Source organism: Hymenobacter radiodurans (assembly GCF_004355185.1).
Lineage (GTDB): Bacteria > Bacteroidota > Bacteroidia > Cytophagales > Hymenobacteraceae > Hymenobacter > Hymenobacter radiodurans.
On sequence record NZ_CP037922.1, the window covers coordinates 4,638,797 to 4,694,621 of the forward strand.

The 55,825-nt window shown below is 54.9% G+C and carries 58 protein-coding genes and 5 pseudogenes (1 of these 63 only partly in view); 29 read left to right on the plus strand and 34 right to left on the minus strand.

Annotated elements, in window-relative coordinates; genetic code table 11:
* Position 1: 1 nt before the first annotated feature.
* The 5 genes from arsB to EPD59_RS21005 form a co-directional block, all read right to left on the minus strand.
* A complete protein-coding gene (arsB, locus tag EPD59_RS20985; RefSeq protein ID WP_133274482.1) occupies positions 2 to 1,102 on the minus strand; it encodes an ACR3 family arsenite efflux transporter in 1,101 nt (366 codons plus the stop codon).
* 70 nt (positions 1,103 to 1,172) lie between these two features.
* Complete coding sequence (locus EPD59_RS20990) at positions 1,173 to 1,754, minus strand: ArsI/CadI family heavy metal resistance metalloenzyme (RefSeq protein WP_133274483.1); 582 nt, start codon at positions 1,752 to 1,754, stop codon at positions 1,173 to 1,175.
* A 32-nt stretch (positions 1,755 to 1,786) separates the two neighbouring features.
* A complete protein-coding gene (locus tag EPD59_RS20995; RefSeq protein WP_133274484.1) occupies positions 1,787 to 2,134 on the minus strand; it encodes an ArsR/SmtB family transcription factor in 348 nt (115 codons plus the stop codon).
* Between the two features lie 123 nt (positions 2,135 to 2,257).
* A complete protein-coding gene (locus EPD59_RS21000) occupies positions 2,258 to 3,502 on the minus strand; it encodes a class I SAM-dependent rRNA methyltransferase (RefSeq protein WP_133274485.1) in 1,245 nt (414 codons plus the stop codon).
* A gap of 55 nt (positions 3,503 to 3,557) precedes the next feature.
* Positions 3,558 to 3,998: an SRPBCC family protein gene (locus EPD59_RS21005; RefSeq protein ID WP_133274486.1), complete on the minus strand. Its 441-nt coding sequence runs from the start codon at positions 3,996 to 3,998 to the stop codon at positions 3,558 to 3,560.
* A gap of 145 nt (positions 3,999 to 4,143) precedes the next feature.
* On the opposite strand from EPD59_RS21005, the gene EPD59_RS21010 reads away from it, so the two are divergent.
* Positions 4,144 to 5,562 (plus strand): APC family permease, encoded by a 1,419-nt coding sequence (locus tag EPD59_RS21010; RefSeq protein ID WP_133274487.1) that lies wholly within the window; start codon positions 4,144 to 4,146, stop codon positions 5,560 to 5,562.
* 71 nt (positions 5,563 to 5,633) lie between these two features.
* On the plus strand, positions 5,634 to 6,086 hold the full coding sequence (locus EPD59_RS21015; protein ID WP_133274488.1) for a GNAT family N-acetyltransferase: 453 nt from the start codon (positions 5,634 to 5,636) through the stop codon (positions 6,084 to 6,086).
* A 13-nt stretch (positions 6,087 to 6,099) separates the two neighbouring features.
* Here the strand turns inward: EPD59_RS21015 and EPD59_RS21020 are convergent, their stop codons facing one another.
* Positions 6,100 to 7,557, minus strand: coding sequence for a M20/M25/M40 family metallo-hydrolase (locus EPD59_RS21020; RefSeq protein ID WP_240731548.1), 1,458 nt, complete (start codon positions 7,555 to 7,557; stop codon positions 6,100 to 6,102).
* A gap of 183 nt (positions 7,558 to 7,740) precedes the next feature.
* Here EPD59_RS21020 and EPD59_RS21025 point away from each other — a divergent pair, with 183 nt between their 5' ends.
* A complete protein-coding gene (locus EPD59_RS21025; protein ID WP_133274490.1) occupies positions 7,741 to 8,610 on the plus strand; it encodes a TolB family protein in 870 nt (289 codons plus the stop codon).
* A gap of 15 nt (positions 8,611 to 8,625) precedes the next feature.
* Here the strand turns inward: EPD59_RS21025 and EPD59_RS21030 are convergent, their stop codons facing one another.
* Together EPD59_RS21030 and EPD59_RS21035 are read right to left on the minus strand one after the other, a co-directional pair.
* Entirely contained in the window at positions 8,626 to 9,066 is a 441-nt protein-coding gene (locus EPD59_RS21030; RefSeq protein WP_133274491.1) for a hypothetical protein, read from the minus strand.
* A 315-nt stretch (positions 9,067 to 9,381) separates the two neighbouring features.
* Positions 9,382 to 9,594, minus strand: a complete 213-nt coding sequence (locus tag EPD59_RS21035; protein WP_133274492.1) for a hypothetical protein — start codon at positions 9,592 to 9,594, stop codon at positions 9,382 to 9,384.
* A gap of 429 nt (positions 9,595 to 10,023) precedes the next feature.
* Between EPD59_RS21035 and EPD59_RS21040 the strand changes: the two genes are divergently transcribed.
* Entirely contained in the window at positions 10,024 to 10,431 is a 408-nt protein-coding gene (locus EPD59_RS21040; RefSeq protein WP_133274493.1) for a BLUF domain-containing protein, read from the plus strand.
* A 5-nt stretch (positions 10,432 to 10,436) separates the two neighbouring features.
* On the opposite strand, the gene EPD59_RS21045 is transcribed toward EPD59_RS21040, so the two are convergent.
* The gene (locus EPD59_RS21045) at positions 10,437 to 11,048 is read right to left on the minus strand and encodes a TlpA family protein disulfide reductase (RefSeq protein WP_165963688.1); all 612 of its coding nucleotides are present in this window, start codon (positions 11,046 to 11,048) and stop codon (positions 10,437 to 10,439) included.
* A gap of 257 nt (positions 11,049 to 11,305) precedes the next feature.
* Here EPD59_RS21045 and chrA point away from each other — a divergent pair.
* The 6 genes and pseudogenes from chrA (at position 11,306) to EPD59_RS21075 (ending at position 16,288) form a co-directional block, all read left to right on the plus strand.
* Positions 11,306 to 12,498: pseudogene (chrA, locus tag EPD59_RS21050) on the plus strand (chromate efflux transporter).
* 76 nt (positions 12,499 to 12,574) lie between these two features.
* Positions 12,575 to 12,895 (plus strand): ArsR/SmtB family transcription factor, encoded by a 321-nt coding sequence (locus EPD59_RS21055; protein WP_240731549.1) that lies wholly within the window; start codon positions 12,575 to 12,577, stop codon positions 12,893 to 12,895.
* Between the two features lie 59 nt (positions 12,896 to 12,954).
* A pseudogene (locus EPD59_RS21060) lies at positions 12,955 to 13,769 on the plus strand (sulfite exporter TauE/SafE family protein).
* 59 nt (positions 13,770 to 13,828) lie between these two features.
* On the plus strand, positions 13,829 to 15,184 hold the full coding sequence (locus tag EPD59_RS21065; RefSeq protein WP_133274494.1) for an MBL fold metallo-hydrolase: 1,356 nt from the start codon (positions 13,829 to 13,831) through the stop codon (positions 15,182 to 15,184).
* A 119-nt stretch (positions 15,185 to 15,303) separates the two neighbouring features.
* Positions 15,304 to 15,864 (plus strand): YeeE/YedE family protein, encoded by a 561-nt coding sequence (locus EPD59_RS21070; RefSeq protein WP_133274495.1) that lies wholly within the window; start codon positions 15,304 to 15,306, stop codon positions 15,862 to 15,864.
* Positions 15,865 to 15,877: 13 nt separating this feature from the next.
* A complete protein-coding gene (locus EPD59_RS21075) occupies positions 15,878 to 16,288 on the plus strand; it encodes a DUF6691 family protein (protein ID WP_133274496.1) in 411 nt (136 codons plus the stop codon).
* A 55-nt stretch (positions 16,289 to 16,343) separates the two neighbouring features.
* Here the strand turns inward: EPD59_RS21075 and EPD59_RS21080 are convergent, their stop codons facing one another.
* From EPD59_RS21080 to EPD59_RS21095, 4 genes are all read right to left on the minus strand, one after another.
* The gene (locus EPD59_RS21080; RefSeq protein ID WP_133274781.1) at positions 16,344 to 19,301 is read right to left on the minus strand and encodes a DEAD/DEAH box helicase; all 2,958 of its coding nucleotides are present in this window, start codon (positions 19,299 to 19,301) and stop codon (positions 16,344 to 16,346) included.
* Between the two features lie 171 nt (positions 19,302 to 19,472).
* On the minus strand, positions 19,473 to 20,702 hold the full coding sequence (locus tag EPD59_RS21085; protein ID WP_133274497.1) for an FtsX-like permease family protein: 1,230 nt from the start codon (positions 20,700 to 20,702) through the stop codon (positions 19,473 to 19,475).
* A gap of 203 nt (positions 20,703 to 20,905) precedes the next feature.
* Positions 20,906 to 21,715: a class I SAM-dependent methyltransferase gene (locus EPD59_RS21090; RefSeq protein WP_133274498.1), complete on the minus strand. Its 810-nt coding sequence runs from the start codon at positions 21,713 to 21,715 to the stop codon at positions 20,906 to 20,908.
* 98 nt (positions 21,716 to 21,813) lie between these two features.
* A complete protein-coding gene (locus tag EPD59_RS21095) occupies positions 21,814 to 22,128 on the minus strand; it encodes a ribosome-binding factor A (RefSeq protein ID WP_317128425.1) in 315 nt (104 codons plus the stop codon).
* Positions 22,129 to 22,448: 320 nt separating this feature from the next.
* Between EPD59_RS21095 and EPD59_RS21100 the strand changes: the two genes are divergently transcribed.
* On the plus strand, positions 22,449 to 23,486 hold the full coding sequence (locus EPD59_RS21100) for a hypothetical protein (RefSeq protein ID WP_133274499.1): 1,038 nt from the start codon (positions 22,449 to 22,451) through the stop codon (positions 23,484 to 23,486).
* Between the two features lie 17 nt (positions 23,487 to 23,503).
* On the plus strand, positions 23,504 to 23,860 hold the full coding sequence (locus EPD59_RS21105) for a hypothetical protein (protein WP_133274500.1): 357 nt from the start codon (positions 23,504 to 23,506) through the stop codon (positions 23,858 to 23,860).
* Here the strand turns inward: EPD59_RS21105 and rpiB are convergent, their stop codons facing one another.
* From rpiB to EPD59_RS21120, 3 genes are all read right to left on the minus strand, one after another.
* Positions 23,861 to 24,289 (minus strand): ribose 5-phosphate isomerase B, encoded by a 429-nt coding sequence (rpiB, locus tag EPD59_RS21110; protein WP_133274501.1) that lies wholly within the window; start codon positions 24,287 to 24,289, stop codon positions 23,861 to 23,863.
* A gap of 46 nt (positions 24,290 to 24,335) precedes the next feature.
* Entirely contained in the window at positions 24,336 to 25,226 is an 891-nt protein-coding gene (tatC, locus tag EPD59_RS21115; RefSeq protein WP_133274502.1) for a twin-arginine translocase subunit TatC, read from the minus strand.
* Positions 25,227 to 25,377: 151 nt separating this feature from the next.
* On the minus strand, positions 25,378 to 26,670 hold the full coding sequence (locus EPD59_RS21120) for a serine hydroxymethyltransferase (protein ID WP_133274503.1): 1,293 nt from the start codon (positions 26,668 to 26,670) through the stop codon (positions 25,378 to 25,380).
* 153 nt (positions 26,671 to 26,823) lie between these two features.
* Between EPD59_RS21120 and EPD59_RS21125 the strand changes: the two genes are divergently transcribed.
* Complete coding sequence (locus tag EPD59_RS21125) at positions 26,824 to 27,363, plus strand: hypothetical protein (protein ID WP_133274504.1); 540 nt, start codon at positions 26,824 to 26,826, stop codon at positions 27,361 to 27,363.
* Positions 27,364 to 27,462: 99 nt separating this feature from the next.
* Positions 27,463 to 28,266, plus strand: coding sequence for a tetratricopeptide repeat protein (locus EPD59_RS21130; protein WP_133274505.1), 804 nt, complete (start codon positions 27,463 to 27,465; stop codon positions 28,264 to 28,266).
* A gap of 87 nt (positions 28,267 to 28,353) precedes the next feature.
* Here EPD59_RS21130 and EPD59_RS21135 read toward each other — a convergent pair whose 3' ends face one another.
* The 3 genes from EPD59_RS21135 to EPD59_RS21145 all read right to left on the minus strand — a co-directional run bounded on the left by EPD59_RS21135 (position 28,354) and on the right by EPD59_RS21145 (position 30,049).
* Positions 28,354 to 29,112 (minus strand): metallophosphoesterase family protein, encoded by a 759-nt coding sequence (locus EPD59_RS21135; protein WP_165963689.1) that lies wholly within the window; start codon positions 29,110 to 29,112, stop codon positions 28,354 to 28,356.
* 120 nt (positions 29,113 to 29,232) lie between these two features.
* Positions 29,233 to 29,469 carry a hypothetical protein gene (locus EPD59_RS21140; RefSeq protein ID WP_133274507.1) on the minus strand — a complete coding sequence of 79 codons (237 nt, stop codon included), beginning with the start codon at positions 29,467 to 29,469 and terminating at the stop codon, positions 29,233 to 29,235.
* Between the two features lie 43 nt (positions 29,470 to 29,512).
* Positions 29,513 to 30,049, minus strand: coding sequence for a hypothetical protein (locus EPD59_RS21145; RefSeq protein ID WP_133274508.1), 537 nt, complete (start codon positions 30,047 to 30,049; stop codon positions 29,513 to 29,515).
* A gap of 159 nt (positions 30,050 to 30,208) precedes the next feature.
* On the opposite strand from EPD59_RS21145, the gene EPD59_RS21150 reads away from it, so the two are divergent.
* The 7 genes and pseudogenes from EPD59_RS21150 (at position 30,209) to EPD59_RS21180 (ending at position 34,822) form a co-directional block, all read left to right on the plus strand.
* Positions 30,209 to 30,457 (plus strand): 4a-hydroxytetrahydrobiopterin dehydratase, encoded by a 249-nt coding sequence (locus EPD59_RS21150; RefSeq protein WP_133274509.1) that lies wholly within the window; start codon positions 30,209 to 30,211, stop codon positions 30,455 to 30,457.
* 68 nt (positions 30,458 to 30,525) lie between these two features.
* A pseudogene (gene rsmI, locus EPD59_RS21155) lies at positions 30,526 to 31,223 on the plus strand (16S rRNA (cytidine(1402)-2'-O)-methyltransferase).
* A 61-nt stretch (positions 31,224 to 31,284) separates the two neighbouring features.
* Positions 31,285 to 32,907, plus strand: a complete 1,623-nt coding sequence (lnt, locus tag EPD59_RS21160) for an apolipoprotein N-acyltransferase (protein ID WP_240731550.1) — start codon at positions 31,285 to 31,287, stop codon at positions 32,905 to 32,907.
* Positions 32,908 to 32,914: 7 nt separating this feature from the next.
* Entirely contained in the window at positions 32,915 to 33,253 is a 339-nt protein-coding gene (locus tag EPD59_RS21165) for a hypothetical protein (RefSeq protein ID WP_133274510.1), read from the plus strand.
* Positions 33,254 to 33,315: 62 nt separating this feature from the next.
* Complete coding sequence (locus tag EPD59_RS21170; RefSeq protein ID WP_133274511.1) at positions 33,316 to 34,110, plus strand: inositol monophosphatase family protein; 795 nt, start codon at positions 33,316 to 33,318, stop codon at positions 34,108 to 34,110.
* 50 nt (positions 34,111 to 34,160) lie between these two features.
* Positions 34,161 to 34,367: a hypothetical protein gene (locus tag EPD59_RS22025; RefSeq protein ID WP_205703459.1), complete on the plus strand. Its 207-nt coding sequence runs from the start codon at positions 34,161 to 34,163 to the stop codon at positions 34,365 to 34,367.
* Positions 34,368 to 34,483: 116 nt separating this feature from the next.
* Entirely contained in the window at positions 34,484 to 34,822 is a 339-nt protein-coding gene (locus EPD59_RS21180; protein ID WP_133274512.1) for a hypothetical protein, read from the plus strand.
* 67 nt (positions 34,823 to 34,889) lie between these two features.
* On the opposite strand, the pseudogene EPD59_RS21185 reads toward EPD59_RS21180, so the two are convergent.
* The 6 genes and pseudogenes from EPD59_RS21185 to EPD59_RS21205 all read right to left on the minus strand — a co-directional run bounded on the left by EPD59_RS21185 (position 34,890) and on the right by EPD59_RS21205 (position 38,050).
* Positions 34,890 to 35,911: pseudogene (locus EPD59_RS21185) on the minus strand (SPASM domain-containing protein).
* Between the two features lie 123 nt (positions 35,912 to 36,034).
* Positions 36,035 to 36,118 (minus strand): CHRD domain-containing protein, encoded by an 84-nt coding sequence (locus tag EPD59_RS24265; protein ID WP_394347234.1) that lies wholly within the window; start codon positions 36,116 to 36,118, stop codon positions 36,035 to 36,037.
* A 95-nt stretch (positions 36,119 to 36,213) separates the two neighbouring features.
* Positions 36,214 to 36,495: pseudogene (locus tag EPD59_RS24270) on the minus strand (CHRD domain-containing protein); the annotation flags it as partial.
* Between the two features lie 161 nt (positions 36,496 to 36,656).
* Positions 36,657 to 36,971, minus strand: coding sequence for a CHRD domain-containing protein (locus EPD59_RS21195; RefSeq protein ID WP_165963690.1), 315 nt, complete (start codon positions 36,969 to 36,971; stop codon positions 36,657 to 36,659).
* Positions 36,972 to 37,045: 74 nt separating this feature from the next.
* The gene (locus EPD59_RS21200; RefSeq protein WP_133274514.1) at positions 37,046 to 37,516 is read right to left on the minus strand and encodes a CHRD domain-containing protein; all 471 of its coding nucleotides are present in this window, start codon (positions 37,514 to 37,516) and stop codon (positions 37,046 to 37,048) included.
* Between the two features lie 69 nt (positions 37,517 to 37,585).
* Entirely contained in the window at positions 37,586 to 38,050 is a 465-nt protein-coding gene (locus tag EPD59_RS21205; RefSeq protein WP_133274515.1) for a CHRD domain-containing protein, read from the minus strand.
* A gap of 236 nt (positions 38,051 to 38,286) precedes the next feature.
* On the opposite strand from EPD59_RS21205, the gene EPD59_RS21210 reads away from it, so the two are divergent.
* Positions 38,287 to 38,649: a hypothetical protein gene (locus EPD59_RS21210; RefSeq protein WP_133274516.1), complete on the plus strand. Its 363-nt coding sequence runs from the start codon at positions 38,287 to 38,289 to the stop codon at positions 38,647 to 38,649.
* Between the two features lie 69 nt (positions 38,650 to 38,718).
* Here EPD59_RS21210 and EPD59_RS21215 read toward each other — a convergent pair whose 3' ends face one another.
* Positions 38,719 to 40,197 carry a TlpA family protein disulfide reductase gene (locus EPD59_RS21215; RefSeq protein ID WP_133274517.1) on the minus strand — a complete coding sequence of 493 codons (1,479 nt, stop codon included), beginning with the start codon at positions 40,195 to 40,197 and terminating at the stop codon, positions 38,719 to 38,721.
* Positions 40,198 to 40,510: 313 nt separating this feature from the next.
* On the minus strand, positions 40,511 to 41,896 hold the full coding sequence (radA, locus tag EPD59_RS21220; protein WP_133274518.1) for a DNA repair protein RadA: 1,386 nt from the start codon (positions 41,894 to 41,896) through the stop codon (positions 40,511 to 40,513).
* Positions 41,897 to 42,171: 275 nt separating this feature from the next.
* Here radA and EPD59_RS21225 point away from each other — a divergent pair, with 275 nt between their 5' ends.
* The 5 genes from EPD59_RS21225 (at position 42,172) to EPD59_RS21240 (ending at position 46,920) form a co-directional block, all read left to right on the plus strand.
* Positions 42,172 to 43,560, plus strand: a complete 1,389-nt coding sequence (locus EPD59_RS21225) for a sensor histidine kinase (RefSeq protein ID WP_133274519.1) — start codon at positions 42,172 to 42,174, stop codon at positions 43,558 to 43,560.
* Between the two features lie 160 nt (positions 43,561 to 43,720).
* The gene (locus EPD59_RS23970; RefSeq protein ID WP_317128426.1) at positions 43,721 to 44,335 is read left to right on the plus strand and encodes a response regulator; all 615 of its coding nucleotides are present in this window, start codon (positions 43,721 to 43,723) and stop codon (positions 44,333 to 44,335) included.
* Positions 44,308 to 45,372: an NAD(P)/FAD-dependent oxidoreductase gene (locus EPD59_RS23975; RefSeq protein WP_317128427.1), complete on the plus strand. Its 1,065-nt coding sequence runs from the start codon at positions 44,308 to 44,310 to the stop codon at positions 45,370 to 45,372. The genes EPD59_RS23970 and EPD59_RS23975 overlap by 28 nt, the downstream gene beginning before the upstream one ends.
* Positions 45,373 to 45,455: 83 nt before the next feature.
* On the plus strand, positions 45,456 to 46,289 hold the full coding sequence (locus EPD59_RS21235) for a metallophosphoesterase family protein (protein WP_133274520.1): 834 nt from the start codon (positions 45,456 to 45,458) through the stop codon (positions 46,287 to 46,289).
* Positions 46,279 to 46,920 (plus strand): hypothetical protein, encoded by a 642-nt coding sequence (locus EPD59_RS21240; protein ID WP_133274521.1) that lies wholly within the window; start codon positions 46,279 to 46,281, stop codon positions 46,918 to 46,920. The genes EPD59_RS21235 and EPD59_RS21240 overlap by 11 nt, the downstream gene beginning before the upstream one ends.
* A gap of 17 nt (positions 46,921 to 46,937) precedes the next feature.
* On the opposite strand, the gene EPD59_RS21245 is transcribed toward EPD59_RS21240, so the two are convergent.
* On the minus strand, positions 46,938 to 48,317 hold the full coding sequence (locus EPD59_RS21245) for a lysophospholipid acyltransferase family protein (RefSeq protein ID WP_133274522.1): 1,380 nt from the start codon (positions 48,315 to 48,317) through the stop codon (positions 46,938 to 46,940).
* Positions 48,318 to 48,416: 99 nt separating this feature from the next.
* Between EPD59_RS21245 and EPD59_RS21250 the strand changes: the two genes are divergently transcribed.
* A complete protein-coding gene (locus tag EPD59_RS21250) occupies positions 48,417 to 49,694 on the plus strand; it encodes a hypothetical protein (protein ID WP_133274523.1) in 1,278 nt (425 codons plus the stop codon).
* A 286-nt stretch (positions 49,695 to 49,980) separates the two neighbouring features.
* Positions 49,981 to 50,748, plus strand: coding sequence for a porin family protein (locus tag EPD59_RS21255; protein WP_133274524.1), 768 nt, complete (start codon positions 49,981 to 49,983; stop codon positions 50,746 to 50,748).
* A 99-nt stretch (positions 50,749 to 50,847) separates the two neighbouring features.
* On the opposite strand, the gene EPD59_RS21260 is transcribed toward EPD59_RS21255, so the two are convergent.
* The 6 genes from EPD59_RS21260 to EPD59_RS21280 form a co-directional block, all read right to left on the minus strand.
* On the minus strand, positions 50,848 to 52,299 hold the full coding sequence (locus EPD59_RS21260) for a phytoene desaturase family protein (protein ID WP_133274525.1): 1,452 nt from the start codon (positions 52,297 to 52,299) through the stop codon (positions 50,848 to 50,850).
* Positions 52,300 to 52,586: 287 nt separating this feature from the next.
* The gene (locus tag EPD59_RS21265) at positions 52,587 to 53,687 is read right to left on the minus strand and encodes a chorismate mutase (RefSeq protein WP_205703460.1); all 1,101 of its coding nucleotides are present in this window, start codon (positions 53,685 to 53,687) and stop codon (positions 52,587 to 52,589) included.
* Positions 53,687 to 54,040 carry a prephenate dehydrogenase dimerization domain-containing protein gene (locus EPD59_RS23015; RefSeq protein WP_317128428.1) on the minus strand — a complete coding sequence of 118 codons (354 nt, stop codon included), beginning with the start codon at positions 54,038 to 54,040 and terminating at the stop codon, positions 53,687 to 53,689. The genes EPD59_RS21265 and EPD59_RS23015 overlap by 1 nt, the downstream gene beginning before the upstream one ends.
* Positions 53,938 to 54,528, minus strand: coding sequence for a prephenate dehydrogenase/arogenate dehydrogenase family protein (locus EPD59_RS21270; RefSeq protein WP_240731553.1), 591 nt, complete (start codon positions 54,526 to 54,528; stop codon positions 53,938 to 53,940). The genes EPD59_RS23015 and EPD59_RS21270 overlap by 103 nt, the downstream gene beginning before the upstream one ends.
* Before the next feature lie 4 nt (positions 54,529 to 54,532).
* The gene (locus EPD59_RS21275) at positions 54,533 to 55,714 is read right to left on the minus strand and encodes a pyridoxal phosphate-dependent aminotransferase (protein ID WP_133274526.1); all 1,182 of its coding nucleotides are present in this window, start codon (positions 55,712 to 55,714) and stop codon (positions 54,533 to 54,535) included.
* Positions 55,715 to 55,731: 17 nt separating this feature from the next.
* A protein-coding gene (locus EPD59_RS21280) for a prephenate dehydratase (protein WP_133274527.1) crosses the window boundary here: on the minus strand, positions 55,732 to 55,825 show its 3' portion. It continues 761 nt past the right edge of the window; 94 of the gene's 855 nt are visible here — the last part of the coding sequence; its start codon lies beyond the right edge, outside the window — the gene reads right to left on this strand; its stop codon occupies positions 55,732 to 55,734.

Genomic DNA, 55,825 nt, shown 5'->3' on the forward strand with positions numbered 1-55,825 from the left:
ATCAGGGTGCAGTAGCGCTCCGGCCCGCGTACCAGCGGCGGCGAAACCAGAAAGCCACGTTGACCAAGGCAATCAGAGCTGGCACTTCAATAAGCGGCCCGATGACGCCGGCAAAAGCCTGACCCGAGTTCAGGCCAAACACGCCAATGGCCACGGCAATAGCGAGTTCGAAGTTGTTGCCGGTAGCGGTGAAGGCAATGGAAGCATTTTCGGCATAATCGGCCCCCAGCCACTTACCGGCCGCAAAACTGAGCACAAACATGATACCGAAGTACAAGGCCAGCGGCAGGGCAATGCGCAACACATCCAGCGGAATGCGCACAATCAGCTCGCCTTTCAGACTAAACATGACCACAATAGTCAACAGCAAGGCAATGAGCGTAATGGGGCTGACAGCGGGGATAAATACCTGCTCGTACCAGGCATCGCCCTTGAGCTGACGCAGCACCAGGCGCGACAAAAAGCCCCCCACGAACGGTATGCCGAGATATATGAGCACACTCTGGCCAATGTCCCAGATACTAATGTTCACAGCGTAGCCTTTCAGCCCGAAATACGGCGGCAGCACAGTAATAAACAGCCACGCCAGCACCGAGTAGAAAAGCACCTGAAAAATGGAGTTCAGCGCCACCAAACCGGCCGCGTACTCTCGACTGCCGTCGGCTAAGTCGTTCCACACCAGTACCATGGCTATGCAGCGGGCAATGCCAATCAGAATCAGGCCAATCATATATTCTGGCTTATCAGGCAAAAGCCAGATGGCCAGAAAAAACATGAGCAGCGGCCCAATAATCCAGTTCAGCACCAACGACAAGCCGATGATGCGGGTGTTCCTGAAAACCGTGGGCAGTTGCTCATATTTCACCTTGGCTAGGGGCGGATACATCATCAGGATGAGACCGATGGCCAGCGGCACGTTCACCGTGCCTACCGAAAAATAGTTCACCGCACGCTCCACGCCCCGCACAAAGTAGCCCAGCGCCACGCCCACCCCCATGGCCAGGAATATCCAGAGCGTTAGACCTCTATTGAGGCCGGAAAGCTTTTTACGGGCTACCGCTTGGGGCACAGGGGTTGGAAAAGCTGGGTGCGTTGAGTTCATGCGGTGACATTGTTCAGAAGTTCAGAAAAAGCCCCCTAGGATCAACTAACCGAAACTAGGGGCATTTTTCCTAGCAGCAACCGCCGCCGGGCGTGCACGCGGCAGCGGTAGTATTTGCCGGCGTAGCGTCTACCAGCGTGAAAGCCATGGGCGCGGTAGTTAGAACCTCTTCGGCTACCGGCGCGGCTTTGGCGGCCGGCGCGATGCAGCACTGGCCATTGCTACCGTTGGCTTGGTCGTATTCGTGTTGGTAGCGCGGGTCGTTGAATTCGGCGTCTTCGTGGAAGTAATACACTTCCCATTCCACGCCATCGGGGTCGTTTACCCAAAACTTGTCCTGCTTGGCGTAGCAGCAGCTGGTGCCCATTTCTTCGCGGGGCAGCAGGCCAGTTTTGCGCGCTACTTCCAGGCGTTGCTCCATCTCCTGTACTGTTTCGACCTGAAAGCCCAAGTGGCCGAAATTGCTGGCCACACGGTCGGGGTTTTCGACGAAGGAAATAATCAGCGAGGGCTTATCGAGAACGTATTTGGCATAGCCACGCCGAATTTTGGCGGCTGGTTGCCCGAAGAAAGCCGTGTAAAAATTGACCGTAGCGGTCAGGTCCGACACGTACAGCGAGACGTGCATGCGGGGAAAAACAGCAGTTTCCATGAGTGCAGAAAGATGGAGAGGTGAAAGAAAAATTAGCAGCAAGTGCTACCCGGGGCACAGCTATCCATAGCCGTCGACTCGACGAAGAAGGCCGTAAACTGCTGATGCACGTGGCGTAGCAATTCCGTATTGAGGCAGTAGCAAACCGTAAGACCATCAATCTCGCCCCGAATAAGGTCCAGCGCCTTTAGCTCTTGCAAGTGCTGCGAAACGGTGGTGCGGGAAAGCGGTAATTCCGCCGCGATGTCGCCAGAAATGCAGGTTTTCTTTGAAGCCAGCAACTGAATGATAGCCACCCGTGCCGGATGCGCGAGTGCTTTGGCTACACGAGCTAGTTGCTGCTGTTCCTCAGTAAAAGCGGTGGTTTTGGCGTAAGTCATAAACAAACCATGAAGTATGACGCAAATATACGACATAGTATGACATATGTATACGCCATAGATATTTTTTATCTATGCTTGCCTGTTCTTTGGCCGAATTAAGCTGAAAGAATATGTCCTCCGCTACTCCACCGCCAGCACCAGACCCTTCAGGTATTCCCCTTCCGGGTGGAATAAGCTTACCGGATGATCCGCGGGCTGCGTAAGGTGATGAAGCACCCGCACCTGCCGGCCTGCTTCAATGGCCGCCGCCAGCACTGCCCCTTGAAACAGCTCACGACTAACCACTTGTGAGCAGCTGAACGTAAATAAAATGCCCCCCGGCGCGATACGACGCAGGCCCGCCGCGTTCAGACGCTTGTAGCCCATCAGGGCATTGTGCCGGGCGGAGAGATGCTTGGCAAAAGCCGGTGGGTCGAGCACGATGAGGTCGTATTGCTCCTCGCTGGCTTTCATAAAGGTGAATACATCCTGGGCATAGGCCGCGTGCTTGTCTTCCAAGCCTGTGAGGGCCGCGTTGCGCTCAGTCAGTTCGATGGCGCGCTTGGAGCTATCCACGGAGTGCACCAGCGTGGCGCCGGCTTGCAGCGCGTACACCGAAAAGCCCCCCGTGTAGCAAAACGTATTCAGTACGCGCCGGCCAGCCGAGTAGCGGGCTAGCAGGTCGCGGTTGTCGCGCTGGTCGATGAAAAAGCCCGTTTTCTGCCCTGTTTCCCAATCTACGGCAAAGGGATGCGCGTTTTCGTGTACCAAGTGCTCGGTGCCGGTAGAGCTGCCCAACAGGTAGCCATTCTTTGCCTCAGGGGCGGCTTTGGTGGGTACGGTTTCAGCGCTCTTATCGTAGATGGCTCGTAGCTTATCGCCCAATACCACCTTCAAGGCATCTGCAATTTGCGGGCGAGCTAGGTACATGCCAGCACTGTGCGCTTGCAGCACGGCTACGTCGCCGTACACGTCCACAATCAGGCCCGGCAGCCCATCGCCCTCCGCGTGGATCAAGCGATACACATCGGTTGTGTGGTTACTAGCAGCCTGGGGGGCTTTTTCAGAAGTCTCCTGCTCCGAATTTTCTCCCTGAGTTGTCAGTCCTAATCGCTGACGAAGTTGGTAGGCATTGCGCAGCTTGCCCTCCCAAAAGGCGGCATCCGGCTCCGTGGCTTCGGGGCCAAAGCCCAGCATACGCACGGCAATAGAGCCCGGCGCATAATGCCCTACGCCCAGCTGTTCCCCATTCGAAGCCTGCACTATCACTACCTCGCCTTCCTGCGGCTGGCCCTGCATGCGGGCAATGGCGCCCGAAAACACCCACGGGTGCAGGCGACGCAAGGATTGATCTTTACCAGGTTTGAGGGTGACGATGGCGGGCATGGCGGCGAGGAATAAAAGGGAACTGGGGGGCAAAAGTACGCCAATCCCCGCCCCTTCACCGAAATAGCCGACGATAAATCGGTTTGCGCCAGGCAAACTGCGCCCACATCACCGGATACAGCAGCGCATCCAGCAACGGCGAAACCGTCCGAAATTCTATGGCATCAATAATAACTGTGCCACCCTCGGGGCTGGGTTGCATCAGGTGGCGGTGGCGCCAGAATCGTAAGGGGCCAGGTAATTTTTGGCCTTCATCCACAAAAAAATGGGTGCCATTCGGCAATACGCCGTCGTCGGTAATCAGGCTGGTCCAGCGCTGGCTGATGGGGCCCACTCGCAGTTCAATCTCCACTTGGTCGCCTCGGCGGCTGCCGTCGAAGCGGTGCAGGCGCATCTGAGGGAAAGGTGGTGCCAGTTGCAGAAATAAGTCGCGGGTGAAACCAGCCATGACCTGAGCGGGCGGCTGGGCTACGCGCGTGCGGAGAGTGAGGTGCATAGCAGCAAACAGCGGGAGGCAAGCGTAGGTTATGAAGCGCCCCTTCAACTGCTCTCAAGTCTATTCGGGCTAATTGAACGCTTGTGCTTTCAATTAGCAATTTTTTTATCTTCCCCGGCTTCTAATCCTCGTTCAACATTCGTGCATGGACAAACCCACTAGGCCGGCTAGTGCTTCCGGCCCTACCTTAATCCGTGCAGTGGGGTTACTTACCGGCACCCTTCTCGTGGCAGGTGTGGTGATTGGCTCTGGGGTGTTCAAAAAGATTGTGCCTTTGGCGCAGAGTGGCCTTAGTGAAGCTTGGATATTGGCTGCCTGGGTACTGGCAGGCCTCATTACCATATGCGGGGCTCTCAACCTAGCCGGTTTATCCTCTCTCACGGAAGAGTCGGGGGGCATTTATGAATACCTGCGGCTCTCGTTTGGGAATTTTGCTTCCTTCCTGTTTGGGTGGAGCGACTTTACCATTATCGGTACTGCCTCCGTGGCCGCGCTGGCTTTCATCTTTGCGCAAACCATTAATACACTGCTGCCGCTGCCAAACCCATTACAGCACTTGGCACAAGTATCCATCGGCCAGTTCATTTATCCTTTCGCCGACTCAGGAATAAAGATTCTAGCCATTGGCACCATCGTCGCTCTGACGTGGGTAAACTACCGCGGGGTGGCCGGCAGTGGCAAGCTCAGCAATGTATTCACGGCGGCCAAAATCATGGGTATTCTGCTGCTCATCATCTTGGGGCTATTTATGGCTACCCCATCAACTCCGACGCCACCCCCGTTGCCCAACCTCAACACGGGTACAGTGGCGAGCACGCCTTTTTTCAATGCCTTTTTCGGGGCGTTACTCAGCGTATTCTGGGCTTACGATGGCTGGATGGACCTTTCTTTCGTTACGGGGGAGGTAAAGAATCCGCGGCGCAATGTGCCGCGAGCCATTCTGTTTGGGGTAAGTATCGCCATCGGGCTGTATATATTGGTCAACTATGCCTACCTGCGGGTATTATCTTTGCCGGCGCTGGCGGCAGTGAGTTCCAATGAGATAGGAGCGGCAGTGGTAGCCGAGGCTATACTGGGAAAGACCGGCAAAACGTGGATTCTGGTTTTAATTATGATCAGCGTATTCGGGTCCCTGAATACCGTACTGCTTTCCCACAGTCGCGTTTACTTCCGCATGGCGCAGGAGCGTTTCTTCTTCGCTCAAGCCAGGGCAGTGCATCCGCGCTACCGGACACCCCACGTGGCACTGCTGTACACCTGCGCGTGGAGTTGCCTGCTGGTTCTTTCCGGCACCTTCGATCGGCTGACCGACTTAGTTATCTTCGGCAATTTCCTTTTCTATGGCCTACTAGCAGTGGCAGTGCTGAAGCTGAAGCGCCAAGGCAAAATAACAGTGCACGTAACTGGCTATCCTGTTATTCAGTTCATCATCTTGCTGTTTGCCCTGGCTTTGACTGTGAACACCATCGTTACCCAACCTCAGCAGTCCCTCATGGGCCTGGCCCTGATGCTGACGAGTGTGCCGTTCTACTTTTACTTTAAAAGGAAGGAAGCCAAAGCCTAAAAAACGAATGTATTGCACCTTGGGGGGCAATTTTCATGACAGCCGCTTCGCCCGCAACAACCTCTATCGCTATGCTACACCTTATCCGGACCACCTCCGACAATCCCGATTTTCGGGCACTGGTACAACTACTCGACCACGACTTGGGGGAACGCGACGGTGCCGACCATGCCTTTTATGCCCAGTTCAACAAAGTCGACGCCATTAAGCATGTGGTAGTCGCGTATCAGCAGGAAGTGCCGATTGGGTGCGGGGCATTCAAGGAATTCAGCGGCGAGCTAGTGGAAATCAAGCGCATGTATGTACGGCCCGATTGGCGAGGTCATGAGGTTGCGGCCGCTATTTTAGCGGAACTGGAGCGTTGGGCCGAGGAATTAAACTACAAAGGCTGCGTATTGGAAACAGGGATGAAACAACCCGAAGCCATACGACTTTACAACAGAAGCGGCTACCGGCGCATCCCCAATTACGGGCAGTACGCGGGCGTCGAGAACAGCGTCTGTATGCAAAAGGAGCTTCTGTAGCTCCACAGCCAGCTTACTTTAGCTGCATGATGGCGGCCATAGTCTCTATGCCATCCCAAAGGTTACCCAAGCGAATATTCTCGTTTTCGGCGTGCTGATTGTTGTCGTAGTTGGCAACGGGCACGGTGAGTGTGGTCGCATTTATTTTTTTGAACACGTGCAAGGGTAAGCTGCCGCCGGAGGTAGGCACCTGCACCACCGGCTGCGTGCTTGTACGTTGCACAGCGGCCACTACTTCCTGAGCGATGGGCAAATCCATGGAAGTGCGCTCGGCATTGTAGCCCGTGTGCGACGTCAGGCGCACAATGCGCGAATAGCGGGCGCGCTCGGCGTCGGTAGGCTCTTGGGTTGTCACGAAAAAGCCCTGGCGTCGAATGTGGCTGACCACTTTCGCTACCTGCCGCTCCCAATCATTGCCCAGCACAAGGCGCAGATCTAGCGTTGCCTCGGCAGTGGTAGGAATCACGTTGGCCGCCTGCGCCCCCACATTGGCACTGCGCATGCCGTTTATATTTAAGGAGGGCTGATTAATCAATTCATTCAAACTTTGCCCCCCTCCATCGGCTCGGGCAAAGCCTAGCTCCTGCTGTATCTGCGCGTCGAGGTTGGGCACACGGCTCAGGGCTTGCTGCTCCTTGGCGGTAAGCGGTGTTACGTCGTCGTAAAAGCCCGCGATGGTTACGCGGCCGGTACTATCTTTCATAGAAGCCAGCAACTGCGCCATCAGAAGTGCTGGATTGGGAGCCCAGTTGCCATAGTGACCGCTGTGCAAAGGCCGCTTCGGGCCGTACACGGTGAGGCCCAGATTCACGTCGCCGCGGGCCCCGAATACCACCTGCTTTTGCCCCGATTGATGCACAGGACCATCGCAAATAATCCAGAGGTCGGAGGCGAGCAGCGCGCGGTTGCTTTCCACAATCTCGCTCAGGTGCGGAGAGCCTTTCTCTTCCTCCCCTTCGAAAAAGAATTTGATGTTGACGCCGGGCCGCTGCTTGCTTTGCACCAAGGCTTCATAGCCCGCTAAAATGGCCATCACTCCGGCCTTGTCATCGGAGCTGCTGCGGGCATATAGGCGCCAGTCGGGCTTGGATGTTTCGCCAGCCTGCATCAGCGGGATAAATTGCCCCCCTTGAGCCAAGGCGGCGCTGGTTAGCTGGGGCTTGAACGGACTCAGCCCGCTGGCCCACTGCGCGGCATTGACCGGCTGCCCATCGTAGTGCGCATAAAATACAATGGTGCGCTTGGCACCGGGCGTACGCACCTCGCCATACACCGCGGGTGGCACACCAGGCGTCTTCGCCTGCAATAGCTGCCCCTTGATGCCCCGCTTCTGCATCATACCCAAAATGAAGCGGGCCGTTTCGCGCAGATTGGCACTGTCCGCGGCCACGTTTGGGATGGCCAGAAACTGCATGTACTCCGTCAGCAGCGGCAGTTCGTGGGTTTGGCGGTATCGCCGAACTTTTTGCACACCTGAATCGGGACCTGCGAATGCTGCTAGTGTCAAAAGCAAAAGCAGGCTAGCCGTATATCGTTTTTTCATCTCAACAGCCGGGCACAAAGGGGGCGCAACCATGAACAAGGTAAGCGGCTCCGCGCAAAAAGCCATATTTCCTGAACTAGCGTTACTTTCACTTTTCTTAGCCCTGATCTGATGAACCGACTCCTCCTCCTTCTCTGCTGCCTTTTCCCTTCCCTGGCTTCGGCGCAGGTAGATACCGACATTTATCTGGTGGACTTGTCGGTGAAAGGCAATACAGTAGTGCTATCTAAGCCACGCAACATTACGCCGCACAAAGGCTACGACAACCAGCCTTTTTTCCACCCTACGCTCCCGCTGCTTTACTACTCGTCCACTACTGACAGCAGCCGCACCGATCTGAAATCCTACAACTACAAAACGGCCCAAACGCAGCAGATTACGGCTACGCGTGAGCGGGAATATTCGCCCCTACTCACGGCCGATCAACAGTTTCTCTCTTGCATTATTCAGCGCGACAACGGGCAACAGGATTTGGGCAAATACCCTCTGGCGGGCGGTCAACCTACCATTTTGGTGAACAACCTGAAAGTCGGCTACCATGTCTGGATTGATCAATCTCGCCTACTGGTATATGCGCTGGCAACGCCCAGCAGCGAGTTGCACTACTTAAATCTGGCCACTAAGAGCGACACGATTATCGCCCGCAACATTGGCCGCTCGCTGAAGCCGATACCTAATCAGCCTGCGCTCAGCTTCTTAGAGAAAACGCCGGAGGGCAAATGGCTAATCAAGCGGTTTGATACCAACACCAAGGCTATCACGCTTCTGGGGCCAGCACTGGAAGGATCGGAAGATTTGGCCTGGACGAAAAACGGCTTGATGCTGATGAGCAACGGGCAGCAGATTTATGCCTGCCGACCCGGGCACCGCGATGGCTGGAAGCCAGTGAAGATGGCCGGAACAGCGCCGGGCCTGAATAAAGCTAGTCGGCTGGCTGTTAATGCAGCTAATAATCAGCTGGCTGTGGTGGTCAGTGAATAATCGTAGGCGCTAGCTTCAGCGGACCAGGTGCACGGCCTGGCTATAATGACGGACGTTCCACTCGGCACTCAGCGCGGGCAGGCGGCTCGAGCCATCGGTAAGCCAGTGCAGAGCCGACTCAGAGTCGGTGAAATATTGGGCGTCGAAGCGGATTCCGGGTTGCACCAGATCGTGCAGCGCATCGATGGCCAGTTGATTATGCACCCGGAAGCTGTCAATTATCAGCACTAGCCGCTCGAGCGTGAGCGTCACCAATTCGGGCATCCAATGGTCGCCGAGCCATTCTTGGTCGGCTGGTGACAAGTCCGGCACGGTGTTCATATCAAGCAGCAGGTGGCGCACCTTCAAGGTTCGGATTAGGCCCAGCAGTTGCTGCGAGCTGGGTTGGAGCCCGTGCGTATCATGACCACTTGTCCATTCAAGGCGCAGTACACTAAGCACTTGATCGTATTGCAAACAGAAGTGGGGAATGCTGCGGATAATCACGGGAGAAACCAGAGGATGTAGCACCGACCATCGCTGCTGCAGAGCAAGAGACAGAAATTGGGCCGAAAGAAATTATCACTGGCTTGGTCGGTATTTCAGCAGCATTCGTGGCTGTCAAATGGGCTTTTACTACCCTAAAAAGTAAAAAAGCCCCCCAATGAATAAATTTGCCTTGTTGTAGGCATAACGCGACAAAGCCCGCACTTTGTGGGTGCAGGCTAGCAAACAATGCTTTACTGGTTCAGCTATAGAAGCAGGAAGCGGAGTTAGGAAGAAAGATGCTTATTAGCGAACGGTGAAGCCTTTAGCTTCCCACACGGGTACGTTTTGGGTGCGTACAAAGCGGGTTTCGACATGACCCCAAGCGTCTTGCTTGTACATTACCGTTTTACCTTGCTCGCGGGTATGCAGCGAAAGCAGGTGATCGGCATGCGACATTGCGGGGCCAGTAGTTTCAATGGGCTTGCGCGCCCGTGGGCGCTTAACGGATGTTGACATATACAGCTAACGTCAAGACTGGCCAAAAAGGGTCAGTCTGGTTCATTTAAATTTTCTTTTCTCCGAATAGTAGTGCTTCTGAGAGCGTACAACCCGATATAGTGGGCCGTGCATGGACACACTCTACGCTGTCGGCACTACCGTTACCTGACCGAACACCTTCAATACTACAGGTTCCGGCTCGGGCAGTAAAGTAGTTTGCTTGTCTGATCGTGGGGGGCAAATTTGCTCCCCGCAACACCTCAACGTAATATACAAGGTTCGGGTTTTTTTGTTATTTATTGCCAGCAACCGTTCAGCTTCTTCCCAAATGCGTTTTTTCAGGTGCCCTTTGGAGTAGAATAAAGTGCAGCCAATTGTGTATCTTCTCCTATCCAAACGCAACCCCAGCCGTGGTGAGCGGCGAAGCCCTGTTGTGCGCGGGCCGCTATGTTCTATCAACTAATCTACGTTAGCCGAGCTGTGGCGCCCTTAAGTGCCGAGGAGATGCAGTCATTAATTACGCACGCCCGCAACTTCAACTCCATCCATCATATTACGGGGGTTTTGTTTTATGATGGCGAGCACTTTGCTCAGATATTGGAAGGCGCGGAAAACGAGGTAGAAAGCCTTTATGCCCGCATTAAAGCTGATACCCGGCACCGGCAGGTAACAACAGTGACCCGCACCCGCAGGCCGCGCCGCGAATATCCGCATTGGGGTATGGCCGGGCACCTGTTGGCGGCGGCCCAATTCGCTGAACTGGTAAAATGCCTGCCCGACGAGACGGAGCAGCCCGCGCCCCGGTCATTGCGCGTTCGCTTGGAGCCCTTTGTGGCGCATAGCCAACGACTATAGCGCGCTTAGCTGCCAGGAACAAATAGGTTTTCCAGCGCCGCTTTAAACTCCGGCGTATCATACTCAGCCATACCGTCGTGGCGCGCCGCAACCTGCCCATCAGGGCCCAGGATAACGGTAGATGGAATGGCGCTGGAGTTGAAGGGTGCCGGGAGTGTCCCCGTTGGAAAATACACCGGGAAAGTATAGTCACGCCGCTTGAGCAGGGCCCGTGCCTTTGCCGGTTTTTCGTCGAGCGAAATCATCACAAACGCAACTTTCGACTTATCCACCTTTTCGTAGAGCGCGTGTATGCCCGGCATTTCAGCCACGCAGGGCGGACACCAGCTCGCCCATAGATTTACAAACACCACCTTCCCTTTCAGCTCGCTTAGATTAATATTTTTGCCCCCCAGCGTAACTAGCGGCAGATTGTGAGGGTAGGTGGCCGCGCCACCTGCGGCCGTTGCGTTGGCTGTGGATGGGCCAGCGGCTAACGTAGGGAGGTCTGGCTTCCACAGCCCAGTGGCCAGCAATCCGCGCTGTATGCTGCCCAATACCATCGGACGCAGATCGGTGAGTAGCACAAGGGCCAGAATGGCGAAAGGCAGCCATTGCAGCAGATTTTTACGATTCATAGGCGGATAGTTAAGAAGAAAACACAGAGGGAAGAGAAAACAGCCACCCATTTTTGGAAAATTGTGCTCCACATCTGGTTTGCCGTTATTGCCCTGTATGTTTGGACTTTTTCATACGAACCCTTTTTTACCCAGCCGTCTTACTCGTAGGAATGTGCTGCTCAATGCCATATTTGAAGAGTTGCTACTCAATAATTTATCTCTGCGCATCAGAAGTGCGGGAGTCCAACTAATAACCGAGCATTTGCCCGCAACCTATGCATAAGGTTGAGCCCTCTACCTCGCTGGGCGAGCTGGCGCTGCTGTTCCTGCGCTTGGGCACTACGGCCTTTGGTGGCCCCGCAGCGCACATTGCCATGATGGAGGAAGAAGTCGTGCGGCGGCGGGCTGGCTTACCCAGGAACGTTTTCTGGATTTGCTTAGCGCGGCCAACCTCATTCCCGGCCCCAATTCCACCGAGCTGGCTATCCATATTGGCTACGAACGGCGCGGCTGGGCGGGGCTGCTGGTGGCGGGCACCTGCTTCATTCTGCCGGCAATGCTCATCGTGATGGGCTTCGCGTGGGCCTACGTGCGCTTCGGCACGTTACCGGCCCTCACCGGCGTGCTTTATGGCGTAAAGCCAGTTATTGTGGCGGTGGTAGCGCAGGCGCTCTGGAGTTTGGGGCGCTCGGCGCTCAAAACCAGAACATTGCAGTTATTGGCCGGTGCTGGGCTGGCATTGGCGCTGTTGGGCATAAATGAGCTACTCATCCTGTTCGGTGCCGGTGTAATTACGGGCGCCCTGCGCTGGCCAACGCTGGAAACCAAACGCTTACCTCCGGCGCTACTGCTGTTGATGGGAGCGGTAGGGATGCTGGCCCTGTTGCCAGCGTTTTTTGGGCTTCGGGCAGGTGACGGCACCGGTATTGCGCCGCTCGGTTTGGGGCCACTGTTTTTGGTGTTCGTCAAAATCGGCTCAGTGCTTTACGGCAGCGGCTACGTGCTGCTGGCCTTCCTCGACGCCGACCTAGTGCAGCGCTTTCATTGGCTCAGCCAAGCGCAACTGCTTGATTCGGTGGTAGTCGGGCAGGTTACGCCGGGACCGGTATTTACTACCGCTACTTTCGTGGGCTACGTACTGCTCGGCTGGGCCGGGGCATTAGTGGCTACGGGGGGCATTTTTCTGCCGGCTTTCGTTTTTGTCGGACTAAGCATCCCGCTGCTAGCGCGGTTGCGCCAGTCGCCTCTGGCCGGCGCCTTCCTCGAAGGGCTGAATGCCGCTTCCTGGGCTCTGATGGCCGCTGTGTCATTCACACTGGCTCGCACCGCGGTTGTAGATGCGCCGACGATTATCCTTCTGTTGGTCAGTGCGGTGCTTCTGCTGCGGTATAAGGTCAACTCGGCGTGGCTGGTGCTGGGCGGGGCAGTTGTGGGCTATTGCTTACACGCAGCGAGTTTGGTTGGATGAAGAACTCAGAGCTATTGGAACTAGTATGGGGGGCAAATTTGTATACATGAACAAATGATCATACATTTGTAAAATCATGATGACCCCTCCTACTGCTTCCGTCGATATGGGCCTCTCTATTGAGAAAATGGAGAAAGTGGCCTTCATTCTGAAAACCACGGCTCACCCCACGCGCATCGCTATTGTGCAGCTACTAGCGGCCCACGAAAGCATGTCGGTTACGGATATGAGTGAAAAGCTGAACGTGGAGCAAAGCCTGCTTTCCCACCATCTGTCGGGCATGAAGCTGAAAGGCATTCTGAGCAGCCATCGGGAGGGCAAGAACATTTTCTACTCACTGAAAATGCGCGAAGTAATCGACGTAATCCAGTGTCTGGCCGCCTGCACATTTCTATAAGCTGGGGAGCTTTTTTTGCTCAAACATATGAACAATATATCATAATTTCATACGTCCTAATGCTACCTTACTTCGGTTATTTCGCGGCCATCTTCATCGGCCTTTCCCTCGGTATCATGGGCGGAGGCGGCTCCATCCTGACGGTGCCCGTGCTGGTGTATCTGATGGGAGTAAGCCCCGTGCTGAGCACGGCCTATTCGCTGTTTGTAGTAGGAAGCACCTCCGTGGTGGGGCCTCGGGCTACTTCCGCAAAGGGCTGGTGTCTCTGAAAACGGCTATAGTCTTCCTTATTCCTTCGCTGCTGGCCGTGTTTGCCGTCCGCAAGGTATTGCTGCCAGCTATACCCCACGAGCTATTTACCATTGGTAGCCTGGTTTTTACCAAGGACCTACTGGTGCTCGTAGCCTTCGCCGTCCTGATGGTGGTGGCCGCGGCGTCGATGATTCGCGTGAAGCAAACCAAGGAAATGCTTGACGAAGAGCTAGGCCATAAAATCGCCTTCAACTATCCTCTGATTCTGGGCATTGGGCTGGTGGTGGGCACGCTCACAGGCTTTGTAGGTGCAGGCGGCGGCTTCCTTATTATTCCGGCTCTGGTGCTCGGGGCACGCTTGCCCATGAAGCTGGCGGTGGGCACTTCGCTCGCCATCATTGCCCTAAACTCACTCATTGGCTTTATCGGCGACCTCAGCGCCGGCACCCCTATCGGCTGGCCATTTTTGCTCGGCTTTCTGGCCTTTGCGCTCGCAGGTATTGTGCTCGGCACTTACCTCGCGCGCTTCATTCCCGGAGTCAAGCTCAAGCCCGCGTTTGGGTGGTTTACGCTGGCTATGGGCACGTTTATTTTGCTGCGCGAGCTGGTTTTTACGCCATAAGCAGCAGTGTGTCAACTGGTTAATATCAAATTTTTCTCACCTTCTAGTTTACTTTTCTTATGAAAATTGAACAGTTTGAAGATAAAGGGCTGGCTCATTTCTCCTACGCTATTCTCAGCGAGTGTGCCCGTGAAGTTGTGCTCATCGACCCGGCTCGCAACCCGCAGCCGTACTACGACTACGCCAAGGCGAACGACGCCCAAATTGTGAGCGTGATTGAAACCCACCCCCACGCCGACTTTGTGTCTTCGCACCTGGAAATTGCCCAGCGCACCGGGGCCACCCTCTGCGTGAGCAAGCTAGTAGGCGCTGATTACGACCACGTAGCCTTCGATGAGGGCGACTCGTTCACCGTCGGCCAACTTACTTTCCGCGCCCTCAATACGCCCGGCCACTCCCCCGATTCCCTCAGTATCGTGCTCAGCAGAGAAGGAAAGGACGTAGCCGTATTTACCGGCGACACCTTATTTATCGGCGACGTAGGCCGGCCCGACTTGCGCGAAAGCGCCGGCAACCATACCGCCAAGCGCGAGGAGTTGGCCCGCCAGATGTATCATTCCCTGCGCGACAAGCTCATGACCTTGGCTGATGAGGTGCTGGTGTATCCGGCCCACGGCGCAGGCTCGCTTTGTGGCAAGGCTCTGAGCGGCGCGAACAGTAGCACTATTGGCGCGGAAAAAGCGGGCAATTATGCCCTGCGCCCGCTAAGCGAAGAAGATTTCGTGCAGGAGCTGCTGGCTGACCAGCCGTTCATTCCCAAATACTTCGGCTACGATGTGGCTCTCAACAAAGCCGGCGCCCCGGCCTATGCCCCCAGCGTACAGCAAGTGCCGCGCTTAGCTGCTGGCACCAAGCTGGAGCAAGGGGTACTGGTAGTAGACACCCGGCCCGAAGCCGAATTCAAGCAGGGTCATATGGAAGGTGCGCTCAATATTCAGCAGGGGGGCAAATTTGAAACCTGGCTGGGCTCTATTGTCGGACCGAATGAGCCATTTTACCTGGTAGCTGCCGATCAGAAGACCCAAGAAGACTTGATTCAGAAGGCCGCTAAAATAGGTTATGAACCGCTGATCAAAGGCGCGCTAATCGGCACGCCTGCTCCCACCTACACCATGCCGAAGCTGGACGTAGCCACCTTTCGCGCTCACCCAGAAAACTACACCATTGTAGATATCCGCAACGAGTCGGAAGCCAAAGCTGAGCCGCTGTTTGCCGACGCCCTGAACATTCCGTTGCCCGTGTTGCGCGAGCGGGTCAGCGAAATTCCGACCACTAAGCCCGTAGTAGTACACTGCGCTGGCGGCTACCGTTCGGCCGCGGGTAGCAGTATTGTAGCCCCTGCGCTGGTAGGCACACCAGTGTTTGATTTAAGTGAGGCGGTAAAATCGTTCCAGCCAGGTGCGGCCACTCACTAAATACAGTGGCCCGCATCAGTCCCAGTGTTACTCTTAGGGCAACTTTAACCTACTCTATCTTCTGACCACTCATTTGCCGTGGGTGGCGACAGAGAGTATTAACCATCTAGTTTTTTCTTATGCTTGACTTACTTCGCCAGCCTTGGCCCTGGTACGTGGCGGGGCCACTGATTGGCCTCACGGTGCCAGCACTACTGCTACTCGGCAACAAGGCTCTGGGCATCAGTTCCTCACTGCGCCACGTGTGTGCCGCCTGCGTGCCGGCCGGTATTCCCTTCCTGACTTATAACTGGCGGGCCGAAACCTGGAACCTGTTTTTTGTGCTCGGTATTGCGGTGGGGGGCTTTTTAGGCTATCAGGTGCTCGGCCACCCCGATACCATTGCCATCTCGGCCGAAACAGTCCGCGACCTGAAGGCTGAGCTGGGCCTGACCGACTTCACCGGCTTGCTGCCCCGCGAGTTGTTTGCGCTGGATAACCTAGCGAACTGGAAAGGCTGGGTGTTTTTGGTGCTGGGGGGCTTTTTGGTCGGCTTCGGTACGCGCTACGCCGGTGGCTGCACTTCGGGTCACGCCATTTCGGGCCTTTCCAATCTGCAGTGGGTATCAATGGTCGCGGTTATTGGCTTTTTCGTGGGCGGCCTGCTCATGACCTGGGTTATCTACCCACTCCTATTTTAACACGCAATCCGTCATGAAAAACCTCAAATACCTAGTGCTGGGCGTTGTGTTCGGCCTCATTCTCACCAAAAGCGAAGCTGTTAGCTGGTTTCGGATTCAGGAGATGTTCCGTTTCCAAAGCTTTCACATGTATGGTATCATGGTCACGGCTGTTCTCGTGGGCCTGATTTCTATTCAGCTTATCAAGCGCTACCACCTCAAGAGCATCAACGGAGAACCCATCGCCATTGCTGATAAAAAATACAGCCACGGCACCTGGATTGGTGGCATCATCTTCGGCGTGGGCTGGGCCATTACGGGGGCTTGCCCCGGTCCGTTGTTTGCCCAATTAGGGAGCGGCGTAGCCGCGGCCACCGTCATGATTTTAGCCGCCCTGGCTGGCACTTGGACCTACAGCGCCCTGCGCGAAAAGCTGCCGCATTAAACTGCGGACAGGAAGGCCCATGTGGGGTGCAAAACAGACAGTTGTACCGTTCTGCCTAGCCCAGCAACTCCTCGATATCCTCTTTCGTCAGGCTCTTGATAATTGTCTCGTCGGTTGAAATCAAGTCCGTGACGAGTTGAATTTTCTTATTCTGCAAAGCCAGGATCTTCTCTTCTACCGTGTTCTTCGAGATAAACTTATACGTAAACACGGTTCGCTGCTGGCCTATGCGGTGGGCGCGGTCAACGGCCTGTGCTTCCACGGCCGGGTTCCACCACGGGTCGAGAATAAACACATAATCGGCGGCGGTAAGATTGAGGCCTACTCCACCCGCTTTTAGCGAAATAAGGAAGACCCGCAGATCCTCGGTTTCCTGGAAACGGGCTACTTCCTTGTGCCGGTCACGGGTGTTGCCATCGAGGTAAGCATATTCGATTTGCTTTTCATCGAGCGAAGCCCGCACAATATCGAGGTGCTTCACAAACTGGCTAAATACCAACACCTTGTGTCCCTCTGCCACCACGCTCCGAATCATGCGCACTACTTCGCGCAGCTTGCCCGATTCTGCTTCGTAGGTTTCGTCGGCCATGCGCGGATGGTTGGCAATCTGGCGCAGCTTGGTCAGGCCTTGCAGCAGCATAAACTGCGTGCTAGCCGTACCGTGCTCCTCAATATTGCGCAGAATCTTATTGCGGTAGAAGCTTTTGGTTTCCTCGTAGCACTGCGCCTGTTCATCCGTCATGGAGCAGTAACTTAGGTTCTCTATCTTCTCCGGCAACTCTTTAGCTACCTGGGCTTTATGACGACGCAGAATAAAGGGTTTGATAAGCGCATGGAGCTTTCGAGTGCGGGTTTCGTCTTTGCCTTTTTCAATGGGCTTAAGAAACTCCTTGCGGAAAAACGCCTGCGAGCCCAGCAAGCCGGGATTGATAAATGACATCTGCGACCACAAGTCCATCGTGCTGTTCTCAACCGGCGTACCAGTCAGAATAAGCCGGTGGCGCGAGTGCAGCCCGCGTACTGCCTGCGACGTGGTAGAGGATGGATTTTTAATCGCCTGCGACTCATCCAGAATCACGTAGTCGAACTTGTAAGTTTTGAGGAGTTCCGCATCAAGGCGCACGATACCGTAGCTAGTTAGCACCACATCGTAATCCGAGAATTGCTCTACGTTTTTGTCGCGGTAGGTACCCGTGTAAATAAGCAAACGCAAGCTAGGCGCAAACTTAAAGGCTTCGCTCATCCAGTTGAAAACCAATGAGGTAGGCATTACGAGTAGCGAAGCCGAGCCAGAACTATCGCCGCTTTCTTTGCGCTGAAGAAGCAAGGCCAGAGTTTGAATGGTTTTGCCTAGGCCCATGTCATCGGCCAAGCAGCCACCGAAGCCATAGTCTTTCACGAAGTGCAGCCAGTCATAGCCCGCCTTCTGATAAGGGCGCAATTTGCCTTTAAACCCAGCAGGCATAGCCTGTTCTTCCACCGTTTCGAAGCCGCGCAGCTTTTCCAGCTTCCGCGACATAGTCACGGTGGCCAGGTTGCCATTTTGCAAGTCTGAGACCAAGGCCAAATGATGTTTGCGCAGCGTAAGCGTGTTATCGTTTTCCTCCGAAAACGCGAAAAGCTCCAAGTATTGCGAAAACCACTCTTCCGGAATGATGGCAATCTGGCCGTTAGGCAGCCGGTACTCGTGGCGCCGGCCCAGAATGTAGGAGCGCAGCTTTACGAAGGGAATTTCGAACTCTCCGAAGCGAACCGTGCCGTGCACATCAAACCAATCATTAGACTCTGTGATACCGACCTCTACCGTAATGGCGCCAATGAAGTAGTCTTTGCCTGACGTAGTGCTTTGCTGCACCGTAAATCCAAGGCGCGACAACTCTTCGGCGTGGCTGTGCAGCCAACGAAACGCGGTGGCTTTTTCCAGCACCGCGCGGCCATTGCGCACTTCCAGCGCGCGGTCAGCGAGTTCCTTTATCATGGCCTCCTCGTGGTCGATGTTGCGAATGAGGCGATGAAAAATGTAGCTGTCAGCGGTTTTTTCCAGCTTTACGCTCACCCGCTTATCGAAGCTATTGGGCACGGTGTGGTCGCCGTAGCGGAAGGAAAGATCGAAGTGAATGTGGCCGGAAGAAACGGTAGTGGTGGCACTGGGGGGCAAATTTCCATTGCGAGCACCAGCGCGCGGCGCTTCCTCCGTTACGACCAACACGCCAGGCACATCGGAAAAGGTGAGCTGAGGCCGGGCTACGTAGCGCTCCGAGCGAATATCAAAGCCGCGGGCGTGCACATCGAATGACTCGACTAGCGGAGCCACGAAGCGTTGAAAGTAGCTGTCTTCTACCTGACGTGGAATGACGATAAACTTCTTATTCAGAAAGGGTTGCAGCTTCTTGCCATCCACATCATTGCGAAAGCTGTAGAGTACATCGCTAACCATCAGCCACGCGGGCTGCGCGCTTACGACTACGGCATTCTTAAACTGAAAATCCAGCTTTTGCCCCTTGTACTGGATCGTGGGGAAATAGTGGGTATTATCCTCATTCCGGCGGAAGTGGAAAAGCACTGACGCGGGCTCATCGGCCATACTTATTTCACGCCAGGTGGGCTCACCGTCTTTGCCCATGATGAAGACACATTTGCCCCCCAGACGTGCCAGAATCTGCCCCATGCGCTCCTGCACGTAGCGGGCTATTTGCTCCTGTAAGCTTTTGTCGCCCTTTTCAGGGTCATAGATTTTGAAGAAGAAATCGGCGGGGGTCGTCTTTTTGGGCCAGAACTCTTTAATGACGCAATCCTGCTGAATCTGGTCGGTGAGAGCAATTAACTCGAAATCGATTGCGTCGAGACCGGCAGCAAATTCGGGGGCATTTTTAACCGAAACGGTCTGATGCTGAAGGGTTAGTTGTCCGCGCGGGTTGCGCTGCACCACGTACGATTCAAACAAATAGCCTAAGTATTCGTGTTCGAGCAGCGAATAAACAATTTGAAACGGCTGCGACGTAGAAACCTTCATAATCAGCGCCGGCAACGGCGTAGAAATCAATGACAAACATCAAATATTAACTTTTCTCGCGAAAAGCAACGTATAATCTGTCACTAATTATGATGAGCACAGACTACAGTTCCGCCGGTTATAGTACTACGACGGGTTTATAGCATGCATACTCCGATATGGGCTCTGGCGTTACAGATTTTCGCGCACATCGAGGCGCGAGGCATTCAGCGCAGGTCGGATGGAAACCGAGATGGTGATTATAATAATGGCGATACTCGTCAGTACAATGTCCGAGGATTGCATTTTCACCGGGTAAGAATCAACGACGCTGGTGGCCATACCCATGGATACCAATCCGAAGGTTTGCTGGAGCCAGCAAATTGTCATGCCTAGCACAAGTCCAACTACGGCGCCCACCAAGGCCACAATGGCTCCTTCCAGCAGAAATACATTGCGCACGGTGCGGTTGGTGGCTCCCATGGCCATCAGAATTGCAATGTCTTTACGCTTATCGATGACTAGCATGGACAGCGAGAAGAAGATATTGAGCGAGGCAATAAGCAGAATGAAGGCGAAGGTGATAAACACGAACATCTTCTCTACTTTGATGGCCTTCAGCAAGCTTACGTGCTGCTCATCGGAGTTCAGCACCTTGAATTTGGGACCAATAAGGCGCTGAATATCGGCCTGAGTTTCTTCTACTGGGTAATCCTCGGCCACGCGTACTTCTAGCGCCGTGCGCCGGTTGCCGTACTGCAGCAGTTCCTCGGCAAAATCGAGCGGGACGAACACGTAGCTATTGTCAATCTGCTGCTCAATCAGAAAAACGCCCCCCGCCAGAATAGACTGCTCGGAAAAGGCATTTTCAGGGTTCATGGACAGCGTACGCTTGCCGGTATTACGCGGATACAGCAGACGCAGGGGCGAAAAGCGGTTGTCGAGGGCAATGCTCAGCTCGTGCTGCACGCCGGCCCCGATGAGGGCATAAGCCTCGCCGCCGCGGCGCAGGCGATGGTCGCCCTCCACAATGGATGAGTCGATATTAGTTTGAGCGAAATAATTACCGGTTACCCCTTTCATCTTCACCACCATCTGCCGGTCGTGGTACTGAAGCAGGGCATTGTCCTCAATTACTTCGGTCACCAAGCTGACACCGGGGGCGGTGCGCAGGCGGTTAAGCAGCGTATTGTTTACCTCAAATGACTTTCCTTCCACCGCCGTAATGAGCAGATCGGGGTCAGATTTGCCGTAGAGCGTGCGCACCAGGTCTTCGAGCCCATTAAACACAGATAGCACAATAATCAACGACATGGTACCCACCGCCACCCCAATCATGGAGATGTTGGAGATGATGCTGATGATGTTGCGCTTTTTCTTAGACGAAAAGTAACGCCGGGCTATGAGCAACGAAACGTTCATGCGGGGCGCAAACGGGGAATAAAAGCGGAGCTTATCACGGAGTTAACTGGCGCGACGCATGAAATCTTTGAGGTGGCACGGACGCTCCTCGTGGTTGTTAGATGAGGCTTCTCTCTCCATCCGCTCGTCAACTGACTTAAGCATCTGGCGAAAAGCAGCAAGGCAAGATACGCCGCTTCGCGGAAAGCTGATGCGCTGGGGGGCTATTTCCAGGCTTTTACGATAAGACCTGTCCCAGAATCGTGCTTGGAGTTAGCGTCGATCCAGTTTAGAAGCAAGCAGAACGGAAACGTGATTAGATAATAGAATGGCAGCAGCACAAAGAACCACTTGGAAGCGCCCAACATCAGAATTGGGTACTTCATGCTGAGGCGCCACGAAATCTGGCCGGGCTCACCGTAGCTGTACTGGGCCTCAATGCGGTCGAAGCCGGCGGTGCGCAGCTTCTGCTGAATCTCGTGGATGTTGTAGCCGTCGCGTACGTGCTCCTCAATAAAGCTGGTTTCGTCATCGCCGTGCACGTCGGAGCCGCCTTGATCGGAGGGCGTGGAAATCAGCAACATACCACCGTCTTTGAGCGAGGCATGAATGTTCGTGAACACCTCCACGTCTTCCAGAATATGTTCCATCACATCCACCGATAACGCTAAGTCGAACGTATTCGGCTCTTGATACAGCACCAAATCTTGCACGGCAAACTGCACGTTCCGGCGCCCGATTTGGCGAAAAAAGCGGTTAGAATCGGCAATCTGCTCGTCTTTCACATCGACGGCCAGAATCTGCCATTTTTTGCTCAGCCCGGAAAGCCAGTAGGTGTACTGACCATAGCCGGAGCCCGCATCGAGAATATTTAGGGCTTCATCGGTGCGGCCTTTGGACCACTGGCGCAGCTCGCGGTGCACGTGCCAGGTGCGCAGCAACAGCAAATCGAGCAGATAATAGAAGAGGCGGCGTAGCCAGGGCGTGCGGTTAAACACCTCTCCCAGCGACTTTTTAATCGGGTCGTAATACAAAGTTCTGTTACCTGTCGTGAATGGTCAATTGCCGTTCTGAAGTGTTCTGGGGGGCTTTTTCAATAAAGTGTACTGCTTCACCCTTGCCTACCCGAACGTTACTCGTCTTCGTCGGCAAATAGCTTGGGGCGCTTGCCCTCGGTAGGCGTATCTGTTTCGTCGTCGGGCGCCGGCGCGGGCGGAATGTGCAGGGTGTTGATTACCTCGTCCATCCGGGCAGCATACGATGCGCTGTCATCAAGAAAGAAATTCAACTCTGGTATAACACGCACCTGCTTGCGGATTCGCTTGGCTAAGGCCTGGCGAATGGCTTTGCCATTGTCGCGGATGTCGCGTAGCACGGCCTCAGTGTCTTTAACCAACAACAGGCTCAAGTATACGCGGGCTACGCCCAAATCGGGAGATACGCGCACGGTGCTGATGCCGGGGGCAAACCTGGGAACAGGTGAGGCAGGTCGCGTTGAAAGACGGCGGCCAGATCCTGTTGCAACAAGCTGGCGAATTTTTGCTGACGTTTACTTTCCATAATAGCCGACAAAGGTAAGATTTAGGCAATCAGTAGTTCACACTCCGTAAGCAGACTTCCAACCCGAGGGCGATAATCAAAGCCAACGGGCTCAGATGAAGCCTTCCACGCGCTTTCGTTTTAGCTTTACGCAGCAAAAACCGATTAAGTATTGTGTTCAGCACTTTCGACTAGCCTTTTAACTAAACCTTTTGCTCACGCTTCGCCTTGCTGCGTTTTTTTAAAAGTCCGCTTTCTACCCGTCTGATCACGTTGCTCGTACTGGTGCTGGCCGTTCGACTGCCGTTGCTCTGGCTGGGCGTGCCGCTTACCGCCGCCGAGTTGCGCGCATTGCTGATTGGGGAGCGGATGCATGCAGGCGCTTTGCTCTACCACGACCTGTACGATAGCACGGCGCCGTTGTCGGCCGTCGTTTTTGCAGCTCTTGACTTAATAGCTAGTCGGCCGCTGTGGCTCTATCGAATTTTAGCGCTGGCGCTGCTTCTCTTCCAAGCGTTGCGGCTCAACCTAGTACTCAATCGCGCTGATGTTCATCCGGAACGGGGTTATGTAGCGGCTCTTACTTACCTGCTCGTGGCCAGCGTTACCGCCGAGCTCGATACACTTTCGCCGCTGCTGCTGGGCCACACGTTTATTGTAACGGCGCTGAGTGCTTTGCTGCCCACCACCCGCGAGGGCTACGACAACCGGCGCCTGTTTCGCGCGGGTTTTCTGACGGGCCTTGCGGCCTTGTGCTATTTGCCGCTGGCGCTGTTTCTATTGGTTGGGCTATTCGCCGTTATCATCTTCGCTGCCAACTCCTTCCGAAGCTTTTTGCTGTTGCTGTGCGGGTTCTTCTTCCCCTACATCGTCGTTGCCACCTTTTTCCTATACACAGAAAGCCTCCCTGGCTTCGTTCAATTTCATTTGCGCCCGACGCTTCAAGGATTAGTCGCGGGTACTGATGGGCTGCCCTTGTGGGTGCAGCTGCGGCTGCTAATTCTGCCCGGCGCCATTTTACTGCTGGCGCTCGCGCGGACCTTCACTACGTCGCTGGGACTGGTATTCCAAGTAAAATTTCGGCAACTGATGCTGGTGTGGCTGCTGGCTTCGGGTCTGATGATGGCAGCTGGTGGCGGTGTGGCTCCCGGCACATTGGTGCTGGCGCTGCCGCCGCTCACTTATTTTGGGTTGTTTCTCTGGCAAAAAGCCCCCCGCCCGTGGGTACCCGATGTGCTGTTGCTGGTCGTGCTGGGGGTATTTTAGTAATCCGCTACCGTGCGGTGCTCGGGCTCGAACAATTAGTTCAGATTCCGGCCGAAAGTAATTATGCCATACAGCCGCACCCAGCATATACGGCTGTGCAAGGGCAGCGCCTTTTGGTACTCGGCCCCGACCGGCGCCCGTATGTGCAGAATAGTTTGGCCTCGCCTTACCTCGACTGGCGGCTAGCCCAAGCTGATTTCGGTCACCTCAACGAGTACGCTGCGATCTTCCGCTTGTCGCAGAATTTTGCCCCCCAACCGCCAACTTACCTCATTGATGAGGTTGGCTTACTGCCGGAACTGCGCTATAAGCTGCCCGCCATTTTTGGACGCTATCAGCCAACCAGCACGCCACGCGTGTATCGGTTCAAGTAACTAGCAGTCAATCTTATTGACGCGCGTTTGGTGGCGACCACCTTCAAATTCGGTGGTAAGAAACTTGTCGGTGATTTGGCGGGCGGTTTCTTCACTTATGAAGCGCGCCGGCACGCACAGAATATTGGCATCGTTGTGTTGGCGGGCCAAGGAGGCTAGCTCAGGCTCCCAGGCAATTGCCGCGCGGATACCACGGTGCTTGTTGGCGGTAATACAGACGCCGTTTGCGCTGCCGCACACCAAAATTCCCTGCTTGAACTCATCAGCCGTTATAGCGGAGGCTAACGGATGCACAAAATCCGGATAGTCCACGGAATCGGGTGAGTGGGTACCAAAATCCTGCACCTCGTGGCCGGCTTCGCGCAACCACTTGGCTAGCATCTGCTTGTACTCAAATCCGGCGTGGTCGGAGCCAATAGCAATCTTCATTTCGGTGCTGTGCTACAGTTTATTAATGATAGAGTTTCGTACTCTATTAGCTCTGGCCATTATTGGCAACCAGATCATCGTTAAGCTTTTGTAGTCTGTTGCGCCCCACGACGCGGGCAATATTGATACTTACCTCGTACAGCAGCAAAATCGGAATGGTAACAATCAGCTGCGACGATACATCAGGAGGTGTGATGATAGCCGCCACAACCAGAATAACCACGATGGCATGCTTGCGGTACAGGCGCATAATTTCGGGCGTAATCAGACCCGCTTTAGCTAGGAAAAACACGATCATCGGCAGCTCGAATACAAAAGCGCATGACAGCGACATCGTGGTGAGCGTGCTCAGATAGCTCTGCAAGTCAATCTGATTCTCAATGCTAGGGTCGAGCTGATAAGAGGCTAAGAAGTTGATGCTCAGAGGCGCAGCAATGTAGTACCCGAACAGTAAGCCCAGAATAAAGAGAATCGAGACAAAGAACACTGCACCGCGTGAGTTCGCCTGTTCGTGCGGATACAAACCTGGCTTCACGAAGCGCCACAGCTCCCAAAAGGTATAAGGAAAACCCATCGCCAGCCCTACAATAAAGGAGCTGCTGATGTGCATGGTTAGCTGTCCGCTCATCTGCCGGTTCTGAATGTCAAACTTGATGGGATCGACACACAGATCGGGAGCGTGGACGAGCTTCCCGAACTCACAGAACATGCGGTACGTCCAGAAATCGGGGCGTGAAGGGCCCAGAATAAGGTCGTGGAAGAGAAAGTCTTTCGCTAAAAAAGCCCCCAGCGTAAACACTAAGACCGCAATGGCGGCGCGAATGATATGCCAGCGCAAGGCCTCCAGATGATCGATAAAAGACATCTCCTGGGGCTCGCCCGGCCGGTTTTCGGCTTGGATGCTGGTTTGATCCACTGATACTTGAGTTAATAACATGAAGTAGGTAGCACCTGTGTAGTTAAGTGCTTGCGCCAGACGTACGAAGTTTTTGGCTGCCTAGGTCGCAGCCAGCCAAAAACGATGGTGGCGGGGGGCTTTTTTAACGCTTTTCCCACATCAGGTTCGTATGTCCGCGCTATTTTTTTGCCTAGGCAAACAGTGGAAAAGCCTGCATCCACTCATTTACCTGCCCGCGCACCCGGCTGAGGTGCGCCTCGTCATCGTGGTGCATGAGCACATCGTCGATCAGCTCCACGATGCGCGTCATATCCGTTTCAACGAGGCCACGCGTGGTGACGGCTGCCGAACCAATGCGCATGCCCGAGGTTACGAAGGGCGACTTATCATCGAAGGGCACCATGTTTTTATTGATGGTGATATCAGCTTTGATAAGCGTATTCTCCGCCAGCTTGCCGGTGAGACCTTTGCTGCGCAGGTCGATTAGCATCAAATGGTTATCCGTGCCGCCCGAAATAATTTGATAGCCGCGTTCCGTAAATGCTGAAGCCAAGGCGTTAGCGTTGCGGATAACCTGGCGTGTATAGTCGGCATACGTCTCGGTGAGGGCTTCACCGAAGGCAACTGCTTTAGCACCAATTACATGCTCTAGCGGCCCGCCTTGCGTGCCGGGGAATACGCCGGAGTCGAGCAGCGCCGACATCATGCGCAGTTCCCCTTTCGGCGTTTTCAGGCCAAAAGGATTCTCAAAGTCCTTACCCAACAAAATAAGCCCCCCACGCGGCCCGCGCAGCGTTTTGTGGGTAGTCGTCGTTACGATGTGGCAATACTCAAACGGATTATTTAGCAATCCTTTGGCAATCAGGCCACTGGGGTGCGAAATATCAGCCAGCAGCAAAGCACCTACTTCGTCAGCGGCTTCACGCAGGGCTTTGTAGTTCCAGTCGCGGGAGTAGGCCGAGGCGCCGCAGATAATAAGCTTGGGCTGCTCGCGGCGAGCAGTTTCCTTTACCTTCTCCCAATCGATAAGACCGGTTTCGGGCTCTACACCATAGAAGGACGGCTTATACAGCTTACCGGAGAAATTGACGGGCGAGCCGTGCGTTAAATGCCCCCCGTGGCTTAGGTCGAAGCCCAGAATTTTGTCGCCGGGGTTGAGGATGGCTAGCATCACAGCAGCGTTGGCCTGAGCACCGGAGTGGGGCTGCACATTCACCCACTCTACGCCAAACAACTCCTTTGCACGGTCGATGGCCAGTTGCTCAACTTGGTCTACAATTTCGCAGCCGCCATAATAGCGCTTGCCAGGCAAACCTTCGGCATATTTATTGGTGAGGATAGACCCTTGCGCCCGCATCACTTGCTCCGAGACGTAATTTTCGGAAGCAATGAGTTCAAGACCGTGGGTTTGGCGCTCTTTTTCCTTACGAATAAGGTCAAACAGCACGGTATCGGGGGCGAGAGTAGTTGTGGTCGTTTCCATAGCCTCAAAGGTAGGGGTGAATCATTTAGCAATAAATACACAGCTCGTGGCAATGTTCAGCAGCAGGTACCAGCAATTTACTAATAAGCTGCCGGCAAACTCGGGATACTTCTTCCGCATGTCGTTTGTTCCTCGTTACTTGCCATACGCTACGTGAGCATTTCTATGGTATCGCCCCTCGCCGAACTTCTGGCCCAGCTTCGTGTGGGCAACCAGAGATCCTTGATTACTTTCTACGAGCAGAACCGCGACCATTTTGCGCGCTGGGCGAAGTGGCACTATAAGCAGGAACCTACCACCGCTCACGCCACGTTACGAGCCGTCTTGTTGGAGTTCTACGACCGCGCCACCGATGGCCGCTTGACCAAAATGCCCCCCGACCTGCGCGCTTTTATTTATGACATGGCCCGGGAGCGCCTCGATAATGCCGCTGCCGAACGGTTGCCTCAGGCCGAAGCCAATCGGCGTCAGCATTTGCTGCAAGCATTTCATGCCTTGGGCGCCGATTGTCGGCAGGTACTTTCTTACTTTTATTTTCGGGGCTATAACTTCGAAAAAGTAGCCGGCAAAATGGGCTATCCCAATGCTGTAGTGGCTCGTATTCAGAAATCTACTTATCTGCGCAAGCTGTATGAAGTAGCTCTGCAAACATCCGACGCTGACCACCAGATACTTCCGCCCACCGACACATAACCGGATGCTGGCCCTTTTCTTGTTTAGTGGCCTGCACGTCTCATTCCTCCTACTTCTCTAGCTTCCCGCGCTGCCTTGGTTCAAAGTTCCACCTCTTCTATGACGTCGTCCTTCGACTTACGCCCATATTTGGAAGATATGGAGCGCTTTGCTGACGGTCAGCTATCAGCAGCCGAGCAGGAAGCGTTTGAAGAGCGCATGCTCGAAGACCCAGAGCTACTCAAAGCGCACCAGGCTTATGAGCAGCTGACGGCCGATTTGCGCTGGGCGGCCGGACACGAGATATTGCAAGAACAGCTTCAGGCGCTGGATCAAAGCTTAGATCAACGTCAGCAAGCGCTAACCAGAGTGCAACGTAGCCCAGCTACTACGCGCCGCCGTACCCGTCGGCGCTGGCTGCTGGCCATCATGGGCGTGATTCTGGTAGGCATTGGTACCTGGCTGATGCTGCGCCCCAGCGAAGACGATGCACCTGCTGCCTGGAGCCGCTATTATCAGCCAGATATGGGTTTGTCGGAAGACGAACCAAGCATAGCCCGTCGGCCATTGCTGGCGGAGGCCATGCACCAGTATCAGGCAGGTCGCTACCCCGATGCGCTTCGCATTTTGCAGCGCCTTTCCCCCGACCAAGTGGGCCAGGATACGCTCCTCTACTACAATGGCATTTTTCTGCTTCAGCAAGACCGGGCAACGGCGGCACGCTCTTACTTACGCCGCGTAAGTCAGCAGTCGAACTCTCCGCTGGCAGGCAAAGCGCTCTACCACCTTGGGATGGTGCATTGGCGCAATAAGCACCCCGTTGAGGCACGCGCTATTCTGCGGCAGGTAGCCGACGACCCCAACAACCCATACCGGGAAGATGCCCAGCTTGTGCTGCACGACAACGTACTTCAAGACCAATAAAAAAGCCCCCCATACATCGTCTGGGGGCTTTTTTGAGCAAGTAATTAACCAATAGTTCTTTCTCCGAATCTTGATCTGCGCGCCCGTTCAGCGGTGTGCTATTGGGTAAGGTTCTTCCTGATTAGGAATAAGCTGAAGTTGAAACGTATCTAAGTTCAACACAGCCAAGTGAGATAGCTCTGGATTGTGGCGGTAAACGCAGCCTGTATCGAGGCCGATTACTCCCTGGCGAGCCTCTACTCGCCGCTGCACTTCGGCCGTGGGTGTCGGAACGTGACCATATAGCAAGCGCCGCCCTTGGAGCCGCGAGGCATCAAATACGAACTGCTTAATATTGAGCATCGTGTTCCAATCCTGACGCATCTGCTGGGGGGGCAAATGAAAGTCGAAGCCGGCATGGACCAATGTAAAGCCCGGAATATCCAGCTGATACGGCAACGCATTGAGCCAGCGTAGATAATGAGTCGGAATATGAGCCGCCTCCGTCACCCCAAAGCTTTGTAGTGTCAACGCCCGGTCATCGGCCGACGCCCAAGTGATGGAATTCCGGCCGTGGGCCGCATCGAGCAACTCCTGATCATGATTGCCGCGCAAACAATACACTTGAAAACCAGCGGCTTGCAGCTGCATCAGGTAATCAAGTACCCCGCGACTATCAGGGCCTTTGTTTACATAATCGCCCAGCACGTACAACTCATCTGTGGGCCCCAGGCGCAACTTATTTTCTACCGCGTGGCGGAAGGTGCGCAGACAGCCGTGCAAATCAGTGGTAGCGTAGCGAGCCATTAGCGTTTTGAGAGTTACTTGATACTGTTCTTGTTTAACCTTAACCCGCAAGTCTTCCATGAAAACGGAGGTTCTGGGGGCTTTTCTGTGCTGGTCAATGCACAGTTTGTAAATCAAAAAGCACTTCCTCCAACGGAAGAAGTGCTTTTTAGATACCTCAGGCAAATACCTGTTTATCATCTAGCTATAAGCTGGCTTATCCAAATTGGGCTTATCGTAGTTGCGGTTGGGATTGTTGGTCATGTGAGGCGGAATATCAGCTTCGCCGTCGTTGGTGTATTCATCGGCTAAGCGTTGCGTCAACTCGTCTTCGTTGAGCGGTGTGCTGTTTGGGTCGCCTTTGGCTTTGCCGCCGGTAGCCGGATTGCCTTTATTTTCTTTGGACTGCTGGTTGGTATTATTGCTTTTGTACGGCATGATTTCAACAGGTTAAAGTGGTGAAATACTGGAACTACAAGCGTTATTCGCCCCGCAGAATACCCGATTCTTGGGCATTAGGGTCGTTCAAATCAGCGTTGGTTTCGGGAGTGGCGCGGCCAGCGGGGCTGTCTTGCACCGTCGACACATCGTGGTCGTCTTTGGTCAATGTGTTGCGGATGCCATCCACGTCGCTTTCACCGGCACCATGCAGGGTGCGCTGGGCTTTAGTGGCGTTGGCTTCCGAGGCAGAACGTGGCCGCCGAACGGTATCAGCGCTGGGCAGGTCAGAGTCAGGCATATCTTGGTCGGCTCCTTCATCGGCGCCCTCGCCTACGGTCAACATATTATCGGCGGGATGGCCTACTTTATCCGCATCTTCGTTCACAGAAATAGAGGTATTACCGCTGCCGCTGTCCGTGCCAAAGCCTTCTTTGCCATCACGGTTGCCAAAACCGCCACGGGCAGCTTCATTTTTGGGCGGATCAGCATCGGGGATGATATGACCGGCGGCTAATTCCTGATCAGTAGTGTCGTCGTTGATGACGCGGACGGGACGATTATTAGGATCAATGGCCATAGAAAGCGTCGTTTAAAGTCGTGGGTGGATTACCTTGAAGTGTACTATGGTTTGCGAAATTTGGTTTAAGTTGAACAGAAACACCGTGGCGTACAGCGAGTAAAAAGCGTTCGGGCCGAGCGCTTTATTGTCGATCATTCTTACCAAAAAAAGCCCCCCATGTGGACCGAACACGATAACGCCCTCACCCGCACCTTCCGCTTCCCCGATTTCAAGGTGGCCTTCGCTTTCATGACCGCCGTGGCCGCCGAAGCGGAGCGCCAGAATCATCATCCGTGGTGGTCCAATGTGTACGATACCGTTGAGTTTCGACTCTACACCCACGATGCGGGCAATACCGTCACCAAACGCGACCACCGCTTGGCCGAAGCCATTGATCGGCTAGCCGCTGAGCACGGCGCTAGTTAAGTAGCTGTTTATTGAGCTTGCAATTTCCTGTTTAGCACATCCTCGCATCGGCCTACCTTTGTGCAACTATGCCCGACGAATCTCCTACGACCACTGTTCTATACCTCGTGCCCACTCCCATCGGCAACCTGGAGGATATCACCCTGCGGGCCATTCGCATTTTGGGCGAGGTAGACACAGTGCTGGCCGAAGATACCCGCAACAGCGGCCGCCTAATGCAGCATCTGGGTTTGAAAAAGCCCTTGCTTAGCTATCATTTGCATAATGAGCACCAAACCGTAGCCCGCCTGATCGAGCGCCTAGAAAAAGGCGAACGGATGGCGCTGGTATCGGATGCGGGCACGCCGGGCATTTCTGATCCGGGCTTTTTGCTGGTGCGCGAGTGCCTGAGTCGGGGCCTGAAAGTAGAATGCTTGCCGGGGCTACTGCCTTTGTGCCGGCATTGCTTAAGTCGGGGTTTGGGGCTGAGCGGTTTGTGTTTGAAGGGTTTTTGCCCGTGAAGAAAGGCCGCCAGACCCGCCTGCGGGAACTGGCCACCGAAACCCGCACGTTGATATTTTACGAATCCCCGCACCGCATTGTGAAGACGCTGGAGCAGTTGGCCGAAGTATTTGGGCCTGAGCGGCAGGCGTCGGTGAGCCGGGAATTAACCAAGTTATTTGAGGAAACCGTAAACGGCACGCTGCCCGAGCTGGCTGCCAACTTTGCGGGCCGTTCATCCATTAAAGGAGAAATCGTTGTTGTCGTTCAAGGAAGTAAAGACTAGCCCAGCCGTTGCCGCGGCTCCGCGTCCTAGATCGGGATGGGCTTACTGGCAACCCTCGCTGTTGGCGCTGCTTAGTGCTGGGCTGTTGTGGGCCGGCTGGCCCGTGCACCCGGCTGCTATGGCTTTGCTACTGCTGGTGGGATGGGTACCGTATTTGCGGATGGAGCAATTGCTTACGCGACGCGGAGCCAGTGGCTGGAAGGTATTTCGCTATACCTATCTGACCTTGGTGCTTTGGAATGCTTTCACCACGTGGTGGGTGAGCTACAGCACCTTGGGCGGCGGAATTGCGGCCGTCGTGCTCAATGCGTTGCTGATGTGCCTGCCTACCATGGCGTTCTACCACACCAAAAAACTAGCTGGTCCTACGCTGGGCTACCTTTCACTGCCTATTTACTGGATAGCCTTCGAGCAGCTGCATTTGCACTGGGACCTCACGTGGCCCTGGCTTACGCTCGGCAACGGTTTTGCGCAGGCGAATAGCTGGGTGCAGTGGTACGAATACACCGGCTTTCTGGGCGGCTCCGTCTGGATTTGGGTGGTAAATATTCTGGCGTTTATGTCCCTGCAACAATACGCGGCGGCTAGTCGGCCGGGGGCGCCAGAGTTGAGCCGCGTACAGGTGCAGCGCCTGATCTTGGTTCCGTTGCTGGCTGCTTTGCTGCCCATCGGGATTTCTAAACTTATTGGCTACAACTACCAAGAAAAAGGCCCCCCAGTTGAGGTTTTGGTAATTCAACCCAACATCGACCCCTATCAGGAGAAGTTTCAGGGGGCCGAGAACTTTATTCCTATTGAGGCGCAGGTTACTCGGCTGATTAATCTTACCACTGAAAACCTGACGCCCAAAACGCGCCTCGTGCTCTGGCCCGAAACCTCGCTGGATCAGGCACAGTGGGAAACGCAGTTTGATGCGAATCCGAATACCCAGCGCGTGCGGGCTATGCTGGCTCAGCATCCCAATCTGGAGCTTATCACGGGCATCACTAGCCTAGTGGCATATCCAAGCAAGGAAAAGGCCAGCGTCACCGCCCGTTACCGCGATGATGCTGGGTATTTTGATGTATTTAATACGGCGGCTTTTCTGCCAAATGCTAGCACCCCGGCTACTTTTTATCACAAATCCCGCCTTGTGCCGGGCGTGGAGAAAGTGCCGCCGCTTCTTACTAAACTCATTGCCAACATCGACTTGGGTGGCACGGTGGGCAGCTACGGTAGCCAAGAGGAGCGCACCGTATTCCGCTCTCCTACCGACTCCGCGTTGCGGGTGGGCCCGCTGATTTGCTACGAATCAGTGTACGGCGACTTTGTGGCTGAATACGTCAAGAATGGAGCAAGCCTGCTGGGCATCATCACGAATGACGGTTGGTGGAGCGACTCGCCCGGCCACGAGCAGCATTTGCAATACGCCACCCTGCGCGCCATTGAAACCCGGCGGGCCATTGCGCGCTCGGCCAATACAGGCATTTCGGCTTTTATTAATCAGAAAGGTGAAGTCACGACCCAAACTGATTGGTGGGTGCCTGCGGCCAGCCGGGCCACTGTTCAACTCAACTCCGAACTCACTTTTTACGTGCGCCACGGCGAGCTGATTGGGCCCACGATGCAAGTGCTGGCAGGATTACTGATAGCACTGACTGTAGGTAAAGCAATAATGAGGCGACGGATTATTACAGCCGCTTAACATGAGAATGATTGCAGTTGTCCGTAAGCCCGTTTCAGACACAAAGCGTATTATGATTTATGATACAGGTAACGGTGTTTATCTGTTTGGTTATAATACCCTGAATGATGCTGGTGCCTGCTGGGATCAATGGCACGAAAATATCCAAGAAGCTATAGCAGCTGCACTAGAGGAGTATGGTACCCTTCCGGCTGACTGGGAAGTTATATCAGATCCTCTAGATAACTGCCAACATGACTGGATTGCGCCTATTCGCGTAAAAGGCCGTCTTGAGAATAACCCAGAATGGGGTCACCTCGAGAAACTGGTTAATGGTCAGTGGGTTCCTTTCGGGCTAGCGCTATAACTGACCACATAGATTTTCTCTATTATTTAGTCTGATGTAAAGTTCAGACAACAACTCACTCTATGGATTTCAACGCAATAAGCCTTCAGGTAGCGGAGATAGCGCGCCGGGCCGGGCAGTTTATTCGCCAGGAGGCAGCTAGCTTCGACCTAGCTACCGTGGAGCACAAGGGCTTGCATGATATGGTTTCGTACGTCGATCAGCAGAGCGAGAAGCAGTTGGTAGACGAACTGCATGCGCTGCTCCCAGAAGCTGGTTTTATTACGGAAGAAGGCACCGCTGCCAAAGCCCGCACCGAGGAATACAATTGGATTATCGATCCCCTCGATGGCACTACCAACTTCATACACGGACAACCCGCGTATTGCGTAAGCATAGCCCTGATGCACCGCGACGAGCTAGTGGTAGGTGTAGTGTATGAAATCAACCAGGATGAGTGCTTCCGAGCAGCACTGGGCGGCGGTGCTTTCTGCAACGAAAAGCCGATTCGCGTATCAGCCGCGGCCAATTTGCACGAGTCGCTGTTGGCCACGGGCTTTCCTTACTACAAGTTCGACCGGCTCGATGCGTACCTAAAAATCATGGGCGAATTCATGCAGTCAACGCACGGTATTCGGCGCGTGGGCTCAGCGGCGCTAGACCTCGCCTACGTTGCGGCCGGTCGCTTTGATGGCTATTTTGAGTTCAATATCAACTCCTACGACGTAGCGGCGGGCGTACTACTGGTGCGCGAGGCCGGTGGTCACGTGACGCAATTTCTCACTAATGGCGACCCCATATTTGGCCGGGAGGTGTTAGCTACGAACGGTCAGATACACCGGCAGATGCAGCAAACCATTGGTGATTACTGGAAGTAGTAAGCGCCAGCGCCAAACTTTTTTTCTGATTGCGTAGTTTTGTGGGCGTTATGCTATTCCAATATTTCCTGATCGGCGTTTTGTTTCTGGCGGCCACTTTCTATGTGGGCCGGATATTCTGGGGGGCTTTTTTCTCCCCTAGCACCACTGGCTGCGCCAAGGGCTGCGGCGGTGCTTGCGGTACCATCGATGTCGACCGGCTGCAACGCACTATTGAAGCGGCAGCGCAGAAAGCTGGACCGTTACCAAGTAAATAACATTCACTATTGTCGATTCAGACAACCTCGCCCCGTGCCGACTGCGTATAGTCGGCACGGGGTTCTTTTTGTTCCCTATTCTGCCGAACCGTTCCACTCCCAAACGCCCCCTGATCATGCAAGATAAAGAAGAAGAACGCTCCCTGATTATGGTAGAGCAAAAGCTAGCCAAGGACGGTTTCACCGAAGATTTTCGAGTTGAAGACGGCCGCCTGCGCCCTTTTAGCTCCGAAACCATCAGCTACGGTCCCCAGGATGTGACCATCGTAGATTTTTACCGCTTCGAGGGCGAGAGCGACCCCGATGATATGTCTATCCTTTATGCCTTGGAGTGCGCTGACGGTACACGTGGCACCATTTCCTCCTCCTACGGCCCAACGGGCGACTCAGACAGTCTGGAGTTTCTGAAGCAGGTAGAAGACCTAGGCAAAAACTTGAAGAAGGATCATAAATAAGAGCTTCATGCACAAAAAAGCCCCCAGAGGTTCTTCCGGGGGGCTTTTTTGTGCATGAAGCTTTTATTCAGCCCCACACGCGCGTTCCTTCTGTACAGTTGCGACACATGTCAATCTGGTCGCGGCCTTTAAGCAGAGAAGCACGAAACTGCCGATACTTTGGGCCCTGCCATAAGCCGCGGAAGGTTTGCTGAGATAAATCACCGAGACGATATTCGGCGTCTTTATCGAAGCAACAGGGCACCACCAAGCCATCCCAGGTGATGACGCAGGAGTGCCACATCTTCCAGCAATGATTCAGCAGGCGGTTTTTGATGCTCCAGGTGCCGTTTTGGTTATTCTCGTAGCGCGAGTAGTAGTCGATGGTTGGGATAAGGGGCGAGCCGTTCTGGTAGTCATAGATCTGGGCGGTTTTAAACCATACGTCGTCCACGCCCATTTCCTTGGCCAGTTGCTTGGCATCCTCAATCTGGTGCTCGTTGGGTTTTACTACCAAAAACTGAAACACCACGCGCGGCGTGTTCGATTTCAGCTCTTTGCGCCAGCGTAGCACATTGCGCGTACCCTCCAGCACCTTATCGATTTTGCCCCCACGCGGTACTGCTGATAGGTTTCTTGAGTAGTGCCATCGAGTGAGATAATCAGCCGGTCTAGGCCAGACTCCACGGTACGGCGGGCGTTTTGGTCGTTGAGGTAATGCGCGTTGGTGCTGGTGGCGGTATAAATACCTTTATCGGCGGCGTATTTCACCAACTCTAGAAAGTGCGGATGCAAGTACGGCTCACCTTGGAAATAAAAAATCAGGTACCAGAGCCGCGCCGCTACTTCGTCGATGGTGCGCTTAAACAGCTCGTCGGGCAGCATGCCGGTGGGCCGGGTGAAGGAGCGCAGCCCACTGGGGCATTCTGGGCAGCGCAGGTTGCAACTGGTCGTTGGCTCAAACGACAGAGCCATCGGCAGCCCCCAGTGTCGTGCCTTGCCGGTTAGCTTGCTTAGGGCGTAGCTCCCAACCACCTGCGCGGTATTAAGCGCCCGGCGCGGGGTAGTTTTGGAAAGCAGATTGAGTGCGTCGGTGAGCGTAGAGGCCATGGTGCGGGCAAAGGTCGGCAATGCCGGAACAAAAAAGCCCCCTAAAGTTTCGACAGCGCTTCTGAGGCACAAAAAAGCCCCCATACATGTCGTGTGGGGGCTTTCTTGACAACTTACAGGTATCTATTTCACTTTAATATCTCCTCTTATTTCGCCGCCGGGGAAAGCGGCGCTATGCAGGTTGGCGTAGAAACCGTTGTTGAGCAATAGGGCTTCGTCGGCTTCCGTGAAGGTGGCGGTTGCCGTGATGGGGAAGTCAGTTGGGGGAAGGGGTGAATTACGGGGCCATTCGTGCCGGGCGCGCCGCGGTGCAGGTGTCCGGCTTGCGGGGTCAGGCCGGTGTAGGTTACCGTGTAGGTGAGTACGTTGGTGTCTTTGTTGTACACTCCCGAAAAAGTGCCCGTAGCGGCTGAGGGAGTTGGTGGCACCTCTTGGCTGCCATTGAGCACCGCCGTCAATACCACATTGGGGTTTGGAGCGGGCTGAATAATCTTGCGCAACTCATCCAAATTGACTTGGTCGCAGGACGAAAACGCCACCAGGCCAAAGGCCAGGAGGAAACCGGAAGTGAGTTTTTTAAGCATTGGTTAGGTAGTAAAGAGTGAGTTATAGAAAAGAAGAAAAGTTGGGCCCGCTAACGCGGAAATCTGAACCGTAAACACCTTCGTAGAACGTACGACAAAGCGGCAAATTCGGTTCATAACGATTTAGTCCTCTTGCGTTTATAACTAAAATACAATCTATCTTAGAGTGGCACAACTGCCCCCCTAACCTCTCCATTCGGAAACTCAGCGCTATGCACGTCTATATAAGTGTCACCGGAGAGCAATGCCGCTTCGTCAGCTTCCAGAATGCTCGCCTTGCCTTCAAAGGGCAAGAAACCACTATTTGAAGGCAACGTCGCTATAATGGGCCCATTCGTGCCCGGCGCGGCGCGGTGCAAATGCACCACTGGTGATGAAGATGGTAAACTAATAAGTGACCAGTAGGTGAGCACATTGGTGTCCTTATCATATAATGCATTGATAATGCCCGCACGAGCAGAAGAAGTGGGCGGCACTACCTGACTACCATTTACCTGGGCTGTCAGAGCTACTTGAGGGCCCGGAACGGGAACAGGAGTGGACGGCTGCCTTATAATAGCCCCCGAGTTAGGGCAGCGAGCCGCTGCCCCGCGTCGACCAGCGACTCGCCGTCCACATACATATTCCCCGCCAATAGCAGAGCCTCGTCAGCTTCGGATAACGTGACGGTCCCATTGCGGGCGGGCAAGGCATAGGCAATAGGCCCATTCGTTCCTGGCGCGCCCCGGTGCAGGTGCACTTCATCTGCGGTTACAGAATTAAATACACTGCTATTGAATGCTACCACATAAGTCAGGACGTTAGTCTGCTGGTCATAGGTGCCCGTAAAAGAAGCTAAGCCGCTGCTGGGAAACAGAGGCCTCGGCACTAGTTGGTCGTTCGTGAGTCTCGCGGACAGAGATATTTCGGGAGGACTAGGCGGCGCCTTTTTGCGCAGGTCATCTATATCAAATTGGTCACAGGCAGCCGTAATGCCCAGACTCAGGAGTAAGAGAAAACCGGAAGTGAGTTTTTGTAGCATGATTGGGGAGCATGAAGTGAGCGTGTATCACTTTAGTATCCTTGCGGCTGGGCTATAGCAGAGCCTGCTTTATTGCCGCCTGACAGGCCCTCGAAGTTCGCCCTGAGGAAAAATTGGCGTATGCACATCCACATACATTCCGTTGTTGAGCAGCAACACCTCATCCTCTTCGGAAAGGGTAACGGTAGCTCCCACAGGGTGTGTGAGCGAAGGAAAGGAGAAAACGATGGGCCCATTCGTTCCTGGCTGCCCCCGGTGCAGGTGAGCCGATAGTACAGGCTCCACAGAGTAACCAATAGTAGAAACCAATACATTGGTTTGTGGGTCGTAGAGCCCTGCGTAAGTCCCAATAGCCCGCGACGGGGGGCCATTTACTACTTGGCGAGCGTCCATATTAGGGGAGGTCAAGGCTATCTTGGGCCGGGGGGCAGGCTGTCCATTCCCTCGCCAGTCTTCTAGGCCGAACTGGTCGCAGGCGGAAAACGCTACGGAGCCTAATGCCAAGAGGCAACAGCCGGTAAGTTTGTTTAGCATAGATTCGGAATTGTAGAGTGGGAGATAAAACCGGCCATGACCTGCCCGTTGAGCTGGTGATTGACAGTATTAAAGCGCTATATGAATATAAGGAAAAGACTTTGGAATATTTCCATAACTAGCTGGAATTCTGATTGTTGAGCTGAGATAAAAGTGTATCATAGTGATTTTATACAAGCACTATAAACCTCACTCTGCCTCTACCGTTAACTAGTATCTAACTCTGATCTGCTACTATGAAAATTCCAGTTGAAAAAGGCCAGGAAAAGGGCTTCTTGCCCGATGGCCGCCATACAGTTGAGATTACTGATATTCAAGAAGGCACCAGTGAGCACCAGAATGTGCCATTCTTCGCGGCGCGCATGGAAAACGAAGACGGCTTCGTGACCCAACGGTTCTATACTTCGGCGGCAGCCATGCCCATTCTGCTTTCCCTGTACTCCGCCGTTGGCATACATGCCGAAGCCGGCAAAGACCTCGACACAAAGCAGTTGTTGGGCAAGAAGCTTTCCATTGAGGTAAGCGACCATAGCTACTCGGAGCCAGCTTCCGGCGCTGAGCGCACGATTAAGCAAGCTACCGGCTTCCGGGCAGCCTAGCTCACGGCCCTAAAGCAAAAAAGCCCCCAGAGTTAGTCTGGGGGGCTTTTTTGCTTTAGGGCCGTGAGCTTATTTATCGGTTGCTACGGGCAAGGCGCTGGTGTACGTGGAGGCTTTGCCAAATGACTCTTTTATCTCGTCGATTGCCGCGTGACTGCTTAGGCGTTTGGGCTTGGTATTGAGGAAGGAGCCATCTTCAGCCAACAGAAAATACGAGGGCACCTCTTGCAAAGCGTAGGCCCGAGCCAGCGCTGAGCGCAAGCCGCCCGCCGCCCGCACATGTACGCCCGGCAGCTTCTTGCTTACTACCAGTTGCTTCCAGGCGGGGTCATTGTCATCGAGGGCAATATTGAGAAACACAATATTTTTGCCTTCGAATTTCCTCGCTAAATCCTGAGCATACGGCAGGTCGCGCAAGCTCAGACCGCTGGTCGTGCGCCAGAAGTTCAGGTACACTAGCTTACCGGCAAAATCACGCAACGACACCGTGTCGCCTTTTACTGTCACGAGCTTGAAGTCGGGAGCCGGCGCACCAATAGCGAAGGCTTTGTGGGTTTCAAAATCGCGCTGTAGCAGCGGAAAAAACTCATTTTTGGGATCTACGCTGCGAAAGTCAGCTAGCATCGCAGCCGACTGTTTCACGTGCCCGAAACGGAACGACTCCTGCAGAACACGACCCATAACCAAGGGCTTTACCGGACCCGTCAGTTGCTTCTTGGCCAACTCGTAGCACACCCAGTAAAAGTCGGGGTCGGTGCGCTGATGGTTGGCCGCTACTGCGGTATGATGAATGTAATTCAGCAAAAACTCCTGATGTTGCTCGCTTTGGGCAGCGCTGGGGTTGTTGATGAGCTTCGCGTCGTTGAGGAAGCCATAATACTCAGGCGTCATTTTCAGGCGGCCTTCTGTGGCTACCACCTGCTCGCGCAGATCCTGAAACGTGAGGCGGTCGTTGGCATAACTATAATCGATTTCGGCCTGTGCATATGCCTTGAAAGCGGCCGATATCTGATTGTCCTGTGCGTAGCCGTCCAAAAATTTCTGCTCGGCTTTGCGGCGGTAATCCAGAAAAGACAGAAAGCCAGGCTCGTAAAGCATGATGTTATCGGGCAGGACCTGAAAGCCATCATTTTCAATAAACTGCTCATCCAGTTCTACCAGATAGCTGCTGGCAGCGGAGCCAGGGCCCTTAAACTTGATGCTAGAAGCTAGGTCATTGCTTTTGAAACGCACTTCAATTGCGTTGCCAGGCTCCAGAAACAAATCAGCTACATCATCGCCGTACACGAGGTCGGCGCGGGTAGGACCAGGCACCGCCACGGCCAGCCGAAACTCCCCTTTGCTATCGAGGCGCGCGTAGGTAATGTGCTCTTTCGCGTCGAGCGGATGCTCGCGAAAAGAAACAGCAATAGTATCCGTCTTATGGTTGCTCACCTTCCCGGTCAGCACCACAGTGCCCTGTGCCCGACTCACAGCGGGCGCCAACAGCGCAACAGTCAGTAGACCAATAAGAAAACGGAGAGGCGATTTTTTCGAAGCAGAATTCATGCAGTAGGCAATCGACAGCACGGAGGATCCGTGGTGAATACTTAGCTAAATACTAATAACTGGTTGATCGGATCAATTCAGTATATTCTCGTTATAAGACAATTCTTACCCCGAAGATAAGGCATAAAAACCTATAAAGTGCAATATTGCGAATCACTTTTTCGTAACTTCTTGTTAGGGTATGAGTTCGAAATTGGGAAGCTGAGTGGCGTAAAAGCTCTCTTGGCAGCTGAAAAAGGGTGAAAAATGTATTTTACCGGAATAGAAGCAGCGATTCACTACTTGTTACCAGCTATAAACATGCCTAAATTTTTTACCCAAACAGTCCCGTTAATACTTCATCTAGCCTCCCAACCGGGTGTACCCGAATACCAAAGCGCCCTAAGTCCAAACCTCGAGCATTAAACTGCGAAATGTACATTTCCTGAAAGCCGAGTTTTTCGGACTCCGACAAACGCTGATCGAGACGGCTGACGGCACGTATTTCGCCGCTCAATCCTACCTCAGCCGCCAAGCAGGTTTCGCCGCTGAGCGGTATGTCATTGAGGGAAGAAACGACAGCAGCGCACACGGCCAGATCGAGGGCTGGGTCTTCTAAACGCAACCCACCGGCAATGTTTAGAAACACGTCGTGCTGCCCCAGGCGGAGGCCGCTCCGCTTTTCGAGTACGGCCAGCAGCATCTGTAGCCGCTTGGAGTCGAAGCCGGTACTACTGCGCTGGGGCGTGCCATACGTAGCGGGGCTCACCAGGGCCTGCACTTCCACTAGCAAGGGCCGGTTCCCCTCCAGTGTAGCCCCGATGGCAATGCCACTGAGTGTTTCGGTGCGCTGGCTAAGCAGAATTTCCGAAGGGTTGGATACCTGGCGCAAACCAGCGCCCTGCATCTCATAAATACCCAGCTCAGAAGTAGACCCAAACCGATTTTTGATGGTGCGCAGAATCCGGTAGCTCAGATGCCGGTCGCCTTCGAACTGCAACACGGTATCGACCATATGCTCCAGAATCTTGGGGCCGGCAATGGAACCGTCTTTGGTGATATGGCCAATGAGCAGTACGGGCACGCCGGTTTCCTTGGCGTACTTAAGCAGTTCGGCGGTGCACTCCCGCACTTGCGACACCGAGCCGGCTCCTGACTCCACCAAGCCCGATTGCAGGGTCTGGATAGAATCGACTACCACCACATTGGGCTGTAGCTGGTCGATTTGGCGGAAGATATTTTGAGTATTGGTTTCGGTGAGGATGTAGCAGCCGGGATGCTGGTCGCCGAGGCGCTCCGCCCGCATCTTGATTTGCTGCTCACTTTCCTCCCCCGAGATATACAGCACCTTGAGCTGCCGTAAGCTCATGGCAATCTGGAGCATAAGCGTGCTTTTGCCAATGCCCGGCTCGCCACCGATAAGCACCAGGGAGCCGGGCACGAGGCCACCCCCGAGCACGCGGTTTAGCTCGCCGTCGTGCGTGTCGATACGGGCTTCCTCCTCGTAGTGAATCTCGCCGATGGGGCGGGGCTTGGCGCTGGTTTTGGCGCCGGGTGAAGCTGTAGGCGGCTTCCAGGAGCCGGTAGACTGGTTATTTTCTTTTTCGACTACTTCCTCCACGTAGGTATTCCACTCCCCACACGATGGGCAGCGGCCAATCCATTTGGCTGACTGAGCACCACACTTTTGACAGAAATAAAGGGTCTTGATTTTGGCCATGAATTGGTTCGGATGAACGTATAGAATGCTCAGCGGGAAGGAAAAGTTTGGCAAGATCGAGATTTGCCGGTGCTCACTGGTTCGGGACGTCGACGGCGGTGAGTATTCGTTGCATTAGGTTAGCCGAAAGTGAATTTGGCTTACCTTGCTTAAGGTCTTTAAGTGCTTGGATTACGGAAAAAGCCCCCCAATCTGCTGCCAGATGAGCTAGCCAAACTCAGGTGCAGTGCTGCTTGTTATGTATCGATTTATTTCCCCTTAGCTATCTCTGTTGTATGGTTAGCCTTGCCCCTACCGATCTAGCCGTTATTCCGGCATTCGCCGATTTGCCCCCCGAAACCATCGATTGGCTCCTTGCTCACGGGGAGCGGCGCGAATACGCGGCCGAAGAGATTATCTTCAAACCCGGCGACCCGGCTGAGTATATGATGGCCTTACTACAAGGCGAACTTCAGTTTTTTGCGGTGCGCAATGGCAATCGGGAGCCTATTTTTCGGATAAGTGCGGGGCAAGTGAGTGGCGTGCTGCCGTATTCGCGGTTGCGCGTTGTGAATGGCTATAGCATCGCGACCATGCCTACCGTTACGTTCGTGCTGCACCGCGACCTGTTTCCGGAGCTGGAGCGAACAAGCCCGGAACTGACGCAGCGTTTGGTGGCCTTGATGAGCGACCGGGCCCGTGATGAGGCTCGCGGGCAAGAACGCGACGACAAGCTGCGCGCCCTCGGTAAGCTGTCGGCGGGATTAGCGCATGAGCTGAATAATCCGGCGGCGGCCATTGCCCGCGCCTCGCAAGCCTTGCAGGAATTGAACCTGGCTAAGCCCTCGCAGCTGCTGGATTTGCTTCAGCATTGCCCTACTCCGGAAGCGCTGAAAGCGTTGACGCTATTAGCTACGGAAATAACTGCCAATGAGAAGTCTATGTCGGCGCTGGAGTGCGCTGATTACGAGGACGATCTAGCCGATTGGCTCGAAGACCAAGGAGTAGCCGATGGCTACCGCCTCGCGGCCGGGCTGCTGGAGGCCGGAGTGACCAAGGATATACTTGCTCCCGTAGCCGCCAACTTGCCCAAGCCCGCGCTGCCGGCTGCTTTTGCTTGGCTGGAAGGCCAACTCACCACCCAACGTTTAATCCGAGATGTGCAGGAGGCCGGCGGCCGGATCAGCACTTTGGTAGCCAGCGTAAAGACCTACTCGCACATGGACCGCGCCACCGACCGCGCGCCCCTCGATATTCACAGCGGTCTGGAAAGCACCCTTACCATGCTGGGCCATCAGCTCCGCGACAAAAAGATTCAGCTGACTCGCGATTTTGCCCCTCAGCTTCCGTTGGTACGGGGTCAGGTCAGTAGCCTGAACCAGGTATGGACCAACCTGCTCGATAATGCCATCGATGCTGTGGCTGTGGGCGGCGAGATTACGGTGCGCACCCATTTGCAGAGTGGCTTTGTGCGCGTTGCCATCATCGACAACGGTACGGGTATCGCGCCGGATGTGCTGAATCATATTTTTGAGCCCTTCTTCACTACAAAGGAAGCCGGTGCCGGCTCCGGCCTGGGCCTCGATATCGCTCAGCGTATTGTACGAAGCCATAATGGGCGTCTGGAGGTGAACTCAGTACCTGGGCACACGGAGTTTAGCGTGTGGCTTCCAGCGCTCACGTAAGGCTGGGGGCTTTTTCTAATAAGGCCGAGAGTAGTTGAAGTAAAAAAGCCCCCCAGCCCGTCTGTACCTTTGCATGGATACGATTGACCATCAGGCAAAGCGCAGCATGACATCCTACCTAATCTATTAGCGCATAGTTTACCAAGCACCTATCACTGCTATGAAAAAACCAGTTCTCCTTGTTGTGGATGACGATCCGCAGGTACTCAGCGCCATCGACCGGGATTTGCGAAGCGAATTTCGCCGCGACTATCGGGTGCTGCGGGCCAGCTCGGGGCCGGAGGCTCTGGAAATTCTGAAGGAGCTGGCCACTCGTGCCGAGCCGCTGGCGCTGCTCCTGGCCGATCAGCGCATGCCCGAAATGGAAGGCGTGGAGCTGCTGGAAAAAGCCCGCGCCATATTTCCGGATGCCAAGCGAGTGCTGCTCACGGCCTACGCCGATACCGAGGCCGCTATTCGGGCCATCAACAACGCCCACCTCGACTATTATCTCCTCAAACCTTGGGATCCGCCGCAGGAGTTACTCTACCCCACCTTGCGCGACTTGCTGGCCGCCTGGCAAGCTCACTATAGGCCACGCTTTCAGGGGCTTAGACTGATCGGATTTCAATGGTCGCCGCTTTCGCATGAGCTGAAAGACTTTCTGGCGGGCTATATGGTGGCGTATCAATGGCTCGATTATGAAACCAACCCTGAAGCGGATACGCTGTTGCAAAGCACGGGCCTCACCCCGCCGACTTGCCCGTCGTGGTGTTTGAAGATGGCTCTGCGCTAGCCCGCCCCGAGCGGGCAGCGGTGGCGCTCAAAATAGGTTTATCGCAGAAAGCTTCCGCTGAGCTTTATGATGTAGTCGTGATTGGCGCCGGACCGTCGGGGCTGGCGTCGGCGGTGTATGGCGCTTCGGAGGGGCTGAAGACGCTGGTTATTGAGCGGGGTGCGCCCGGCGGACAGGCCGGTAGCAGCTCACGCATTGAAAACTACTTAGGCTTCCCCACGGGCCTAAGCGGCGCCGAACTGGCTCACCGGGCTTGGGCGCAGGCCGTTCGCTTAGGCGCCGAACTAGTTGGACCACAAGAGGTTACCAATCTATGCTTACAGGATGAGTACAAAGTTCTGACGCTGGCAGATGGCAGCGAAGTACGCACCCGGGCCCTAGTGTTGGCTACTGGTGTAAGCTACCGAACCTTGGATGTACCTGGTGAGCATCACCTAAGCGGCGCTGGCGTGTACTATGGCGCGGCCCGCACCGAAGCGCGCTCCTGCGACCAACAGGACGTCTACATTGTAGGTGGTGGCAACTCGGCAGGCCAAGCGGCTATGTACCTGGCTACTTACGCCCGCCGCGTGTTCATTCTAATTCGGGGCGAATCGTTGGCGGCTTCCATGTCGGCTTATCTGATTGAGCAGATTGGGCAAACCGACAATATCGAAATCCTACCTTTTGCACAGGTAAAGGAAGTGCGGGGACAGGATCATTTGGAGGAAGTGATAATCGTAAACCGAGGGCAGGAAGAAGTGCGGCCCGCCCGCGCCATGTTCGTCTTTATTGGTGCGAAACCTAGCACCGAATGGGTTCAGGACATCCTGCTCTGCGATAAGCGCGGCTTTTTGCTCACGGGCCGCGATTTGGTAAGCGACTCGCGCTTCGCGGCCCTTTGGAAGCGCAACCGCGAGCCGTATCTGCTCGAAACCTGCGTGCCGGGCATCTTTGCCGCCGGCGACAATCGGGTGGGCGCCATGGCACGAGTGGCATCGGCCGTGGGCGAAGGCTCCATGGCGATTAAATTTGTGCACGAATACTTAGATGAATAGCAACGAGCAGTAGTGACTTAGATCGATAATGGCCGTTATGCTGTCAATCAGAGAGTCACTATACCTTGCAACTAATTGAATTAATGCTTATTACACTAACACGCCGTATTCGTCAGGGAATACTTCTGACGGCGGCTACATTACTGCTTACAGGCTGCGAACTGTTTGAATTCAGCCCCAACGATGTACGCGCCCCCGCCGCCGAGCGCGACCTGACAGCCAAAAACCTGGCGCGCCTGCAAGCAACGCCGAAGCCTACCGGCGGCGACACGTTGCGCTTTGTGTTTACTGGCGACTCCCAGCGTTTTCACGATGAAAGTGGGCCGCTGGTGGAAAGCGTGAATCGGCAGCGCGGTATCGCGGCGGTAGTAGTGGCCGGCGACATCTCCGATTTTGGGCTGCGCCGCGAGATGCAGTGGGTGAATGACCGTCTGCGCCATCTGAACGTGCCGTATCTCACCGTTATCGGCAACCACGACCAAGTAGCTAACGGCCGGCAAGCGTATCAGGAAATCTTCGGGCCCCTGAACTACACGTTCACCTACGACCGCACCCGCTTTATTCTCATCGACACGAATAGCCGCGAATATGGCTTCAATGGCAAGGTGCCCGACATCGGCTGGCTTGAGCAGCAACTCGCTGATACCGTGGGTGTACGCCGCCAGATCGTGCTTTGCCACGTGCCGCCCACCAACGAAGATTTTGACCCCACGCTTATCAAGCCTTACACCGAAGCGCTGGCAAAAGCCCCCCGCTTGCTTTTTCACCTCAATGGCCACGCCCACAGCTTCAGCATCGGTGAGCCATACGCCGATGGCGTGACATACATCAACTCGTATGCTTTCGAGAAGCGCCAATACGTGATTCTGACCGTATGGGGTGCTGATCAGTACAAGCTCGAGAAAGTTGCCTTTTAATTATGCGTGTTTTTCTACTTCTGGGGGCTTTTTTGGGCTGATTCTATCCGTGTTGCCAGCAGCAGCCCAAGCTCCAACTGACTCGGCAGCCACACGTTCGACGCGGGCTTGGTACGTGCCGCAGCACGCCGTGCTGCAAACGGCGGGCGGCATCGGGATGGTGAGCGGCGGCGTGGGCTATAGCTTGTTTCGGCAGCGGCTCGACGTGGATGCGCTGGCTGGCTACGTACCCCAGCGCTACGCGGGCAATAAAGCGCTGGGCATTTTCACCCTCAAAACCACGTACACGCCCTACACTATTACACTTCGTAGCGCGGCGTGGCGGGTGCATCCGCTGTCTTTTGGCGGCTTAGTGAACTATACTCCTTCCCGTACCCTTAACCGCTCCCGCGACGAGAAATACTACGACGGCTACTACTGGTGGTCCTCTACGGTGCGCTTCGGAGCCTTTATAGGTGGAAAACTCGCGCGCCCCCTAAAGCCTAGTCCTACGGGCCAACCGCGCGCAGTCTCGCTTTACTATGAGCTGGGCACCAATGACTTGTATGTAGTGAGTTTGGCCACCAACCTGTCGGGGCTGAAAGTGACAGATGTGCTGACGTTAGGTGTGGGGGGCAAATTCACGTTTTAGGGCGCAAAAATTCTACGTTACAGTTCATTACCAGCCACATAGGCGGCCCGTGCGTTAGCGAGCAAGCGCATAATGCTGGCACGCTGGCGCAGCAGCTTCTCTATCGCCGGGCGCTGCTGCCGAAACAGCCGTAGCACCCGCAAACGTTGGCGGCGGTCCTGCAGGTTGTTCCAATAATAAAGAGCATAAAACCCAGTAAGCGGCAAGCTCAGAGCGTAGAGCATGGTCAGGCGCCAGTCCTGCACAAAGTGCTGTACAAGGGCAATCTGGGCGGCATAGGCGAGGCTGAACGTAACCATGCCCGTCACCATCAGAATAGGTGCTACAAACTCCACTTCCTTGGTAGCACGCTGGGCTACCACCGACGGAATCCGGTAGGGCAGGTAGTTATTTATTACCCCGTACACATACACGGGGAAGCCCAGCGCCAGCTTCAACGCCGTTTTTGCCCCCCGCAGCCACCGCTCGCCTTTGTTGCCCGACTCCAGCGACTCATCGGTGAGGCGCAACGCGCGCAGCTCACGCAGGTACTCGCTTAGTTTCTCGCGCACTTCCTGCAAGCGAGCGGGGTCGTGCTTCTCGAAGTAAATAATGGCCTCCGACAAGTTGCGGCTGAGCTCGAAGTTGTCATACAGGGTTTCATCATCGTCGGGCGCGAGGTGTTCGCCAAAGGTGCGCTCCACTTGCTGCACCAGCTCATCTTCGGCCGCATCGCGAGTTATGACCAGGTTTTCCTCTAGCCTCCGCCGAATTTCCTCGGTCAGCTCGTCGGCAGCCGCGATGGGGTCACGGGCGTAGAGGGCCGCGTAATCCGTTACCTGGATGGGCTGGGCCACGTTGAGCAGCACATCCGAGCGAAACCGGCTGGGGTCGAAGTAATTGATGCCCACGGGCAAAATCTGCACTTCTCGTTTGAAGTCGTGGCGAGCGGCGGCGCCCAGCGCGATGCGGGCAGCCCCGGTTTTGAGGGGGCGCAGCCGCCGCTCGGTTACGCTGGTGCCTTCCGGAAAAATCATAATGGTGCCGCCCTGGTCGAGGTAGTCGTAGCTGCGGCCGAAAGTAGCTTCGTTGCGCCGGGCCAATTCTTCGGGGCTTACTTGGGCGGCGGGGTCAGTGCCATCCGCGTCCTGGCGCCGATAGATAGGAATGGAGTTGGTTTGCGCCATCAGCCATTTCATAAAAGCACCCTTAAAAAAGGTGCTCTTAGCCAGAAAAGCCACCGAATCGCGCCGATTGGCGGCTACTACCAGCGGGTCCATGAGCGTATTAGGGTGATTGGCGACGATTAGTAACGGTCCCGGCGTTTGCAGCAGCTTGCGGTGGCGCACTTCTATTCGACGGAAAAAAACGCGCAGCCCCAGTTGAATCAGGGGCTTGAGTATGGCGTACGACAGCATAAGTGGGAACAGTAAAACGTTAGCGAAAGTCAGGATTATTTCTCAACCCGGTATCTTCGGCAAGGCTTTGCCGCCGCATTCATTTTTCCTGCTCTATTCATGCGTTCTGTCTTCTCGTTTTTTCTTGCTTTCCTGCTGACCCTGACTGCCGCTTCGGCCCAGACTGACAAAGCCGAATCAGCTGCCTTAAAACAGGCCAACGACTTGGTCGCCCAGCGCAAATACAGCTCAGCCTTTGCTCTGCTCCAAAAGTTTGATCCCCAAAATAGCCGGCCCGCCGTGGTGATGCGCAAACAGGAAATTGCCCTGTCATATAATATCACCACCCGCGAGTATGAGATCTTTTCGATGAAGGATCTGGCCTTGGTTGAAACGCTGGAGCAAATGCGCGCTCAGCGTTCCTACGACTCGGCCTATCGATTTCCCATCGAAACGGCACTGCTCAACCTCAAGCGCCGTAACCCCACTAACTATAAGTTGGACAAAGCGTTAGGCGACTACTATTACAGCGCCCAGCAGTGCGACTGTGCCGAGAAGGCCAAGGGTGAGGACAAGCTTTTTGCCCTTATGGTGCGTCATTACGAAGTAGCGCACCTGCGCGGCTACGGCGACTATCTTTCCTATTATGCCCTAGGGTACGCCCACGAGCGGCTCGGCAACTTCGCCCAATCGGTAGGGCCTTTCCGCCGCTCCATTCAGCTAAAGAAAGACTTTCCCGACGCCCACTATCACCTGGCCTACTCCCTGCTTGAGCTGAAGCAGCTGGAAAAATCGCGCGATGAGGTGCGCTTAGCCATGAATCTATACACAGATGAGCAATTCAAGTCTGATGCGGCTTATATGCTGGCCGATATTGAGGAGCAGATAAAGCGCGTAGCGGAGGGCAAACCCGCCAAGCCTTCCCGCTCGAAGCCGCGCACCACACCTGTCACTGCGACAACTGCCGCCACCACTACGCCCGCCACCGAGCCCGAACCCATCAATCCTACGGAGCTGGCGACGGTAAAACCCAAGCTGCTGGCCGCCCTCAAAGGCAAGAACAAGCCCGAAATTGTGCGGCTTACGCAGCAGCTCTACCAGTTGGCGCCCAAGGATGAAAGCACCTACCGTGAGCTGCTCGACTTATATCTAAGCAATAATCAGGGTCCAGACCTTATTACCTTTTTTACGGAGCAAGCCGCTGTTCCCAACCAGGATCCGCTGGCCCAAGGGTACCAGCGACTCTACTTGGGCCATCTGTATCTGGAGCAGAAAAACAATCTTCAGGCGCATAATCAGTTTGTGCTGGCACGCCAGTTCTTGGTGCAGGCGCTGCCTGCAAACAACTCCGCCCTCGCCGTAATTGACCAGTTGATCGCATCAACTCCGCAGGATTGAGGTGGGGGGAAATTTTCATCACAAAGCGCGACCTCGTACTCCGGTCAGCAGCACGGGCTCAAATCACTTTACAGATAATTTTTGGGATCAGTCCAAGAAATATAGAGGAAACTGCATGTACTTATTCTGATTTTTAATTGGCTATAAATCAGAATACTATAGCTGTTAAAGCTGCATAACGCTGTGATTGGCACGGTTTTGCAATAATACATTGCAACGCTCAGCTATTCCGAAGTGCACATAGCGAATAGCAGCGTTTCCTCTTCTCCTCTACTATTTCCTGGATATGAAAAATCTGCGTCTTTGCGGTCGCCTGGCCGCGCTTGCTCTTCTCTTTTCTACTGCCATCGGAGCTCAGGCTCAGGTTCGGCAGCCCTATAACGCGCCTTTGGCACCCCGCCCAAAGCAGTATTCTACCACTACATCTATCTCTACTTCCCCCAGTCGGGGTGTGCAGTTTGGCCTGCGGGCGGGCGTCAACGTCGCCGACTGGTCGGGTGATGCGGTGCAAAGCGTGCTTGATGTAGCCGAATTGACCAATGGGGCCGTAACGCGCGAAATGCGGCCTGGCTTTCATGCGGGCTTGTATGCTACGCTGCCTTTGGGAGCGCGCTTTGCCATTGAGCCCGGCCTGATATACTCCGAAAAAGGCACCCAACTCGCGGGGCGCGTTCCTTTAGAGCGGTTCGACTTCTTAAATGCCCGCGTAACGGCTACCTCGCGCATGGCTTATATCGATGTGCCTGTATTGGCCAAGGCGTACCTCACGCGCGGCCTCTACATCTACGCTGGCCCGCAAGCGTCGTACTTGGTCAGCAACAAAGTGCGGGTGGAAGCCGGGGCGCTAGGTTTCTCCGCCTTTAAGCAGGACTATGACGTGCGCAACCAATTCCGGGAGCTAGACTTTGGCGTAGTTGGTGGCCTAGGTTACCAGTTCGACAGCGGCCTGGGCCTAAGCGCCGGCTACGATTACGGCCTCACTTCCCTGGATAAAAACGACCGCTTCGACGCTCAGAACCGCGTGATTAAAGCTTCAGTAAACTTTTCTTTCTAGTTCTGCGCCCTATTCTTTCAACAACCAATAAAAAGCCCCCGGATATTCTGGGGGCTTTTTTGGTGCTTTAAAAAGTGCCTGTAACAGAAAACCCTAAACCTAGCTGTTGAGTAAGGGCGCTGGCTGGCGCTTGAAAATATCCTGCAAGGCTTGCCGGGCGGCGTGGTGCCCACACATTCCGTGCACGCCGCCACCGGGGGGCGTGGAGGAAGAACAGATATAGAGACCCTTCGCCGAGGTGCGATAGGGCGAAGCACGCAACGCCGGGCGAGTAAACAACTGCGTCACATCCAGAATGCCGCCGTTGATGTCGCCACCGACATAGTTATTGTTGTAAGATTCTATCTGCGCAGTATTCATGGTGTGCCGGGCCAGAATCCGGTCGCGGAAGCCGGGAGCAAACCGTTCTACTTGGCTTTCAATGGCGTTTGTTCTGTCTACCTGCGAACCGTTGGGCACGTGGCAATACGCCCAAGCTGTGTGCTTGCCAGCGGGCGCGCGGGTGGGGTCAAACAGACTTTGCTGGGCCAAAAGCACAAAAGGTCGTTCGGGGTGCTTGCCTTCGCTGGTCTGCTGCTCCGAATCGGCGATTTCCTCCAGTGAATTCCCCAAATGAACGGTGCCAGCTTGGCGACATTCCGGCGCCGTGAACGGAATAGGCTCATCCAAGGCCCAATCAATCTTGAACACGCCCATGCCGTAGCGGTAGCGCTCTAACTGCCAGCGATAAAGCGACGAAAAGGTATGCCCCGCAATCTGAAGTAACTGTCGGGGCGTGACATCGAACAGGACGGCGTGGCTGGAGGGCAGTTGAGTAAGTGAGCTAACATGCACATTTGTCTCAATTTTGCCCCCCAGTGATGTAAAATACGACCCCAACGCCTGCGCAATGGCCTGCGAGCCGCCCTGCGGTAGTGGCCACCCGCGCACATGCCCCATAGCCATCAGAACTAATCCGATGGCCGAGGTGGTGACGTTGGAAAGCGGCTGAATGGCGTGGGCAGCCATACCAGCCCACAACCCCCGCGCTTCGGGCGTTTGAAAACGCTTGGCCAGCACCGTAGCCGAAGTAATCGCATCGAGGCCAAAACGAGCCATTGCCAACGGATGCTTCGGGATGCGCAGCGGCCCCAGAATAGCGGGCGCCAGCACCGGCCAGTCGCGGACAATAGGTTGGATAAGTTGCCGGTATGTCTTTTCATCTGCCCCCAGCCGCCGGGCCGTTTCCGATAGTGAGCTATCTAGAGTTGCGGCTCGGCCTGTATCAAAAGGGTGAGCGGCGGCTACTGATGGATTAATAAAGTGTAAGCCATGCTCTGCCAACGGCAAGGTTTTGAGGTAAGGCGACTCGGCCGCTAAGGGATGAATGGCCGAGCAAACGTCGTGCACGAAGCCGGGCAGCGTAAGTTCAGCCGACCGCAACCCACCGCCAATAGCTTCTTTGGCTTCCAGTATCAAAACGGATAGGCCAGCTTGCTGGAGCGTAATGGCGGCGGCTAACCCATTCGGCCCTGAACCGACGACTACCGCATCAAAATCACGCTTATCCACTAGAAATGAATTTTATAAAGTAAGTATCGATTAAACAAGGCCGCGCCTGAAAGGTAACTAACCATTGATAATCCCGAAGGCGGTCATGTAGAACGCAGGGAAGCATCTCGCGTGCTGATGTGAGATTAGTAATCCCAAAGACTGCACGCGAGATGCTTCCCTGCGTTCTGCATGACCGCCTTTAGAAAAGGGGCTTACGTTAAACTTTGTGATTGGCTAGCTTACTTCTTAGAGTGTTGTCAATACGTGACTAGCTATATCCCCTTTCGGAAAAAAGCCCCCATTCCTTATTTAACGTCGTCGTGTGGGTTCATTACCCGGTTTTGGCGGTTGATAGATTCTAGGTGAATGGCGTCGAAATACTTGAGGATGAAATCTTTAGTCAGTCCTAGCTTGGCGCCTTTCTGTACACCGCGGTCCAGGATTTCATTCCAGCGGTTGGGCTGCAGAATGGTGATGTCGTTCTCCTTTTTGTAGGTACCGATCTTCTCGGCTACGGCCATGCGGCTGCTAATGAGCTGCATAATTTCGTCGTCGATGTGGTTGATCTGGTCGCGCAGCTTAGCCAGCACGGTCAAGAATTCCTGTTTGTCGGTGGTTTCGTGGCGCCAGATGAGGCTATCGAGCAGGGCAACCAAATTGGTGGGCGTTACCTGCTGGGCGGCGTCGCTCCAGGCTTGGTCCGGGTCGCGGTGCGACTCCAGCATGAGGCCGTCGAAGTCAAGGTCAATGGCTTTTTGGGCTACGTCGGCGAGTAGGTCGCGGCGGCCACAGATGTGGCTGGGGTCGCAGATGAGCGGCAGCTCGGGCATGCGGCGCTTCATCTCAATGGGTAATTGCCAGAGCGGCGCGTTGCGGTATTCGGTATTGCCGTAGCTGGAAAAGCCACGGTGAATGAGGCCAATTTGCTTGACCCCCGCTTTAGCTAAACGCTCCACGGCGCCGGCCCACAGCTCTACATCGGGATTGATGGGGTTTTTGATGAACACCGGCACGTCAGTACCGCGCAGCGCGTCGGCCACGGCCTGCACTGAAAAAGGGTTCACTGTCGTACGCGCGCCGATCCAGAGAACATCCATCTCGAAGGCCAGGCTGTCTTCCACGTGTTTGGGCGTAGCTACTTCCACCATCACCGGCAGGCCGGTTTGCTCACGGGCCTTTTGCAGCCAGGGCAAGCCTTTCGTGCCGATGCCCTCAAAGCCGCCGGGCTTGGTGCGCGGCTTCCAGATGCCGGCGCGCAGCATATCCACGCGGCCGGTTTGGGCTAGTTGGTTGCAGGTATCGAGGAGCTGTTCCTCGGTTTCGGCGCTGCAAGGGCCGGAGATGAGCAGGGGCTTTTTGCTGGTAAGCTCAGCGGCCGACATGGTAGTTGTTTGGGCTTGGTCCATTATTTCAAGATTTTACGAATGAGGTTAGCTTGCTCAATGAGCTGATGAAAAGCGGGATAATCCTCTTGTTCCAGCACCTCTTTCATGTGCTGGAGTTGGCGCAAATGCTCACTGAGCACATCGAGCACGTTGAGGCGGTTTTGGCGGAAAATAGGCACCCACATATCCGGCGAGCTTTTAGCCAGCCGTACCGTCGACTCGAAGCCGCCGCTGGCTAGGTTAAAGATTTGCTGCTCCTCCTTTTCCTTGTTTAAGACAGTGAGTGCCAGGGCAAAAGAGGTGATGTGAGAGATATGGGAGATGTAGGCCGTGTGCAGATCGTGGGCAGCCCCGCCCATGTACACCAGCCGCATCCCAATTCGCTCAAAAATGCCCCCACCCGACTTACGGCGGCCGGGTCGCTGTGCTCCGCGTCGCAGATTACGACGGCCTTGTCTTGAAACAAGCCCTGGACCGCCGCCTCGGGCCCCGAATACTCGGTACCGGCCATGGGGTGCACCGCCACAAAACGGGCCCGACGCGGGTGCTGCGCAACGGCTGTCAGCAGCTTTTGCTTGGTCGATCCTACATCGATAACTATCTGGTGGTCAGCAATTGAATCCAAAACCTGTGGCAGCAACGTGAGCATGGCATCCATGGGCACAGCCAGCACAATGAGGTCGGCACGGCTGATGCCAGACGCCAGGTCGACTACCTCATCGACCAGATTCAAGCTCAGAGCTTTCGTTTGGTTCTCGAAGCTTTGATCTACGCCAATGATATGCATAGCCAAGCCAGCATCTTTGAGGCTCAATGCTAAGGAGCCCCCAATTAAACCAATACCTATTATGGTGACTATCATCTTTTTATCGAGAAACAGGTGTGGCTTTTCGTGCTGTAACAATGCGTTCTAAGGCAGCCGTCAGCACGCTTTCCGGCTGGCACAAGCTCACCCGAATGAAGTCGTTGCCGTTGCTGCCAAAAATGCCCCCCGGCGTGATAAATACCTTCGCCTGGTGCAGCAGCTCGTCGCTGAGCGCGTAGCCATCCGCGTAGCCAGCCGGAATTGCCCCCCAGACGAACAACCCCGTCTGCTGCCGATCAAATTGGCAGCCGATGGTGGTGAGCAGGTTAAACACTTGTTCGCGGCGGGCCCGGTAGGTGGCGTTAAGCTGCTCAAACCAATCTGCGCCCAGCCCCAGCGCGACAATAGCGCCGCGCTGCACCGGCAGAAACATGCCCGAGTCGAGGTTGCTTTTGAAGCGCAGCACCTGTTGCAGCCACTCGGCCCGGCCCACCAGCATACCCACGCGCCAGCCGGCCATATTGTGCGATTTGCTCAGCGAATTCAACTCTAGCGCCACTTCGCGCGCGCCCGGCACAGCCAGCAAACTCTGCGGGTTGTCGTTGAGAATGAAGCTATACGGGTTGTCATGCACCAGCAGAATATTATGCTGCTGCGCGAAGGAAACGAGGCGGGCCAGAAACTCCATATCGGCGGGGGCACCGGTGGGCATGTGCGGGTAGTTGAGCCACATGAGCTTCACCCGACTCAGGTCGCGCTGGGCCAGGGCGTCGAGGTCGGGCTGCCAGTTGGTGGCAGCCGTCAGATCGTAGTCGACGGGCTTGGCGCCGCTGAGCTGGGCGGCGGCGCGGTACGCGGGGTAGCCCGGATTGGGAATCAGAACCTCGTCGCCGGCTTGCAAAAACGTCATGCTGATGTGCATAATACCCTCTTTTGAGCCCAGCAAGGGCAGGATTTCATTAGCTGGGTTTAGCTCCACCCGATACGCCCGCTGGTACCACTCAGCCATAGCCTGCCGCAGAGCCGGGCTACCCTGGTAGCCTTGGTAGGCGTGGGTATTCGGCTGCTCGGCCGTGGTGCTCAAGGTCTCAATTACGCTGGGGTGCGGCGGCAAATCGGGGCTGCCAATACCTAGGTTGATGACGGCGGCACCCGCCTGATTCATGGCCTCAATTTCGCGCAGCTTCTGGGAGAAATAGTACTCGCCCGTATGCTGAAGGCGGTCGGCGGTGGAGATGTTCATAGTAGTAGTTACAGATTCTAACTAGCGTGTGTTGAGGCTGTTAATTGAGTGTCTCCCCTTTGATAAAGCCCTAGCACGCGTAAATCTTCGGTGAGCGGCTCTAGGTCTTGG

Bases quoted from the DNA above. Each gene is read 5' to 3' on its own strand.
- EPD59_RS21135 (WP_165963689.1), bottom strand. From the start codon at position 29,112: ATGGAAGACTTGCGGGTTAAGGTTAAACAAGAACAGTATCAAGTAACT.
- EPD59_RS21270 (WP_240731553.1), bottom strand. From the start codon at position 54,528: ATGATAGTCACCATAATAGGTATTGGTTTAATTGGGGGCTCCTTAGCA.
- EPD59_RS20990 (WP_133274483.1), bottom strand. From the start codon at position 1,754: ATGGAAACTGCTGTTTTTCCCCGCATGCACGTCTCGCTGTACGTGTCG.
- EPD59_RS21145 (WP_133274508.1), bottom strand. From the start codon at position 30,049: ATGGCCATTGATCCTAATAATCGTCCCGTCCGCGTCATCAACGACGAC.
- EPD59_RS21075 (WP_133274496.1), top strand. From the start codon at position 15,878: ATGAAAAACCTCAAATACCTAGTGCTGGGCGTTGTGTTCGGCCTCATT.
- EPD59_RS21170 (WP_133274511.1), top strand. From the start codon at position 33,316: ATGGATTTCAACGCAATAAGCCTTCAGGTAGCGGAGATAGCGCGCCGG.
- EPD59_RS21235 (WP_133274520.1), top strand. From the start codon at position 45,456: ATGCTTATTACACTAACACGCCGTATTCGTCAGGGAATACTTCTGACG.
- EPD59_RS21015 (WP_133274488.1), top strand. From the start codon at position 5,634: ATGCTACACCTTATCCGGACCACCTCCGACAATCCCGATTTTCGGGCA.
- EPD59_RS21040 (WP_133274493.1), top strand. From the start codon at position 10,024: ATGTTCTATCAACTAATCTACGTTAGCCGAGCTGTGGCGCCCTTAAGT.
- EPD59_RS21120 (WP_133274503.1), bottom strand. From the start codon at position 26,670: ATGGAAACGACCACAACTACTCTCGCCCCCGATACCGTGCTGTTTGAC.
- EPD59_RS21140 (WP_133274507.1), bottom strand. From the start codon at position 29,469: ATGCCGTACAAAAGCAATAATACCAACCAGCAGTCCAAAGAAAATAAA.
- EPD59_RS21215 (WP_133274517.1), bottom strand. From the start codon at position 40,197: ATGAATTCTGCTTCGAAAAAATCGCCTCTCCGTTTTCTTATTGGTCTA.
- arsB (WP_133274482.1), bottom strand. From the start codon at position 1,102: ATGAACTCAACGCACCCAGCTTTTCCAACCCCTGTGCCCCAAGCGGTA.
- EPD59_RS21005 (WP_133274486.1), bottom strand. From the start codon at position 3,998: ATGCACCTCACTCTCCGCACGCGCGTAGCCCAGCCGCCCGCTCAGGTC.
- EPD59_RS21265 (WP_205703460.1), bottom strand. From the start codon at position 53,687: ATGGACCAAGCCCAAACAACTACCATGTCGGCCGCTGAGCTTACCAGC.
- tatC (WP_133274502.1), bottom strand. From the start codon at position 25,226: ATGTTATTAACTCAAGTATCAGTGGATCAAACCAGCATCCAAGCCGAA.
- EPD59_RS23970 (WP_317128426.1), top strand. From the start codon at position 43,721: ATGAAAAAACCAGTTCTCCTTGTTGTGGATGACGATCCGCAGGTACTC.
- EPD59_RS21080 (WP_133274781.1), bottom strand. From the start codon at position 19,301: ATGAAGGTTTCTACGTCGCAGCCGTTTCAAATTGTTTATTCGCTGCTC.
- EPD59_RS21245 (WP_133274522.1), bottom strand. From the start codon at position 48,317: ATGCTGTCGTACGCCATACTCAAGCCCCTGATTCAACTGGGGCTGCGC.
- EPD59_RS21070 (WP_133274495.1), top strand. From the start codon at position 15,304: ATGCTTGACTTACTTCGCCAGCCTTGGCCCTGGTACGTGGCGGGGCCA.
- EPD59_RS21085 (WP_133274497.1), bottom strand. From the start codon at position 20,702: ATGAACGTTTCGTTGCTCATAGCCCGGCGTTACTTTTCGTCTAAGAAA.
- EPD59_RS22025 (WP_205703459.1), top strand. From the start codon at position 34,161: ATGCTATTCCAATATTTCCTGATCGGCGTTTTGTTTCTGGCGGCCACT.
- EPD59_RS21275 (WP_133274526.1), bottom strand. From the start codon at position 55,714: ATGAACATCTCCACCGCCGACCGCCTTCAGCATACGGGCGAGTACTAT.
- EPD59_RS21165 (WP_133274510.1), top strand. From the start codon at position 32,915: ATGATTGCAGTTGTCCGTAAGCCCGTTTCAGACACAAAGCGTATTATG.
- rpiB (WP_133274501.1), bottom strand. From the start codon at position 24,289: ATGAAGATTGCTATTGGCTCCGACCACGCCGGATTTGAGTACAAGCAG.
- EPD59_RS21150 (WP_133274509.1), top strand. From the start codon at position 30,209: ATGTGGACCGAACACGATAACGCCCTCACCCGCACCTTCCGCTTCCCC.
- EPD59_RS21180 (WP_133274512.1), top strand. From the start codon at position 34,484: ATGCAAGATAAAGAAGAAGAACGCTCCCTGATTATGGTAGAGCAAAAG.
- EPD59_RS21225 (WP_133274519.1), top strand. From the start codon at position 42,172: ATGGTTAGCCTTGCCCCTACCGATCTAGCCGTTATTCCGGCATTCGCC.
- EPD59_RS21065 (WP_133274494.1), top strand. From the start codon at position 13,829: ATGAAAATTGAACAGTTTGAAGATAAAGGGCTGGCTCATTTCTCCTAC.
- EPD59_RS21010 (WP_133274487.1), top strand. From the start codon at position 4,144: ATGGACAAACCCACTAGGCCGGCTAGTGCTTCCGGCCCTACCTTAATC.
- EPD59_RS21250 (WP_133274523.1), top strand. From the start codon at position 48,417: ATGCGTTCTGTCTTCTCGTTTTTTCTTGCTTTCCTGCTGACCCTGACT.
- EPD59_RS21255 (WP_133274524.1), top strand. From the start codon at position 49,981: ATGAAAAATCTGCGTCTTTGCGGTCGCCTGGCCGCGCTTGCTCTTCTC.
- EPD59_RS20995 (WP_133274484.1), bottom strand. From the start codon at position 2,134: ATGACTTACGCCAAAACCACCGCTTTTACTGAGGAACAGCAGCAACTA.
- EPD59_RS21025 (WP_133274490.1), top strand. From the start codon at position 7,741: ATGAACCGACTCCTCCTCCTTCTCTGCTGCCTTTTCCCTTCCCTGGCT.
- EPD59_RS21045 (WP_165963688.1), bottom strand. From the start codon at position 11,048: ATGAATCGTAAAAATCTGCTGCAATGGCTGCCTTTCGCCATTCTGGCC.
- EPD59_RS23015 (WP_317128428.1), bottom strand. From the start codon at position 54,040: ATGCGGCTGGTGTACATGGGCGGGGCTGCCCACGATCTGCACACGGCC.
- EPD59_RS21055 (WP_240731549.1), top strand. From the start codon at position 12,575: ATGATGACCCCTCCTACTGCTTCCGTCGATATGGGCCTCTCTATTGAG.
- EPD59_RS21200 (WP_133274514.1), bottom strand. From the start codon at position 37,516: ATGCTACAAAAACTCACTTCCGGTTTTCTCTTACTCCTGAGTCTGGGC.
- EPD59_RS21130 (WP_133274505.1), top strand. From the start codon at position 27,463: ATGACGTCGTCCTTCGACTTACGCCCATATTTGGAAGATATGGAGCGC.
- EPD59_RS21205 (WP_133274515.1), bottom strand. From the start codon at position 38,050: ATGCTAAACAAACTTACCGGCTGTTGCCTCTTGGCATTAGGCTCCGTA.
- EPD59_RS21000 (WP_133274485.1), bottom strand. From the start codon at position 3,502: ATGCCCGCCATCGTCACCCTCAAACCTGGTAAAGATCAATCCTTGCGT.
- radA (WP_133274518.1), bottom strand. From the start codon at position 41,896: ATGGCCAAAATCAAGACCCTTTATTTCTGTCAAAAGTGTGGTGCTCAG.
- EPD59_RS21210 (WP_133274516.1), top strand. From the start codon at position 38,287: ATGAAAATTCCAGTTGAAAAAGGCCAGGAAAAGGGCTTCTTGCCCGAT.
- EPD59_RS21035 (WP_133274492.1), bottom strand. From the start codon at position 9,594: ATGTCAACATCCGTTAAGCGCCCACGGGCGCGCAAGCCCATTGAAACT.